Source organism: Streptomyces celluloflavus, from assembly GCA_000720995.1.
GTDB classification, from domain to species: domain Bacteria; phylum Actinomycetota; class Actinomycetes; order Streptomycetales; family Streptomycetaceae; genus Streptomyces; species Streptomyces celluloflavus.
Genome location: JOEL01000028.1, coordinates 1 through 57,671, shown reverse-complemented (window position 1 = coordinate 57,671; position 57,671 = coordinate 1). Strand labels below are relative to the sequence as shown.

The window sequence follows — 57,671 nt, the reverse complement described above, 5'->3', positions numbered from 1 at the left end:
GGATACGCGACGGTCGCCCGGTCCCCGACGCGCACTGAGGCACGGCCCGCGAGCGCACGCCCGTCGCTGTGCGTGCCCACCGCCACGCGTGCTCGTCGCCGTGGACGCTCTCCGCGGGTATGCGCTGCTCTTCGCGGGCGCCCGCTCAGGGCGAGCGCTCCTCGGCTTTCGGGCCGGCTCCCGTCCGTCGTCTGCCTGCACGCCTGCCGGGGTTCGGCGCGGACCGACGGAGCCGGATGACGGCGACACGAGAAAGGACGACGTGAGGAACGGTGGCCGATCTGAGCGACCGACCTGAGGGAGAGCGAGGCGACGTGGGGGCACCGCGGCATGGGATGCGCGGAGGAGGGGGCATGGCTGTGGCCGCCACCGCACGCGGCATGTACAGGGCAGGCGTCTTAGGGTGGCGGTATGGCCCGGCCCCGACGCATAGTCCTCATCCGCCACGGAGAGTCGGTGGGGAACGTCGACGACACCGTCTACGAACGGGAGCCCGACCACGCCCTCAGCCTCACGGAGACCGGGTTCCGGCAGGCCGAGGAAGCGGGCCCCCCGCTGCGGGCGATCTTCGGGGACGAACAGGTCTCCGCCTACGTCTCGCCCTACCGCCGCACCCACCAGACCTTCCGGGCGCTCGCTCTGGACCGGGAGCGGGTCAGGGTCAGGGAGGAGCCGCGGCTGCGCGAGCAGGACTGGGGGAACTGGCAGGACCGGGACGACGTACGGCTCCAGAAGGCATATCGCGACGCCTACGGTCACTTCTTCTACCGGTTCGCGCAGGGCGAGTCCGGCGCGGACGTCTACGACCGGGTCGGGGCGTTCCTGGAGAGCCTGTGGCGCAGCTTCGAGGACCCCGGCCACCCGCCGAACGTCCTGATCGTCACGCACGGCCTCACCATGCGCCTGTTCTGCATGAGGTGGTTCCACTGGACGGTCGCCGACTTCGAATCGCTGTCCAACCCGGGCAACGCGGAGCGGCGCACCCTGCTCCTCGGTGTGGACGGCCGCTACTCCCTTGACCGGCCGTTCGAGCGCTGGTGCGTACCCGAGCCTTACGGCGTCACCGGTTAGAGTGCACACCGATGACCGCCGACCACCGTGACGCAGACCGCTGTGAGCGGGCTCTGGCGAGCCTGCGCGGACTTTCCGTGGGCGACGCCCTCGGCTCCCGGTTCTTCGTCCCCGCCCACGTCCCCGCCCTCAAGCGCCGCGAGCTGCCGCCCGCCCCCTGGCAGTGGACCGACGACACCGAGATGGCCTGCTCCGTCCTCGCCGTGCTCACCACCCACGGCCGGATCGACCAGGACTCCCTGGCCCGCTCCTTCGCCGAACACCACGACGTCGACCGCGGCTACGGCCCGGCCGTGAACCGCATGCTCCGGCTGATCCGCGAGGGCGGCGACTGGCACGAGCTGGCGTCCGGCCTCTTCAACGGCCGGGGCTCCTGGGGCAACGGCGCCGCCATGCGCATCGCCCCCCTGGGTGCCTGGTACGCCGACGACCCGGAGCAGGCCACACACCAGGCGGAGATCTCCGCGTACGTCACCCACCAGCACCGCGAGGCCGTCGTCGGCGCGATGGCCGTCGCCGCCGCAGCCGCCCTGGTGGCGAGCCCGGGGCGGGACGCCGGCCCCGAGGAGCTCCTCGACGGCGTACTGGAGCTGATCCCGCGCAGCGCCGTACAGGCCGGTCTGCGCCGCGCCCGGGACATGCTCGACTACGCCGACTCCGGCACCGTCGCCGCCGTCCTCGGCTGCGGACGGCGGACCAGCGCCCACGACACCGTTCCCTTCACCCTCTGGGCCGCGGCCCGCCATCTCGGCGACTACGAGCAGGCGTTCTGGACCACTGCCCAGGTGGGCGGGGATGTGGACACCACCTGCGCCATCGTCGGCGGCATCGTCGCCGCGGGCAGCGGCGGCACCCCGCCCCGGTCCTGGCTGGACGGCGCGGAGCCCCTCCCGCCCTGGACCCCCACGCCCACCGGCTGACGAGCCCTGCCGCCGTCCCACTACGGCAGGGTCGGCCGTTCTGTCAGCCACGACCTGACCCTGCCGCGCTGCGCCACGCCCTCTGATCCCGGGCTGTGCGTTCCCCGGTCGTACGCCGTTCCTCTGCTTCCTGTGCGTCTCCGCTCCCTACGCGTCCGCCGTCCAATGGGCAGCGTCCGATGGCGACTTCGCACCACGTACCGCCTTGCGCGAGGCCCGGGGCGTTGCCCGCCGCCACGGAGTCACCGCCGCCCGTGGACCACTCCGCATCGACCGTTCCCCGTCCGAAGCCCCCGCCGCACGGCACCGATGTCACTCTCGGCGGTGTCGCGACGTCGCGACACGGGGACATGGCGGGACGGCAGGAGAGCGGACCGACGTGCTGCCAGCCTTCGTCGCCCACTCGATCGCGGTGCGCGACCTTCGGCCCTCACCCGCGACCTTCTGCGGCGCAACGGATCTCCCTCGCGTGCGTTTCTTGCCCGCTGCCCGCTGCCCGCTGCCCGCTGCCCGCCGCCCGGCGACGTCGTCGTGCTCTCCGGCGGGGCTCTCGGCGCGAGCGGCCGTCTCCCGCGAGGCAGCGCCGGAGGTGACCGGGGCGGGCGCCTGACCTTCCGGCGACGGGGGACCGGCAGGTGTCCGGCCCCGGCGTCGCAGGCCGGCGCGCGACGGCGACAGCGTGAGCACCACTCCGGCCGGACCCCGCGCCGATCCGAGCCCCCCACAGCGACCGCGCCGTACGGCCTGCCGTACTCTCGCCGGGCCCCGTGCCCGTCCCGTCAGGAATCAGTGGGGATCCGGTGCGGACGCCTGCGCCGAATAGGCGTAACCTGGCTGGCGCCATGCCGTACGAGCCTCCCACCCACACCGTCGAGCGATCGTTGCGCGCCACGACGGGCGCCAAGATCGTCGCAGGTGTCGACGAGGTCGGACGCGGAGCCTGGGCCGGTCCGGTCAGCGTCTGCGCAGCCGTCACCGGCCTGCGTCGGCCGCCTGCCGGACTCACCGATTCCAAGCTGCTGAGCCCCAAACGCCGCACCGAACTCGCCGGTGTGCTCGACGAGTGGGTCACGGCCTACGGCCTCGGTCATTCCTCGCCGCAGGAGATCGACGCCCTCGGCATGACCGCGGCACTCCGGCTCGCGGCCGTACGTGCCTTGGAGGCGCTGCCGGTCCGTCCGGACGCGGTCATCCTGGATGGTAAGCACGACTACCTGGGCGCGCCGTGGCGGGTCCGTACGGTCATCAAGGGCGACCAGTCCTGCATCGCGGTCGCCGCCGCGTCCGTGATCGCCAAAGTGCGGCGCGACGCGATGATGGCCGAACTGGGCCTGGAATACGCCGACTTCGACTTCGCGGGCAACGCCGGCTACCCCTCCCCGACCCACCGCATCGCCCTGGAGGAGCACGGTCCCACGCCGCACCACCGAGTGTCGTGGTCCTACATGGACGCGCTGCCCCGGTGGCGGCACCTGAAGAAGGTGCGCGTCACTCCCGAAGCAGCCGCTCTGGAGGCCGGAGGCCAACTCGGCTTCGCCTTCTGAGCGGTGCGGGCATCAATTCGGTACCCGATGACGTGTTCCGCACTTACGTTTGATAGACATCCCTTTATGCCTCTCATCCCCGAGGAGCCTCAGATTCACGAGAGTGTCCCGGGTCCTCGCGCCACTCCGGCCGCTGGCCGCACCGCGCCGAGCCCCCGTCCTGTTCCTGGTCCCGGTCCCCGCCCCGCGCCTCCGCGCGGTGCTCCCGCGGCCAGTGCCCGTCCGGGCAAGCCCGGACCCGCTGCCCCGCCGCGTGTACCTGTCGCCGCTCCGCCGGCGCAGCGCACCGGCTCCGAGCAGCCTGCCGCCGGTACCCCCGGCACCGCCGCCGGAGCGCAGCTCCAGCTGATCCCGGCACCCGCCGGTGGCGCCGTCGACGCCGCCGACGAAGCCGTCGATCTGCTGCTGGACACCGGACGCGCGCCGGGCGAGATCCTGGTGCTGACCACCGGCGACGCCCATCCGTGGGCAGCGCACGAGCTGTCCTTCGGTGAGACGTCCTACTGGGCCCAACACGACGCCGCGGACGATGTGTTCTACGCGGATGCCACCGCGGGGCGCGCCGCCGGGCGGCCCGTCGTGGTCGTCGCCGTCAACGGTGGCACGGACGAGGCCACCGCGCAGGCACTGCCCGCGGCGATGGCCCGTGCCGGAGCGCTGCTGATCGTCTGCGGCGACCCGCAGACGATCAACGCCGTGCTGGGCGCGCACGCCTAGCGGTACCGCAGGGAGCAGCCCGCCGGCCACACCGGCCGGTCGGGTTCGCTCGCGCGTCGGCGCCAACCGCGTGCCCACGGCCTCGGCCGTGCGTGGCGGCAGCCGCGTGCCCCTCAGCGGGCCGCCGAGTACCGCCGGGCCGCGGCCGCGAGCCGGGGCGCCACCCGGTTGCCGTCCCACGGTGGCTCGGACGGCTGCCCCGCATCCCGCGGAACCTGCCGCGCCGCACCACCGGCCCGAACGGGGAAGCCGCACACCGACGTTCCGCCCGCCCCCGAGGGCCCGGTCGTCCCCGGGACACCATGTCGCCCCGGAGGGGGACACCACGCCGCGGCGGGGGACGGGACCTCAGGCCCAGACCCAGACCCGGGTATGTCGGCCGGAACCCTCGTTCGCTCTGCCGCTGTTCCGTATGGCGCGTCGCCCGATGTTCCCGTGGGCGATGCCTCCGTAAGCGGCTCGGCCGTGCGCGGCGCGTCCGTACGGGACGGCAGCCGGGGCCGACGCCCGCCCCGGCCCTCGCCGAGCACCTGCCAGCGGTCGGCGGTCAGCATGATGTACGCCCCGCACCGCAGCCCGTGCAGGGTGCAGGCGTCACGCAGCCCCCACAGCCACGCCCCGTCCGTCTCCGTCCAACGGGTCTCGCCCGCACGGCAGTAGAGCAGTACGGCCGTCCGGACCGGGACGCGCCGCCGCAGGTCGTGCGGGATGATCCGGCGCAGCTGAGACAGCAGTGCGTTGCGGAACTCCCAGCCGTCGGGCGCGGTCGCGGGCCCGGTGAACGACGCGCTGGCGGTCACCCGCTCCCGAGGATCCAGCACCGCCACGACGGCGGTCGACAACCCGGGACGGTGGCGATCGTGCAGGCCGACGACGACCCCACGGGGATTGCGCAGTAGCGGGATACCTGCCGAGGCCCACTCGGCGGGCTCCAGCATCCGGCCCAGCCGGGCGGCGGAACCCCCGCCCGCGAGCCGCGACATGTTCGCGGGCGAGGCGAAACCGAGGGCCACGGTCCTCCCTTCGTCTACGCGTCCACGCGCCGGGCGGCGGCCGGGCGCGCGAGAGCGCACCACGACAGGCCCTGCCCGACCGCGGAGGGGCTGGTACGGGGAAGCGGCTCCAATTCTTGCGGTCGCACACGTATGCGGCAACGAGCAATTCGCGCCCACGACCCGAAATCGCCCCATGCGCCGTCGACTCCGGCCCGCCACCCCGGCCATCCCACTCTCCCCCTCCGCCCCGGCCGGTCCTAGCCCTGCACGGCGAGGACCAGGGGAAACACCCCGTCCGCACCCGCTCTGCGCAGCAGCCTGGCGGCCACGGCCAGCGTCCAGCCGGTGTCGGCGTAGTCGTCCACCAGGAGCACCGGACCGCCGGCCGACGCCAGGGCCTGGGCCAGCTCGGGCGGCACGCTCAGGGCGCCGTGCAGGGCCCGCAGCCGCTGAGCGCTGTTGCTGCGCGGGATGCGGCCGCCGTCTCCGTCGTCCGTGGCGGTCACCGCCCCCAGGAACGGCATCCTGCCGACCGAGGAGATCCGCTCGGCGAGCGAGCGAATCAGCTGTGGGCGGGTGCGCGAGGAGAGGCAGACGACGCCCACCGGGCGGGCCGGCGCGTCCGCCGCCCCGGAGGCCCAGCCCCCGGGCCCCTTCGCCCAGTCGGCGAGGACCGTGACCACCGCGGCCGACACGTCATCGGGGACCGGACCGTCCGCGGCCCCCGGCGCGAGCATCGGCCGCAGCCGGTTGCCCCAGCCGATGTCGGACAGCCGGCCCAGAGCACGGCCGGTCGCGGCCAGCTCACCGGCCGGAATACGTCCCTTGAGGTCGACGCCGATGGCCGGCAGCCCCGTCGGCCACATCCGTCGCGGCTCCACCTCGACCCCCGGGCGCCCCAGCTCGCCGCGGGCCGCGTCCAGCGACGCGGCGGACACCTCGGTGGTGAACCGCGCCCCGGCACAGGTGTCGCAGCGGCCGCACGCCACCGCCGCGTCATCGTCCAACTGGCGCCGCAGGAACTCCATCCGGCAGCCCGTCGTCGTGGCGTAGTCCCGCATCGCCTGCTGTTCCGTCTCGCGCTGGCGGGCCACCCACGCATAGCGCTCGGCGTCGTACGACCACGGCCGGCCGGTGGCCGTCCAGCCGCCCTTGACGCGGTGCACCGCGCCGTCGACATCGAGCACCTTGAGCATGGTCTCCAGGCGCGAACGGCGCAGTTCGACCTGCGGTTCCAGGGCGGGCAGCGACACCGGACGGCCGGCGGCCGCCAGGACGTCCAGCGTCCGGCGCACCTGCTCCTCAGGGGGGAACGCCAGCGACGCGAAGTACTTCCAGATCGCCTCGTCCTCCCGGCCGGGCAGCAGCAGCACCTCGGCATGCTGCACCCCACGGCCCGCGCGCCCCACCTGCTGGTAGTACGCGATGGGGGAGGACGGCGAGCCCAGATGCACCACGAAACCCAGGTCGGGCTTGTCGAATCCCATGCCCAGCGCGGAGGTCGCCACCAGCGCCTTGACACGGTTGGCCAGCAGATCGTCCTCCGCCTGCTGACGGTCGGCGTTTTCCGTCTTGCCGGTGTACGAGGACACGGTGTGCCCCCGGTGCCGCAGGAACGCGGTGACCTCCTCCGCGGCGGCGACGGTGAGGGTGTAGATGATGCCCGAGCCCGGCAGTTCGGACAGATGATCCGCCAGCCAGGCGAGCCGGTGCGCTGCGTCCGGCAGCGGCAGCACCCCCAGGCTCAGGCTCTCCCGGTCCAGCGGGCCGCGCAGCACCAGCGCCTCGGCCGCGCCCTCGCCCGTCCCCAGCTGCTCGGCGACATCGGCCGTCACCCGGGCGTTGGCGGTGGCCGTCGTGGCGAGCACCGGCACACCGGGCGGGAGGTCGGCGAGCATCGTGCGCAGCCGCCGGTAGTCCGGCCGGAAATCATGGCCCCAGTCCGAAATGCAGTGCGCCTCGTCGACCACCAGCAGGCCGGTGGCCGCTGCGAGCTTGGGCAGCACCTGATCGCGGAAATCGGGGTTGTTCAGTCGCTCCGGCGACACCAGGAGGACATCCACCTCACCGGCCGCCACTTCGGCCTGGACGGTGTCCCACTCCTCGGTGTTGGCGGAGTTGATCGTGCGCGCGCGGATCCCGGCCCGCGCGGCCGCCTCGACCTGGTTGCGCATCAGCGCGAGCAGCGGCGAGACGATCACGGTCGGCCCGCTGCCGCGCTCGCGCAGCAGCGCCGTCGCGACGAAATAGACCGCGGACTTGCCCCAGCCCGTGCGCTGCACGACCAGGGCGCGGCGGTGGTCGGCGACCAGCGCCTCGATCGCCCGCCACTGATCCTCGCGCAGCCGGGCCGTGCCGCCGGGATCCCCGACGAGTCGGGTCAGGACGGCATCGGCCGAGGCACGCAGGTCTTCGTTGCTCATGCCCCCATGCAACCCGATGCCACTGACAACGCGCGAACTCCCGCCCGAACCTGTGGACAACCGGCGTCACCCGGGAGTTGTCCACAGGGGTCGCGGTGGAGCGGCCGGCCGCGGGATCTTCGAGCCATGAATCCGCAGAGCGAACCGCCCGAGCACTCGTCCAAGCCCTCCTCGACCTCAGCCGAGACCACCGCCGAGACCACCGCCAAGACCGCCGCAGAGACCACCGCGGGCCCGGCCGGGCCGCCTGAGCCGTCCGCCGCTGTCCACCCGTCTGCTGCCCGCCCGTCCGCCGCCGACTCGTCGAAGCCTCCGAACCCGCCAGACCTCAACAGTTCCTCCGACCCCGCCCGCACCGACGGGAGCCGGACCACCGACCCCCAGGTCACCCTGCGCGGCCCGGCCGAACTCGCCGACGCGCTGCCCTACCTCATGGGCTTCTACCCGGACGACAGCATCGTCCTGGTGGCCCTGCACGGCGAACGCGGGCGCTTCGGCGGCCGGGTCAGGCTCGGGATTCCGACGGACACGACGCAGTGGCCCGACGTCTCCGACCAACTGGCCGACTGCCTGGTCACGGCCTGCCAGGACCGTGGCACCCGGCCCGCGGGCATCCTCGTCTTCCTCTGCCAGGAACCCGCACAGGGTGAGAGCGGAAAGGACGTGAAGGACCGCCTCCGGCCCCTCGCCCAGCGGCTGCGCACCGCCTGCGGCGCACTGGACGTCCCCGTACTCGAAGCCCTCTGCCTCTCCAATGGCCGTTACTGGTCCTACTGCTGCCCGGACTTCCGCTGCTGCCCCGTCGAGGGCACCCCCCTGGTCATGCCCGGCACGTCCGTGATGGCCGCGGCCGCCGCGTACGCGGGAATGCAGGTACGCGGCTCCCTCAAGGAGATGGAGGCACGGCTGACTCCCCGCACCGGGCCGCGCGCCGCCGAGCAGGAAAAGGCCCTCGACACCGCGGCCGCCGCGCTCGTCCCGCGGATGCTCCGGCGGGACGGCGCGGACGTCGTCCGCCGCAACACCCTCGACCTGGCCGGCGCCATGATCCACCGGTTCCGGCAGGACACACCCGCCGGCAGCAACCGGGCCAGGGACGCCTGCGACGACGCACTGATCACCGACGCCGAGGCCGCCGAACTCATCCTCGGGCTCCAGGACCGCACCACCCGGGACCGGGCGGCGCAGTGGATGGAAGGGCCCGTCGCCGCACCGGCCCTCCGGCTCTGGCGAGCCCTCGCCCGCCGCTGCCCCGGCGGCTTCGCCGAGCACGCGGTGGCACCGCTCACCCTCACCGGATGGGTCTCCTGGGCCACCGAGGACGGCCCCTCGGCCCGGGTCGCCCTCGGCCGCGCCCTGAGCATCGACCCCGACTATCTCTTCGCCCAGCTGCTGCACCGCGCCATCAACGACGGCCTCGATCCGGAGCCGCTGCGCCGCTGCCTGCGCGACGAGCGCGCCGAACACGACGACGAGCCGGACGGTCCCGGCACCGCGCCCGCGACACCTGCGGATGAGGCACCGCGGATCGCTGGACGGCAGGGCCGGCCACGCACTGCCGACCGCCCCCGCCGACCGCGCGGCGGTAGGGGCCCCGGCTCCTGTACGACCGAAGACCGGAGCAGGCGCCGGGCCGGCCGGGACACCGACCGGAGCAGGGGGTGACCGCACCGTCGGGCGGGGCCGGCGTGACCTGGGCGCCGGTTGCGCCGTTCAGGTGAGTGGCGCAGGCCGTACGGAGCCCCGACCTCACCAGGGAGCACAGAGCGTGCCAGGCATCGTCCCCACCACTCAGCCGGCCTCCCGACCGCCCGGTGAACGGCGCCCCGCGCCGCCCCGGGCGCCGCAGCCGCAGCCCGTCCACGCCGCGCTGATCTGCGTGGCCCTGCCGGCCCTCGCGGTCTCACCCGCCTCCGGGCAACTCACCGGGCAGGGACTGGACGGCTACTACCGCGATGGCAGGCGGATCCTCTCCCGCTGCGAACTGCGCGCGGCGGGCGGTGAACCAGTCGTCGTCCAGGGACGGCTGGTCGCCGCGGACCGCGCCCGGTTCGTCGGGACGGTCCGCAGAGCGGGGGAGCGAGGACCGGACCCGGAGATCAGGATGGAGCGACTGCGGTCCGCCGACGGCAGCGAACGGATCACCTTCAGCAGCAGCTCCGTACGGCCGGTCCGGCTCCCCGTGGAGATCCGGCTCGGCACCGACCTCGCGGAGCTGGGCGCCGTCGCCGTCGGCCTGCCGGGTCCGGAACTGCGGGCCGTGGTCCACGGCTGCGGACTGCGCTGGCCGGGGCCCGGAGCGCAGGCGGTGGTGTCCGCGTCCCCGGTGCCCGCCGAGGCCCTGGCCTCGGCGGGCCTGCTGCGCTGGGAACTGGACCTGCCGCCCGGCGGCCGGCGCACCATCGAACTGCGCGCCGGACTCGAACTCACCGCCGACGGTTCCCCGGCCGGCCACCGGCGGCCGGGGAGCGGAAGCCGCCCGGGGGAGCCGCGGATCCCCGCCCCTCGGCCGGCCCTCCCCAGGCCCCGCGCCGACCGGCCACCGCGCCCCTGGCCGGCCGCACGACTGGACTGCGACGACCACCGGGCCGACGCCCTCCTGGCGAGCAGCCTCGACGACCTGTACGGCCTGCTGATGCGCGACGCCGGCACACCCACGGACGTGTACGTCGCGGGCGGGTTCCCTTGGCGCTGCGGCCTGGCACCGGCCGAGGCACTGTGGACCGCCAGGATGCTGCTGCCACTGGGCACCCGACTCGCCGCCGGCACGCTGCGCGCACTCGCCCGTACGCAACAAGCCGCACCAGGGGCGGATTTCGGCCGAATTCCCGGCGCCCTCCGGGACGCCGGGCCGCACGCACCACCCAGCTGCACGGGCGTCGAGGCCACCCTGCTCTTCCCCACCGTCCTCGCCGAGGCACACCGCTGGGGCCTGCCGGAGCAGGAGACCGAACGACTGCTGCCCGCCGCGCAGCGCTGTCTGCGATGGCTGCGCGACACGACCGAGCAGCCCGGCGCCGGCCACCACGGCGGATACGTCCCCGACCCCGCGCCCGGCGGACCGTACCGCTGCGAGACACAGGCCCACGCCCACCGCGCCGCACTCCTGGGCGCCGACCTCCTCGACGCCTTCGGGGCCCCCGGCGCGGCGGCGCTGCGCGAGTGGGCCGCGGATCTGCGTGCCCGGTTCCGGACGGACTTCTGGCTGGAGGACGGCGCCGGAGGCCGCCCCGCCGCCCTGCGCACCCGCGACGGCCGACCGCTGCCGCATCTCGGCTCCACCGCCGCCCATCTCCTCGACACCGGCCTGCTCGGGGGCGGCGACCTCGCACCGGGCCTGCTGGACGCGGCGCGGACCGGCCGACTGGCCCGGCTGCTGGGCGGCCCCGCCCTGGACTCCGGCTGGGGCCTGCGCGGGCTGGGCGCCAAGGAGAGCGGATACAACCCGTTCGGCCACCGCAGCGGCGCGGTCCGCGTCCACGAGACGGCGGTCGCCGTGGCCGGCCTGGCCGCGGCCGGCCACGAGAAGGAGGCCGGCGCCCTGGCCCGGGGCGTCCTCGACGCGGCGGAGACGTTCGGCCACCGCCTCCCGGAGATGTACGCGGGGGAGCAGCGCACCACCGGCAGTGCCCCGGTCCCGCACCCGGCGGCCTGCCGGCCCGCGGCACCGGCGGCGGCCGGCGCGGTGCAGATACTGCTCGCTTTCACCGGGCTGCGCCCGGACGTTCCCGGCGGGACGGTTGCCGTGCGCCCACCGGGCAGCGCCCCGCTCGGCGCGATGCAGTTCACCGGACTGAGCGTCGCCGAGCAGCCGTTCGCGGTACGGATCACCAGGCTCGGCATGGGGATGGTGGAGGCGGCGGCGGACGGTCTGCAACTGAGCTCCTGAGGCGCTCCGCCGCCTGTTTATCGTCAGGCGGACGACTATGATCGCGCCATGCCTCCCTACGACCCGTCGGCCTTCCCGCCCTTCGCCGTCACCGTCGACCTGGTCGTGCTCACCGTGCGCCGCCACGCCCTGTGCGCGCTGGCAGTGCGCCGCGGCGAGCCGCCGTTCCAGGGCCGCTGGGCGCTGCCCGGCGGATTCGTCCGGGCCGACGAGGACCTGGAGGAGGCGGCCGCCCGCGAACTCGCGGAGGAGACCGGCCTGCACGCCCACCTCCCGGCGGGCCCGCCGCCGGCCTACGGCGCGCACCTCGAACAACTGGCCACCTACGGCGACCCCGGGCGCGACCCCCGGATGCGGGTCGTCAGTGTCGCGCACCTCGTGCTCGCCCCCGATCTGCCCGCCCCCCGGGCCGGCGGTGACGCCCACAGCGCGCGCTGGGCCCCGGTGGAGACACTCCTTGACCAGGAGGCCGCGCACGGCCGCGACGGTGACCTCGCGGCCCCGCTCGCCTTCGACCACGCGCGGATCCTCGCGGACGGCGTGGAGCGCGCCCGCTCGAAGATCGAATACTCCTCGCTCGCCACTGCCTTCTGCCCCCAGGAATTCACCGTCGGCGAGCTGCGGAGGGTGTACGAGGCGGTCTGGGGCGTCGCCCTCGACCCCCGCAACTTCCACCGCAAAGTGACCGGCACCCCCGGCTTCCTGGTGCCGACCGGCGGTACGACGACCCGTCAGGGCGGCCGCCCCGCCCAGCTCTTCAGGGCCGGCGGAGCGACACTGCTCAACCCGCCGATGCTGCGCCCGGAGATCTGAGGAACTGCCACACACCGGGACGATGCCGGAACCGGCGTGCCTCCGCGGGGACACGGTGACTGCCTAAAATCGTTAATTACGAGTAAATGGGGCATATCGCGTTACCTTGGCCGGGTGAGCCCTCTCGTTCCCCCCCGCTGCTTCCGGGCGGACGCACACCCGCCGAGGGACGCGATGATCCAGGCCATCGGACTGACCAGCGAACCCCGCGGTGAACTGCCGCCCGCCGTCGACGACCTCACCTTCGAAGTGCGGCCGGGCCGGATCACCGTCCTGCTCGGCCCGGCCGCCGCGGGCAAGACCACTGCCCTGCGGCTGATGCTGCAACTCGAGTACGGCCGCGGCGTCGCCCTCTTCCGCGGCCGCCCGATGCACCGTGTCCCCCACCCCGCCCGTGAGCTCGGCGTCGTCCTCGGCGACGTCCCCGCACACCCCGCCCGCACGGCCCGCGGGCATCTGCGCATACTCGGCGCCGCGGCCGGCGTCCCGGCGGACCGCGCCGACGACATGCTCGACCTCGTCGGCCTCAGCGGCCTGGCCGACCAACGGCTGGGCGGATTCTCCCGCGGTATGGACCGCAGGCTCGGCCTGGCCGCGGCGCTGCTCGGCGACCCGCACACCCTCGTCCTCGACGAACCCGCCGAAGGGGTCTCACCGCGCGAGGCGGCCTGGCTGCACGGCCTGCTGCGCGGCTACGCCGCGCAGGGCGGCGCCGTCCTCACCACCTCCCGCAACGTCAAGGAAGCGGCACGCATCGCGGACCGTGTCGTCACCCTTGAGGATGGCCGCCTCATCGCCGACCAGGAAGCCGCCGACTTCCGGCGTACCCGCCTGCGCCCCCGGGTCGCCGTCCGCTCCCCGCACGCCGACCGCCTCGCGGCGCTGCTCATCGACGAGTCGCAGTGCGCCGACCGCACCTCGGACCCCGCCGTCGGCCGGGCCGTCGAAGTCGTCCGGGAGAGCGGCACCCGCATCTCCGTGTACGGGAGCAACTGCGCCGCAGTGGGAGAAGCCGCGTTCCGGCACGGCATCCCCGTGCACCGGCTCGACGACGAGGCCGGCGACAGCGGCCCGGTCGTCCCGCTCCACCGTGCCGACGGCCGTACTGCGGGCCCCGCCGACGACACGGTGTCCGACACCCTCGCCCTCCCGGCCGTCGAAGCCACCACACCCGCTCCCCGTCCGGTGCGGCCCGCTCCGGCCCCCTTCGCGGGCGCCTCGCCATCCCACGGCTGCCCGCGCCCGGCCCGGCCCGGCCGCTGCGCTACGAACTGCGCCGCGCCGCCGGCGACCGTGCCGGACTGTTCGTCGCGGCGGCATCCGTCCTCGTCTCCGTGGTCCTGGCGCTGTTGCTGGCCCGTCGCGGAGGCGCCCCGATGTCCCGCGTACTCACCGGCTGGCCCCGTCAACTGCCCTTCCCTCCGGCCGCGCTCGGCGCCGGACTCATCGGAGCGCTCGCCTTCGGTCAGGAGTTCCGCCATCCGGCGCTGGCCCCCGAACGCGGCTCCGTCCCCCGCAGGCTCGGGCTGCTCCTCGCCAAACTCCTCGTCAGTGGCGCCGCCGCGCTGGCACTCGGCGGGTGCGTACTGGCCGCCGAGGAAGCGACGGCCCGCACCGTGTTCGGGCCGGGCGCCGTCACCGGTATCGCCGAACGGCCGGTTCTCACCGCTGGTTGGCTGGGACTGCTGGTCGGCTGTGCCTGGGCGGGTGTGCTGGCCGCCGGCGTATTCCGGTCCACCGCAATGGGGTTGGCGGCGGTGCTCGCCGTGCCGGTCCTCGTCGTCCCGCTCGTGCGGCACGTGGTGGCCGAGCCGGCGGCCCGTTCACTGGCGGGGCTGCCCGCGCGACTGAGGTCGTCGGCTCTGGTTCAGTGGCCGTCCGGAATCGACCAGGGAGTACTGGTCGTGATGCGACTGGCGCCCCAACCTGTCGGCAGCGCACTGACGTTGTCACTCGTCGCCCTGGTCTGCGCATACACCCTCACGATGCGACGCAGCCGGATGCGGTGACCTCGCCCGGTGCCCGATTTGCGAACGTGATGGTGCGCTCGCTGTCCACAACTCGCCGCAAAAAGCCCATTTCTTTCTGATAAAGCGTCAATTGCGAGATGACGGGCGATCACCCTTTCGTGTGCTTTTCACCAAAGACCTCAAGGCCGTTCAGGGTGTCGCCGACAAAGGATGCGTGAGTACCCTTGCGCACACCATGATGACCGCGGCTCGCCCCGCCGACACCGGCCTCGCAGGTCCGGGCGAGCTCGACCGCTACCCCTATGGCAACGCCGCCAGCACAGGCAGCGCCGGCAACGGAGCCGGCGCCACCGGCGCGGACCGTGCCGAGCGCGTCCCGCCGGTGTGGGACGGCACCGAAGCAGACATGGGCCGGGCCGGCCGCCGCGCGGCCGGTAGCCGCGGCCGCGGCCTGCACGGCCAACTCGTCCAGCAACTCGGCCAGATGATCGTCTCCGGCGATCTCGGCGCCGACCGCCCGCTCGTCCCCGAGGAGATCGGCCAGCGATTCGAGGTCTCCCGCACCGTCGTCCGCGAGTCGCTGCGTGTCCTGGAGGCCAAGGGCCTGGTCAGCGCCCGCCCGAACGTCGGCACCCGGGTGCGCCCGGTCAGTGACTGGAACCTCCTCGACCCCGACATCATCGAGTGGCGGGCTTACGGACCCCAGCGCGACGACCAGCGCCGGGAGCTGTGCGAGCTGCGCTGGACGATCGAACCGCTCGCCGCCCGGCTCGCCGCCGGCCACGGCCGCGAGGAGGTCCAGCAGCGGCTCGCCGACATGGTGGAGATCATGGGGCACTCCGCCGCCCAGGGCGACACCCTGACCTTCGCCCGCGCCGACGCCGAGTTCCACTCCCTGCTGCTGCAACTCGCCGGCAACCGCATGCTGGAGCACCTCTCGGGCATCGTCTCCGCGGCCCTGCACGTCTCCGGCGGCCCGGCCGGCGGCTGCGAGCGCCCGATCGAGACGTCCGTGGGCCAGCACATGCGGATCGTCGACGCCATCGGCGCCGGCGACGCCACGGCGGCCGAATCGGCGATGCGCCAGCTCCTCGCCGCGCACGGCGAGGCCGGCGGCCAGGGCCCCGGGACGCCCGTGGACCACGTCGTCCCCGCGCCCCGCGAGCACTGAAGGTCCGCATCCGAGCGCGTACGGACCGTAGGCGCCGCGGGGCCGGGTGCCCCGCACACCCCTGCGGACGGGGTGCTCCGTACACGTCGAGGACGTACAAGACCGCCGGATCCGGGGCGTCGCCCGGATCCGGCGATGGTCTTGGGAGGATTGCATGTCATATGACAGGGAATGGGTCGTAATGGGGTGTGACTCGGGCCACGCAGATTGGGCGTAACGCTCTTCGGGGAAGCGCGATGACTTAAGAGGTGATAGCCGAGGAGGGAATACGGACGGCGTTCGTGACGCTGTTCAACTCCCCGGTTGCGCCCGCGCCGTCGGTCCATCCCCACCGGCGGTCGTCGGTTCCGGTCCGCAGTGACCGGGGCCGGAAGCCGTTTCCATCGTTCCGAGAGGTTGTTCGTGTCGGCCAGCACATCCCGTACGCTCCCGCCGGAGATCGCCGAGTCCGAGTCTGTGATGGCGCTCATCGAGCGGGGAAAGGCTGATGGGCAGATCGCCGGCGATGACGTGCGTCGGGCCTTCGAGGCTGACCAGATTCCGCCAACCCAGTGGAAGAACGTTCTGCGCAGCCTCAACCAGATCCTCGACGAGGAGGGTGTGACGCTGATGGTCAGTGCCGCAGAGGCGCCCAAGCGCACCCGCAAGAGCGTCGCAGCGAAGAGCCCGGCAAAGCGCACCGCCACGAAGACCGTCGCGGCGAAGACCGCCACGGTGAAGAAGACCACCACCGCGGCCTCTGCCTCCATGGCGGACGCATCGGCCGGTGAGTCCGAGGCCGCGCCTGCCAAGAAGGCGGCGGCGAAGAAGACCGCAGCCAAGAAGACGGTGGCGAAGAAGGCCACGGCCAAGAAGGCCACCGCCAAGAAGACCGGGTCCAAGAAGGACGTCGACGAGCTGCTCGACGACGACGCGACCGACGAGACCCAGGCCCCCGGCAAGGGTGAGGCGGCAGAGGCCGCAGAGGGCGCCGAGAGCGCCGGCTTCGTCCTGTCGGACGACGACGAGGACGACGCCCCCGCGCAGCAGGTCGCCGCGGCCGGCGCCACCGCCGACCCGGTCAAGGACTACCTCAAGCAGATCGGCAAGGTCCCGCTCCTCAACGCGGAGCAGGAGGTCGAGCTCGCCAAGCGCATCGAAGCGGGCCTGTTCGCCGAGGACAAGCTGGCGAACTCCGACAAGCTCGCGCCGAAGCTCAAGCGTGAGCTGGAGATCATCGCCGAGGACGGCCGCCGGGCCAAGAACCACCTCCTGGAGGCCAACCTCCGGCTGGTCGTCTCCCTGGCCAAGCGCTACACCGGCCGCGGCATGCTCTTCCTGGACCTGATCCAGGAGGGCAACCTCGGTCTGATCCGCGCGGTCGAGAAGTTCGACTACACTAAGGGCTACAAGTTCTCGACCTATGCGACGTGGTGGATCCGCCAGGCCATCACCCGCGCCATGGCCGACCAGGCCCGTACGATCCGTATCCCCGTCCACATGGTCGAGGTGATCAACAAGCTCGCGCGCGTCCAGCGCCAGATGCTCCAGGATCTGGGCCGTGAGCCCACCCCGGAGGAGCTGGCCAAGGAACTCGACATGACCCCCGAGAAGGTCATCGAGGTCCAGAAGTACGGCCGCGAGCCGATCTCGCTGCACACTCCGCTGGGCGAGGACGGCGACAGCGAGTTCGGTGACCTCATCGAGGACTCCGAGGCGGTCGTCCCGGCCGACGCGGTCAGCTTCACCCTCCTCCAGGAGCAGCTGCACTCGGTGCTGGACACCCTCTCCGAGCGCGAGGCCGGCGTGGTGTCCATGCGCTTCGGCCTCACCGACGGTCAGCCCAAGACGCTGGACGAGATCGGCAAGGTCTACGGCGTCACGCGTGAGCGGATCCGTCAGATCGAGTCCAAGACCATGTCGAAGCTGCGTCACCCGTCGCGCTCGCAGGTACTGCGCGACTACCTCGACTAGCCGAACCGGTACGGACAGCGCCGCGGGCCCGGCCCCTCCCTGCACGGAGGGGCCGGGCCCGCTGCCGTCCGGGTGCGAGGCGCGGCCGGTTGACTCACCCTGGGTAGGCGATCACTGTCCAGGAGTCAGGAGTTCCGATGCGTCCGTCCGTCCGCGCCGTCCTGGGAGCCCTCGCGCTGGTCCTCGCCATACCGATACCGGCCGCCGCGGACGAATCGGTGGTGGGCGGCAGAGCCGTACGGCTGTCACAGAGCCCCTGGGCGGTGGCCCTCGCCTCCCGCCAGCGCTTCGGAGGCGAACGCTCCGGACAGTTCTGCGGGGGCGTGCTGGTGGGCCGCTCCACGGTGGTCACGGCCGCGCACTGCCTGACCAAAGAGGTGCTCGGCGTGCCCTGGCAGCAGGTGAACGACCTACGGATCATCGTCGGACGCGACAACCTCGCAAGCAGCGGCGGCCAGGAGCTCAAGGCCACGAAAGTATGGGTGAACCCCCGCTACAGCAGCTGGACGAACGAGGGCGATATGGCCGTCCTCACACTGGAGAGACCGGTCACCGACCGTCCGATCCCGATAGCCGAGCGCGATGACGACGCCTATCTGCCGGGCACGGTCGCCACGGTCTACGGCTGGGGGGACACCACCGGCGAGGGAAGCTACGCATCGCGGCTGCGTTCGGCCCGGGTGAAGGTGCTGGCGGATCCGGTCTGTGGGCGGGCCTACCCGGGGAAGAGCCCGGACCGCACCTACCGGGCCACGTCGATGCTGTGCGCGGGGGTGCCCAGAGGCGGGCAGGACGCCTGCCAGGGCGACAGCGGCGGACCGCTGGTGGCGCATGGGCGGCTGGTGGGGCTGGTGTCATGGGGGACGGGTTGCGGCAAGGCGGGCAGTCCCGGGGTCTATACACGCGCGTCGGCGCTGCTCCCGGCGGTGGCCGACCACGGCGCGGACTGAGGAGCGCGGGGCGGTGCAGTGTGCCGGAGCGCACGAGTGCGGGCGGCCTCCCCGATGGTGCCGGGGAAACCGCCCGTCGCACGGCCTGGGCCGCTACTCGCTCGTCGTGGATGCGATGTGTCAGCGATCCTCTTCGGTCGCCGACGCCGGAGAGGCGGTCAGCCGCTCCGTCTCGTCCTGTATTTCCGCGGCGATCTTCTTGAGTTCTGGCTCGAACTTGCGACCGTGGTGGGCGCAGAAGAGCAATTCTCCGCCGGACATCAGGACGACGCGCAGGTATGCCTGGGCGCCGCAGCGGTCGCAGCGGTCAGCGGCCGTCAACGGGCTCGCGGGTGTCAGAACAGTAGTCACGTCGCCTCTTCTCTAGCTCGACGAGCTGTCGTACCAGGGTCAACATCCAACCAGGCCGAAAACGTTCCCGCTTGCGCCTTTTCCTCGAAAATTTTCTCCGAGCGGGCCGGGTGCTGCCGGGTGGCGGCGAATGAGCCGTATTGCGTGGTGGTCTGATTCACGTTGGTTGCTGGGGTGTGTCCTCCCGGCCGGCTTGCCGGTTGTTGATGAGGACGTGCCCGGAGCCTAAATGGTTCATGCCTCGAAGGGAACGTGATGTGCACGTCACTCGGGCGTCACCCCATCGAGGGATCGAACGTACGAGCGAAATTCTACTACCATGAGCATGCGTACGGGTGGCGTCACATCGGCTCTACTGGGCCTCGGTACCCTCTCACCGGCGACACCGCCACAACCGAGTCCGCGGAATGCGGACTGCCAGAAATTCAGCGAGGAGCGAACCGCGTGACCGCCGAGATGTCCGTGCCGTCCACCGCAGTGCTGACCGGGGCAGACCGGGACGGTTCCAACTACACCGCGCGGCACCTGCTCGTCCTGGAGGGTCTGGAAGCAGTCCGCAAGCGTCCTGGCATGTACATCGGCTCGACGGACAGCCGCGGCCTGATGCACTGCCTCTGGGAGATCATCGACAACTCCGTCGACGAGGCGCTGGGCGGCTACTGCGACCATATCGAGGTGATCCTCCACGACGACTCCTCGGTGGAGGTCCGCGACAACGGCCGCGGCATCCCCGTCGACGTCGAGCCCAAGACCGGGCTCAGCGGCGTCGAGGTCGTGATGACCAAGCTGCACGCCGGCGGAAAGTTCGGCGGCGGCTCGTACGCCGCCTCCGGCGGTCTGCACGGCGTCGGCGCCTCGGTCGTCAACGCGCTCTCCGCGCGGCTCGACGTCGAGGTGGACCGCAACAGCAGAACGCACTCGATCAGCTTCCGCCGCGGCGTCCCCGGCATCTTCACCGAATCCGGCCCGGACGCCCCGTTCGACCCGGGCAACGGCCTGCTGAAGGGCAAGCGGGTCACCAAGGCGAGGACCGGCACCAGGGTGCGCTACTGGGCGGACCGGCAGATCTTCCTCAAGGACGCCAAGCTCTCCCTCGAGACCCTCTACGCCCGAGCCCGCCAGACGGCTTTCCTGGTGCCGGGACTGACCCTCGTCGTCCGCGACGAGCGCGGCATCGACGGCGCCGGTAAGTCCGAAGAGACCTTCCGCTATGACGGCGGCATCAGCGAGTTCTGCGAGTACCTCGCGCAGGACAGGGCCGTCTGCGACGTCCTGCGGCTGACCGGACAGGGCACCTTCAAGGAGACCGTGCCGGTCCTGGACGACCGCGGCCACATGACACCGACCGAGGTCACCCGCGAACTGGGCGTCGACATCGCGCTGCGCTGGGGGACCGGCTACGACTCGACCGTCCGGTCGTTCGTCAACATCATCGCGACGCCCAAGGGCGGCACCCACGTCTCCGGGTTCGAGCGGTCGGTCGCCAAGACCGTCAACGAGGCGCTGCGGGCGAGCAAGCTGCTGCGCGTCGCCGAGGACGACGTCGTCAAGGACGACGCCATGGAAGGTCTCACCGCCGTCGTGACCGTACGGCTGGCGGAGCCGCAGTTCGAAGGCCAGACCAAGGAGGTGCTCGGCACCTCCGCCGCCTCCCGGATCGTCGCCCAGGTGGTGAGCAAGGAACTCAAGGCGTTCCTGACCTCCACGAAACGGGACGCCAAGCAGCAGGCCCGGTCCGTCCTGGAGAAGGTGGTGGCCGCGGCCCGTACGCGCATCGCCGCCCGTCAGCACAAGGAGGCCCAGCGGCGGAAGACGGCGCTGGAGTCCTCCTCACTGCCGGCCAAGCTCGCCGACTGCCGCAGCGACGACGTCGACCGCAGCGAACTGTTCATCGTCGAGGGCGACTCGGCTCTGGGCACCGCGAAACTGGCGCGCAATTCGGAGTTCCAGGCGCTGCTGCCGATCCGCGGCAAGATCCTCAACGTCCAGAAGTCATCGGTTTCGGACATGCTCAAGAACGCCGAATGCGGATCCATCATCCAGGTCATAGGAGCCGGGTCCGGCCGCACCTTCGACATCGACACCGCCCGCTACGGCAAGGTCATCTTCCTGGCCGACGCGGATGTCGACGGCGCGCACATCCGCTGTCTGCTGCTGACCCTCTTCCAGCGCTACATGCGTCCGATGGTCGAACAGGGCCGGGTCTTCTCCGCCGTTCCGCCGCTGCACCGCGTCGAACTGATCAACCCCAAAAAGGGCCAGGAGAAGTACCTCTACACCTACTCGGACAACGAGCTGCGCCAGACCCTGCTGGAACTCCAGCGCAAGAACGTCCGTTACAAAGACAGCATCCAGCGCTACAAGGGCCTGGGCGAAATGGATGCCGACCAGCTCGCCGAGACCACCATGGACCCGCGCCACCGCACGCTGCGCCGCATCAACATCAGCGATCTCGAGGCGGCGGAGAAGGCGTTCGACCTCCTGATGGGCAACGAGGTCGCGCCCCGCAAGGAGTTCATCACCAACTCCGCATCCACTCTGGACCGTTCGCGCATCGACACCTGAGCCAGCCGCAGGTCTCACGGGAACCGGCCGCAGGTCCCTACGGGCGTCTGTCCACCCACGGGTGGAGAGGCGCCCGTAGCGATGTCCACCTCCGCCCCACCCTGGCTCCGATCCGGCCGGCGGCGCTGCTCCGTAGCGTCGTGGATGACATCGAAGAGACCAGTCCCCGGAGGCTCAGGACATGAGCGGCCTGATGAACATCCTCGTGATCGTCGCGGTTGTCGCGATCATCTTCGCCCGGCAGTTCAAGGAGCGGCGCATCACCACGGACAACAAGAGGTGGTGGCTACTGCCCGTCGTACTCGCTGTCGTGGCGCTCCGGGAACCCGGGCTCCTGGACCCCTCGCACCACACGGCGGCCGCCGTGCTGCTCGCCGCGCAACTCGTGATCGGACTGGCCGGCGGTGCCGCCTGGGCCTGGACCACACGCATGTGGACGGATGGCGAGGGCGCCGTCTGGACGAAGGGCGGCTGGGCGACCGCCGGCGTCTGGATCGTCAGCATGGCACTGCGTATCGGCCTCTTCGCGGTCGGTGCACCCCTCGGCATCCACCAGGGCGGCCCGGCCACGATGCTCTCCATCGCCGCCATGCTGCTGACCCGTACCGGCGTCACCGCCTGGAGGGCCCAGTCCCTGCGTCCGGCGTACCGTGTCCCTGTCGCGGGCTGAGCACCGTCACCGCCCGCAGGAAGGACCGCTTGTGCCGCTGAACGCCTGGACGAGCTGGCCCTTGCGGGAAGCTCTCTCCCGCGAGGACCGCAACGGGGTCCGGCGGTGGATCGGCCGGGGCCTGCGCATCCTCGTACTGGCGGGTCTGCTGTGGAGCACCTTCGCGGACCGGGTCTTCCGCGGCTGGGGCCTGGTCGCGGGGATCGCCGGGCTCGCGCTGAGCGTGCTCGCCTTCGTCGGCTTCTTCCGGATGACCCTCCGATGCCGCCTGTGGCCGTCCGTCGCACTGCTCCTGGTACTGGAGGCCATCGCGTTTGCCTGTCACGCGTACGGAGCACGGCTGCCCGCGATCGTCCTGTGGTGTGTCTGCGCGATCACTGCGATGGAACGACTGCCGCTGAGCGCCGCCCTGCCGTGCGCCGTGGCCTCCCTGGGCGTGTACGCCGCGCTGAACACCGACAACTGGCTGGTGACCACCGCGACCACCGTGGGACTGGCACTGGCGGGCTACGTACTGCGGCTGGACTCGGAAGCGCGCGGCAACGCCCATCGGCTGCTGGCACAGGAACGGGCCGCGCGTAAGGCCGAGGCTGAAACCGCGGCGCTCGCCGAACGGGGGCGGATCGCCCGTGAGATCCACGACGTCCTCGCACACAGCCTGAGCGCTCAGCTCGTGCACCTGGAGGCGGCCCGACTGCTGATCCAGCACAGCACCGACCTGGAGACCGACCGTGCGAAACTCCTGGAACGGGTGGTGGCGTGCCGGAGCATGGCCAGGGAAGGGCTGGACGGCACCCGGGAGGCGCTTTCGGCGCTCCGGGGTGAGATTGCCCCGGTCGAGGACTTCCTCCGCGAACTGACCGCCGCTGAGGGCGCGCGGCTGGATGTGGCCGGGGAGCACCGTGCGCTCGCGCCGGAGGCCGCCCTCGCGGTCCGCCGCGTGGCCCAGGAAGCCCTGACGAACGTGCGCAAGCACGCGCCGGGCGCCCGGGTGAGCGTGCGGCTGGAGTACACCGAGGGGTATGTGGGGCTTGTGGTACGTGACTCGGGCGGGCGTGGGAAGCCGGGTGCACTCGCCCGAAGCGGTTCCGGGTACGGTCTGCTGGGCATGCGGGAGCGGGCGGAACTCCTCGGCGGAACGTTGGAGTCCGGCCCCGATGAGGAGGGTTTCGTGGTGCGATTGCGGGTGCCGGCATGACGGCGCGCACGGTGGCACGCGTCGTGGTCGCCGACGACCAGACAGTGGTGCGTGAGGGAATCGTGATGCTTCTGGGGTTGCTGCCAGGCATCGAGGTCGTCGGATCGGCCGCGGACGGCGAGGAGGCGGTCCGTATCGTCGCCGAATTGACTCCCGACGTCGTCCTGATGGACCTGCGGATGCCGCGCTGCGACGGCGTCGAGGCGACCCGCCGCATCCGCGCGGAGCACCCGGGAACCCAGGTCGTGGTGCTCACGACCTACGCCGACGACGAATCGCTTTTCCCCGCGCTCCGGGCCGGCGCCCGCGGCTACCTCACCAAGGACGCGGACGGCGACGAAATCGTCCGCGCCATCGACGATGTGCTGTCGGGAGACGCCGGACTGTCACCGAAAATCCAGCGCAGGCTGCTGGAGCGCCTCGCGGAGCCCGCACGGACCCTGCCCGAGCCGTCGGACGAGCCCCCGGACGGACTGACCGCCCGCGAGGTGGAGGTGCTGCGACTCGTCGCCGAGGGGCAGTCGAATCCGGAGATCGCACGCACCTTGCACGTCTCCACCGCGACGGTGAAGACCCACATCAACAATCTCTTCGCCAAAGCGGGGCTGCGGGACCGGGCCCAGGCGATCCATTACGCGTACCGCCACGGCCTCGCAGAGCCGCCGGGACGGCCCCTCAACTGAGGGAGTGGAGGATACGGAAGGATTCGGACGATTCCACATATGGATTCGGAGGGATCCGAATGCAATGGTCGTCCGAGATCTTCCTCTCTTCCGTTCATTTTTGACGCGCCGGGTCAACGGGACTGTGCAACAGGGAGCGTTCTGTGAATGGGCGGGACGGGTGAGACAGGGCTGTGTGGCGGGTGAGCCGTGAACCGTGCAGTGCGGCGAAGTGCCGCCTCCCAGAACGGTGATCGGTGTTCGGCGACCACCGGACTTTGGCGTCGGTCCTGTTCAAGGCTTTCGTCGCCATAGCGCTCGGATTCACCGGTGGGAACAGTGGGTGGTAGGGACGGTTCCCATTCGTAACGTTGCTTGGGGCGGCCGGTCTCGCCGTAGCTGAGGGTGAGGCGGAACGGGCCGGCACGTTCGAGGAGGTTGAGGTAGAGCTGAGTGGTCTGTCGGCTCAAGCTCGCCTGGAGGGTGACGTTCTGGGCGGACAACGGAGCGTCGGCAGACCGCAGTACGGAGCGGACGCGATTGGCGGTGGCAGGGGAACGCCTCTTGGGGGAGCTCGGCAGGGACGACCGTGGCAGCCCCCAACACCCCGAAGATCCAGTCGACTTCGGACTGCTCCGCCTGGCCGACACTTTCGAAGGTAGGCCGTGTGAGCCTCGGCGGCCGTGTGGGCGAGACACGTGATGCGGAACCCCGTGATCTCCGCGACATGCACCGCGTTGATCTGCGCGACCCTTACGTCGTCGTCCACGACCAGTACGTCGATCAACGGCTGGCTCCCGTGGCATCTCCGGATCGACGAGTGCCTTCGCTGTCATCGGGACTCCCAGGGTCATGGGGGCTCACGGTGGCGCTGGCGTCTGTGGGTGCTGCATGGCTGGCCGGTGCTTCGTGTGGCTCAGGAAAACCATCGGGTTCGGCGCTGAGCGGGGCGAGGAACAAGCCGGTCACGAGTGTGGTGACACGGGTGACGGTAGCCAGTTGCACCATCAGTGCCTGTGCGAAGGCCCGGCATGGCCAGCCAGACGGAGTCGGGATAGGAGCAGCTTGGGAAGCACCAGCCGGCCGTCGGCCGAGGACGGGCTGTAGCCGACTGACCGGATGGGGCTGGGCGTACGGGTACCGACTGGCCTATCCGTAGGGGCGCCGAAATGTGGTGTTTCATCAAGAAATGGTGTGGAATCCGAGGGCTCTACGGCGCTCGGCCGTGAAGCCAGTTCTTCCTTTTCGTCCGTATGTACGAGCAGTGGATGGGCGAGGGCCGGGGCGGAGTTTGTATTGCGCCGGTTCCGGAGGGCGATGGGGCACGCCTCCCGGCGGGGCCGTGGAGGTCAGCGGTCAGGGGAAGCCCTGCGGAGTTATCCACAGGCATTTCGGCCGCAGATTGTGTGCGCTTACTCTCGCAGAGTGAAGGCTGGCCGCTGCGCCGTGAACGCGCTGCGGTCTTCTGCCTGGTGCCGAGTCCGTGGCGGGCTCGGCGCCGAAGCGGTGTCAGGGATTGGGCGCAGGCCGAAGTGTGGCTGAGCGCGGAGCGTGGTGCGCAAGGAACGGCAGGAGGGGGCGGTCATGAGCTCGATGGAGGTCCGAGCGGACAGAGGATGGGGCGTGGCAGCGCGGCGCGGCGGGAGCCCGATTTCGGCGCGGCAGGCACTGGGGACTGCGCTTGGCCTGGGGCTTGTTGTGACGCTGGGGCTGACGATGGGTGTGGTGCTGGTGCGGTGCCGGCGAATGTGCGAGGCGCAGCAAGGTCAGGCGTGCCGGAAAGGATGCCGGGGAAAAACAGGCGGGCGGCGCCGGTCGTCGGCTTCAGACGAGCGCATGGACGGGCGGGGAGGGCCACGTCGGCAGGATGGCGCCCGTGACGGCAGTGATGGAGGTGACCGCCATACGCGCCGGTGGACCGAGCGGCGCACCACAGCTGGCGGGCGCCGGAGCACCGTCGGCCCGCTGCTCCACCGTGACCCGCCAAGTGCGGCCGTCGGAATGCGCGACCGAAACAGTCCAGCCAAGACAGCTTCCCGCGAGCGTCCGGCTACCAGGCGCCGGGCCGTCGGCCCGCACCGGTTCGGGCCGCACCGCGTCGGTCCGTATGACATCGAGTGCGTCCGCCCGCTCCTCCCGGATCAGCTCGCGGACCGCGAGGTCGGCGGCCTGGGCGGGGCGGTCCCAGGTGGAGCGGCCGCGGCAGTGGTCCAGGGTGATCCGGCCGTCGTGGGCGGCCTCGACGGCGTCCTTGACCAGGTGCGCGGTGGCCCGTCCGTAGGCGTAGCCGTAGGGCAGGACGAAGAGTGTGGGGGAGAAGCGGTGTCCGCCGATGTGGGTGACCTCCCACGCCTCGGCTCCGTCGGCGGCGAGTTCGGCGGCCAGCGGGCGGCCGAGAAGGGCGCAGCACCGGTCTCGCTTGCCGTTGGTGCAGATGAGGACCAGCGGCTCGCCGTCGTACGGATCCCAGATCCCGCCGTGCTCACCGGCGCCCAGTGCTGCGAAGTCGAGGCGGAGGAGCGCGTTCGGGTCGGTGACGGTCGTCGTACGGACCCAGGTGCGGCCGGGGGCGGTATGGGCGAGGAAGATGCGGCGGTGGGGGAGAGCGTGGCAGTCGGGGTGTCGGCCGGGGCGGCGGATGAGCGCGACGCGTACGCCTGTGCCATCCGCGGCCGCCTCCAGGGCGCGTCCGGTGCGTGGATCGAGATGGCTGTCGGTCAGCGCCTGGGCGCCCCACGGGCCGGTCTGCTCGACAAGCAGCCAGGTCCGGGCGGTGGCCGCGGTGCCGGCCACGGGCTCGGCCAATTCGCGGGAGGTAGTAGCGCAGGTGCTCACAAAGGTGAGCCTAACCTGCCGCGACGGAAGCGGAATCCGGGCAGGCGGTCAAAGACTGACCGCAGGCGCCGACAACGGCCGTGAGCTCCGCGCGGTCGCCTCGGACGGTTCGAATTCCATGGTGGTGCGGGGATGATGGACCTGCCCTGCGGCGTCTTTTGAGGCAGGCCAGTGTCCTCATCGACTACGGGACCCACCCGCCCGCGTTTCTTCGGCATGGATCGCAGCGATCACCACGCAGCGCCTGGCTCGGGTGAACGGACTATTGCCACCTTGGTGTGGGCCTCCGACTCCCTTGAGCGCGGCAATTCTCCGTGGGTGGTGTGAGCCGTTGAGGAGATCGGCCAAGAGGCGGGCGATGGTGACGGCGTCACCTACAGGCAGACCGTGACCGTGGAGCGGCGGCTTCAGGAGGGCAGCGGGCACGGCGGGCGGGGGCCGGTGTACTGCCCGCTGGGGCGCATCCTCAGGGGGCGCTCGGCATACTCCTCCAGTGCGTGCGCGATCCAGCCGGCCGTACGGGCGATGGCGAAGATCGTTTCACCTGCTTCGGCAGGCATCCCCGCTGACACCGTGAGTACGGCGAGCGCGAGGTCGATGTTGGCGTGCAGTTCGGTGTGGCGGGCCGTGGTGGTGATCACCTCGCGCCCCGCCCGCAATGCAGACCGCGCTTGCGGCACGTCCTCCAACAGCCTGAAGAGGGCGCGAGCCCGGGGATCCTCACCGGGGTAGAGGCGGTGCCCCAGGCCCGGTACCCGACGCCCGGCCCGTAGGTGATCGGCGACGACCGCGGCCGCGCTGCCCCGCTCCAGCACCTCCAGCAGCATCCGGTGCGCGAGCCCGCTCGCCGCGCCGTGCACGGCGCCGTCCAGTGCCCCGAACCCGGCGGAGACGATTGCGTACGGATGGGCGCGCGCCGAGGCGGCGACCCGGACGGCCAGTGTCGATGCGGCGAGGTCGTGGTCGATGAGCAGCACCAGCGCCGCGTCCAGGACGCGTAGCGACGCCACGTCGGCCGGTGCTGAGGTCAGCCGTGACCACAGCCGCGGGGCGAGCGACTGTGCGTCGCACTGGCCGGGGGCCTGCAGTGGCAGGGCGTCGACCAGGGTCGGGATGAGGCTGCGGGCAGTGTCGAGCACGGCGGTCTCGGACAGATCGAAGCGCAGCGGGTCGGCGGCCGCCGCGGCGATCAGAGCGACCCGCAGCCGGTCCATCGGCCCGCTGTGTGCAGGCAGTGCCTGTACTGCGCGGCGAGCCGCGGCCAGGGCGTCCGGCGGTGCGGTGAAACGGATGCCGTGGTGCAGCTCACCGGTCCACAGCCACTCGGTGACTTCCTCGTAGCCGTACCGAGCGGCGAGTTCGGAGGTGTCGACGCCGCGGAAGTAGCAGTGGTCGCGGTCGATGAGGGTGATGCTCGTACGGACCGCCAACTCGCCTCCGGAGGCCGCGGGCTCGCGGCGTCCGCCACGCCGTGCGAGTGCGTCGACCTCCTTCACGTCGAAGGTGCTGCCGCGGCCGCCCGGCTCGCGGCGGCTGGTCAGCTGGCCGCGGCTGACGTACGCGTACACCGTCTCGGGCTTCACGCCCAGCCGATCGGCCGCCTCCCGGGTGCTCAGCCGCTGCCCGGCCGTGTCGTGGGACGCGCCGCGATCCGTGTCTTGATCCGCCATGGGGCCACCGTATCCACCTACATTGATATTGATTCAATCAACATTGACACTCATTGCGTCAAGCATAGACAGTCGGATCAATATCTGGGGACGGAGAGCAAGGAGATCCGCTATGCCGATCGCTGAGGCGAACGCACCGATGGACGCGCCCCGCGGGCTCGCGGGCGTCATCGTCACCGAGACCGAACTGGGCGATGTCCGGGGTCTTGAGGGCTTCTACCACTACCGCCAGTACTCCGCCGTCGAGCTGGCCACGGCCCGCACCTTCGAGGACGTCTGGTACCTGATGTTCCACGGTGAGCTGCCGGACGCGGCGCAGTTGGCGGCCTTCACGGCCGACACCGCCGCACTGCGCTCTCTGCCCGCCGCCGTACGCGACGTACTGCCCGCCATCGCCCGCGCGAGCGCACTCTCCGGCCCGCTCGCCGGGCTGCGCACCGCGCTCTCACTGCTCGGCGCGACGGCCGGCTTCCGGCCGCTGTACGACATCGGCCCCGACCGCCGCCGCGCGGACGCGCTCACCGCCTGCGCCGCCGTACCGACGCTGCTGACCGCCCTCCACCGGCTCGGCCAGGGGCAGCAGCCGATCGAACCGCGCACGGATCTGTCCTACGCCGCCAACTACCTGTACATGCTCACCGGCCGTGAGCCGGAGCCGCACCGGGTCCGGGCGATCGAGACGTATCTGATCTCCACCATCGACCACGGTTTCAACGCCTCGACCTTCACCGCCCGCGTCATCACCTCCACCGGCGCCGACCTCGCGGCCTGCCTCGTCGGCGCCGTCGGCGCGCTCTCCGGGCCACTGCACGGTGGTGCGCCCAGCCGTGCCCTGGACACCCTCGATGCCATCGGTACGCCGGAGCGCATCGACCCCTGGATCCGCGAGCGGGTACTGCGGGGCGAGCGGATCATGGGCTTCGGGCACCCCGTCTACCGCACCGAGGACCCGCGCTCCCGGATGCTGCGCGGTATCGCCGAGGAGTTCGGCGGTTCGCTGGTGGAATTCGCCGTCCAGGTGGAGGCGCGGGTCGAGGCGCTGCTGGCCGAGCTCAAACCCGGCCGCGAGCTGCACACCAATGTGGAGTTCTACGCGGGCGTCGTCATGGAGCTGTGCGGCCTGCCGCGCGAGATGTTCACCCCCACCTTCTGCGCGGCCCGCGTCGTCGGCTGGAGCGCCAACATCCTGGAGCAGGCCGAGGACTCGAAGATCATCCGCCCGGCGGCCCGGTATGTCGGCCCGCCCGCACCGCAGCCGCTGCCCGCCACCGCGCACTGACGGACCGCACGTACGCCGGCCCCCGGCCCCCGGGACCGGTCCCGGGCCACGAGCGCCCGACGGCGTGCGGAGGGGTGGCGTGAACGGCAGGCGCCGGACGGGGCGGTCCGTGACCGGCGGGCGGGACACAGAGCGGCCGGGCCCGGCCCGCGTCGGCGGTGGTCCGTTACGATCGGCAACCCGTCCGCGGCCGGTCCGCGCGGCCCGCCACCCGCACCATGGAGGCGCTCCCTTGGCCCCGCAACAGATCCCCGTTGTCGTCCTCGCGGGTTTCCTCGGATCGGGCAAGACCACCCTCCTCAACCACCTGCTAGGCACCGGCGACGGCACCCGTATCGGTGCGATCGTCAACGATTTCGGCAGCATCGAGATCGACGCGATGACCGTCGCCGGACAGGTGGACTCGATGGTCTCGCTCGGCAACGGCTGCCTGTGCTGTGCCGTCGACACCAGCGAGCTCGACACTTACCTGGAGCGGCTCTCCCGCCCCGCCGCCCGCATCGACGTGATCGTCATCGAGGCCAGCGGCCTGGCCGAGCCCCAGGAGCTCATCCGGATGATCCTCGCCAGCGAGAACGACCGCATCGTCTACGGGGGGCTGACCGAGGTCATCGACGCCGCCGAGTTCGCCGCCACCCGCGCCCGGCACCCCGAACTGGACCGGCACGTGGCCATCGCCGATCTCGTCGTGCTCAACAAGGCCGACCGCATCCCGGACGCGGCGCGCCAGGAGCTCATGGACACCCTCGCGGACCTCGCTCCCGGCAGGCCGGTGCTCTGCACGGCCTACGGGCGGATCGACCCGGAGCTGTTCTTCGACCGCGGACCGGGTGAGGACCGCGACGCGGCCGTCCGCCAGCTGTCCTTCGAGGACTTGCTGCGCGAGACCGCCGCGGACCGTACGGGTGCCCCCGGCCGCCACGCCCACAGCACCCAGGACACCCGGACCGGCAACCGTGCCGACGACGACACCGGCGACCGCACCACAGGCCGCGCCGACGACAGCGACTGCGGCAGCCACGACGGGCATGAGGGGCACGACCACGGCCCCGGCGAGTCCTGCACCCACCTCCACGCCGCCTACCGGAGCGTCGAGTTCACCTCCCATGAGCCGATGAACCCGCGCCGGCTGATGGAATTCCTCGACAGCCGTCCCACCGGCCTCTACCGCATCAAGGGCTTCGTCCACTTCGACGTCCCCGGCAGCCGTCAGAAGTTCACCCTGCACGCGGTCGGCGACTTCCTGCGTTTCTACGTCTCACCTTGGGAACGCGGTGCGGAACGCCTCACCCAACTCGTCCTGATCGGCAGCGGCATCGACGCGCAGGCACTGCACAAGGAACTGACGAACTGCCGCGACACCCCGCCACGGGAGGCTTCCGAGCACAGCATGTGGGGCGTCCTGCGCTACGTCGCCGACCGCACGGAGTGAGAGAAGAAAGAGTAGAAAAGGGAAGAAACGGATCCGGCCCGAGAGATCCCCTCCCGGGCCGGAACGCGATCCCCTGCTCCTCGCCTACACCGGTCCCGCCAGCGTGGTCACCGGCTTGAGCAGTGGCATCCCCGAACCGTCCCGCCGAGGGTCGGCCTCCGGCAGCTCGACGGGAGCGCCCTTGGCGTCCGCCGCCCGCGCCGGCGCGGCGCCGGCCCAGGCCAGCGTCAGGCAGTCCTCGCCCTTCAGGAACCGCTGGCAGCGCACCCCGCCGGTCGCCCGGCCCTTGCGCGGATACTGGTCGAACGGTGTGAGCTTGGCCGTCGCCGCCGAGTCGTCCAGCGTGCCGTGCGAGCCGGCGACCGTGAACACCACCGCGTCGGCCGCCGGATCGACCGCGGCGAAGGCGATCACCTTCGCGCCGTCGCCCAGCTTGATGCCCGCCATACCGCCCGCCGGCCGGCCCTGCGGCCGCACCTGCGACGCCTGGTAGCGCAGCAGCTGCGCCTCGTCGGTGATGAAGACGAGGTCCTCCTCGCCCGTGCGCAGCTCGGCCGCGCCGACGATCCGGTCACCCTCCTTGAGGGTGATGACCTCCAACTCGTCCTTGTTGGACGGATAGTCGGGCACCACCCGCTTGACGACACCCTGTTCCGTACCGAGCGCCAGGCCCGGCGACGACTCGTCCAGCGTCATCAGACACACCAGCAGCTCGCCGTCCTGCAGCGACAGGAACTCCGACAGCGGCGCGCCCCCGGAGAGGCTGGGCGCCGCGGCGGTGTCCGGGAGCTGCGGCAGATCGATCACCGAGATCCGCAGCAGCCGCCCCGCGGACGTCACCGCGCCCACCTCGCCACGGGTCGTCGCCGGCACCGCGGAGACGATCACGTCGTGCTTGACGCGCTTGGCGTCGGCGTCGAACGGCACCTCGCCGGTGGCCGTACGCGCCAGCAGCCCCGTCGAGGACAGCAGCACCCGGCACGGATCGTCGGAGACCTCCAGCGGCACCGACGCGACCGGGGCGCCCGCCGACTCCAGCAGCACCGTCCGCCGCTCCGTGCCGTACTTCTTCGCCACCGCGGCCAGTTCGCCGGAGACCAGTTTGCGCAGCTCGGTGTCCGAATCCAGGATCCGGGTCAGCTCCTCGATCTCGGCCCGCAGCCGGTCGCGCTCCGACTCCAGCTCGATGCGGTCGAACTTGGTCAGTCGGCGCAGCGGGGTGTCGAGGATGTACTGCGTCTGGATGTCGCTCAGCGAGAAGCGCTCGATCAGCCGCTCCTTGGCCTGCGCGCTGTTTTCGCTGGAGCGGATGAGCCGGATGACCTCGTCGATGTCGACGAGCGCGGTCAGCAGCCCCTCCACCAGGTGGAGGCGGTCGCGCCGCTTGCTGCGCCGGAACTCGCTGCGCCGGCGCACCACCTCGAAGCGGTGGTCGACATAGACCTCCAGCAGTTCCTTGAGGCCCAGTGTCAGCGGCTGGCCGTCCACCAGCGCGACGTTGTTGATGCCGAAGGACTCCTCCATCGGCGTGAGCTTGTAGAGCTGCTCCAGGACGGCCTCGGGGTGGAAGCCGTTCTTGACCTCGATCACCAGCCGCAGGCCGTGTTCGCGGTCGGTGAGGTCCTTGACGTCGGCGATGCCCTGGAGCCGCTTCGCGCCGACCAGGTCCTTGATCTTGGAGATGACCTTCTCGGGGCCGACGGAGAAGGGGAGTTCGGTGACGACCAGGCCCTTGCGGCGGGCCGTGACGTTCTCGACCGTGACCGTCGCACGGATCTTGAACGTGCCGCGGCCCTTCTCGTACGCGTCCCGCACGCCGCCCAGGCCCACGATCCGGCCGCCCGTCGGCAGATCCGGACCCGGTACGAAACGCATCAGGGTGTCGAGATCGGCGTTCGGGTGCTTGATCAGATGGCGGGCCGCGGCGATGACCTCGCCCAGGTTGTGCGGCGGCATGTTCGTCGCCATACCGACCGCGATACCGGACGCGCCGTTGACGAGGAGGTTGGGATACGCGGCGGGGAGGGCGACCGGCTCCTGCTCCTGGCCGTCGTAGTTCGGTGTGAAGTCGACGGTGTCCTCGTCGATGGACTCCGTCATCAGGGACGTCGCGGACGCCATCCGGCATTCGGTGTACCGCATCGCGGCGGGCGGGTCGTCATTGCCCAGCGAGCCGAAGTTGCCGTGGCCGTCCACCAGCGGCAGCCGCATCGAGAACGGCTGCGCCATGCGCACCAGGGCGTCGTAGATCGACGCGTCGCCGTGCGGGTGGAGCTTGCCCATCACCTCGCCGACGACCCGGGCGCACTTGACGTACCCGCGCTCGGGCCGCAGGCCCATCTCGTTCATCTGGTAGAGGATGCGGCGGTGCACGGGCTTGAGGCCGTCGCGGGCGTCCGGCAGGGCGCGGGAGTAGATGACCGAATACGCGTACTCGAGGAAGGAACCCTGCATCTCGTCGACGACGTCGATGTCGAGGATCCTCTCCTCGAAGTCGTCCGGCGGCGGGGTCTTCGTGCTGCGGCGGGCCATCGCGGCTGCGGCTCCTTCTGCTGCGTCTACTGCCGATGTCGGGTCAACGGTGCTGGACCGTCCGGCCGGGGGACCGGCCGGGGATCAGCCGGCGGTCTGCCCGAGTCTGATCCGGACCATTGTGGACCGCCCCACTGACAACGCTGACCGCGACTCCCCCTTCGGTCACCGCGCACGGTCCGCAACCCCTCGTACGGGGCCGCTCGTACGGGAACTTCGCCAGATGCCGACGCGCTTGCATACAGTGACAGAACTTTCTCGCAAGCGGATCGAAGGGACGTACATGCCCATGGGTCACACGGCCACAGAACAAGCCGGCTCCGGCGGCCTGACAGCAACCGAGCACCGGCTGGCCAACGGCCTGCGCGTGGTGCTCTCCGAGGACCCCCTGACCCCGGTCGCCGCGGTCTGCCTCTGGTACGACGTCGGCTCCCGCCACGAGGTCAAGGGCCGTACGGGCCTGGCTCACCTCTTCGAGCACCTCATGTTCCAGGGCTCCGCCCAGGTGAAGGGCAACGGCCACTTCGAGCTCGTCCAGGGCGCCGGCGGTTCGCTGAACGGCACCACGAGCTTCGAGCGCACCAACTACTTCGAGACCATGCCCGCCCACGAGCTGGAGCTCGCGCTCTGGCTGGAGGCGGACCGGATGGGCTCGCTGCTGACCGCGCTCGACGACGAGTCCATGGAGAACCAGCGCGACGTCGTCAAGAACGAGCGCCGCCAGCGCTACGACAACGTCCCCTACGGCACGGCCTTCGAGCGGCTGACGGCCATGGCCTACCCGGAGGGCCACCCGTACCACCACACTCCCATCGGGTCGATGGCCGACCTGGACGCGGCCTCCCTGGAGGACGCGCGGGCGTTCTTCCGTACGTACTACGCGCCCAACAACGCCGTCCTGTCGATCGTCGGCGACATCGACCCCGGGCAGACGCTCGCCTGGGTGGAGAAGTACTTCGGCTCGATCCCCTCGCACGACGGCAAGCGGCCGCCGCGCGACGGCACGCTGCCCGAGATCATCGGCGGCGAGCTGCGCGAGGTCGTCCAGGAGGAGGTCCCCTCCCGCGCCCTGATGGCGGCCTACCGCCTGCCGCACGACGGCACCCGCGAGGCGGACGCCGCGGACCTCGCGCTGACCGTCCTGGGCGGCGGCGAGTCCTCCCGCCTCTACAACCGGCTGGTGCGCCGCGACCGCAGCGCCGTCGCGGCCGGCTTCGGCCTGCTGCGGCTGGCCGGCGCGCCGTCCCTCGGCTGGCTGGACGTCAAGACGTCCGGCGGCGTGGAGGTCCCGGCCATCGAGAGCGCCATCGACGAGGAACTGGCCCGCTTCGCCGCCGAGGGACCCACCCCGGAGGAGATGGAGCGCGCGCAGGCCCAGTTGGAGCGCGAGTGGCTGGACCGGCTCGCGACGGTCAGCGGCCGGGCCGACGAACTCTGCCGGTTCGCCGTCCTGTTCGGGGACCCGCAGCTCGCCCTGACGGCCGTGCAGCGGGTCCTGGAGATCACCCCGCAGGAGGTGCAGGCGGTCGCCCAGGCCCGGCTGCGCCCCGACAACCGCGCGGTGCTCGTGTACGAGCCCACCGAGCCCGCCGAGACCGCCGACGAGGCTGCCGACGACGCCGCCGACAACGACGAAGAGGAGGCGGCCCGGTGAGCGACGCCGTTACCAGCGCAGATTCCACCGAGAGCACCATGGACTTCCACCCGCAGCCGCAGAGCGGCGCACCCAAGCCGTGGGCCTTCCCGGCCCCCGAGCGCGGCCGGCTGGCCAATGGCCTCACCGTGCTGCGCAGCCACCGCCCCGGCCAGCAGGTCGTCGCCGTCGAGATGAACCTCGTCGCGCCCCTGGCGGCCGAGCCCGAGGGGCTGGACGGCGTCGCCACGATCATGGCGCGCGGCCTGTCCGAGGGCACCGACAAGCACGACGCGGAGGAGTTCGCCGCCGAGCTGGAGCGCTGCGGCGCCACCCTGGACGCGCACGCCGACCACCCCGGCCTGCGGGTCTCCCTGGAGGTGCCGGCTTCCCGGCTGAACCGCGCGCTCGGCCTGCTCGCCGACGCGCTGCGCGCCCCCGCCTTCCCGGACGGCGAGATCGAGCGGCTGGTCCGCAACCGCCTCGACGAGATCCCGCACGAGCTCGCCAACCCCGCCCGGCGCGCCGCGATGGCGCTGTCGAAGGAGCTCTTCCCGGCCACGTCCCGGATGTCCCGGCCCCGCCAGGGCACCGAGGAGACCGTCGGGCGGATCGACGCGGCGGCCGTCCGGGCCTTCTACGACGCCCATGTGCGGCCCGCCACGGCCACCGCCGTCATCGTCGGCGACTTCACCGGTATCGACCTGGACGCGGCGCTCGCCGGCACCCTCGGCGTCTGGACCGGCACCGCCGGCGAACCGGTGTCCGCCACGCCGATCACCGCCGACGACACCGGCCGCGTGCTGATCGTGGACCGCCCCGGCGCCGTCCAGACGCAGCTGCTCATCGGCCGTATCGGCGCCGACCGGCACGACCGCGTCTGGCCCGCGCAGGTCCTCGGCACGTACTGCCTGGGCGGCACCCTCACCTCCCGGCTGGACCGCGTGCTGCGCGAGGAGAAGGGCTACACCTACGGGGTGCGCGCCTTCGGCCAGGTGCTGCGCTCCGACGCGGACAACACCGGTGCCGCGATGCTCGCCATCAGCGGCTCGGTGGACACCGCCTCCACCGGTCCGGCGCTGGACGACCTGTGGCGGGTGCTGCGCACCCTGGCGGCCGAGGGGCTCACGGACGCCGAGCGCGATGTCGCCGTGCAGAACCTCGTCGGCGTCGCACCGCTGAAGTACGAGACCGCGGCGGCCGTCGCGGGCACCCTCGCCGACCAGGTGGAGCAGCACCTCCCGGACGACTTCCAGGCGCAGTTGTACGCCCGGCTCGTGGAGACCGGCACGGTCGAGGCGACCGCCGCGGCCGTCAACGCCTTCCCCGTGGACCGGCTGGTGACGATTCTGGTCGGTGACGCGGCGGAGATCGTCGAACCGGTCAAGGCGCTGGGTATCGGCGAGGTGACGGTCGTCACCGGCTGACCGGCCGGGCCACCGCCGCGCAGGCGAAGGCCGTATCGCACAAGGGGATCCCGTGGCGTTCGTCGCCGCGGGATCCCCTTTATGTCCAGATTATTGTGGCTGGTTGTACGGCGCGGGTGTGGCGTACCGCACAAACCGCCGGTTCTGTTTGCCGATTGAAAGTTGCCCCCTCTAGCGTCGGTCCCGCTGTCCGCCAGATGTACGCCGCAACCGCAGCACCGGACAGCGATCGCCGAGTCCCCGTACGGCGCGAGCCAGGGGAGCCGGGGACCCATATGTCCCTGGGGTGAATCGGGCCCCTCTCCGGAGGAGTCCGTAGGAGACCTTCCTGCTCCGAACCCGTCAGCTAACCCGGTAGGCGAGAAGGAAGGAAAGGACGAGCCAGCAGATGGCGTTCACCCGTGCCACCGGGAAGCACCGCCGTGCGAGCCGCAGCGCCCGTACGACCCGCAACCTCGCCGGTATAGCCACCCTCGCGGCGGGCGGCGTCGTCGCCTCCGTGGCCTCGCCCGCGATGGCCGCCACGGACGGGGCACGTGCCCACGACGGTGCCCTGCGGCAGGCCGTCGTGATGGGTGACGAAATCGCCGACCACGTCGAGGCGCAGGCCGACGCCCAGGAGGCGGTCGCCGAGGCCGCCGCCGCGCAGGCGAAGGCCGAGGCCGAGGCGGCGAAGCTGGCCGCACAGGCCAAGCAGCGGGCCGAAGAGGCCAAGAAGAAGGCCGAGGCGAAGGCCAAGGAGGAGCGCGAGGCCAAGGAGCGCGCCGCCCGCGAGGAGGAGCGCAAGCTCCTCAACACCTTCGTCGCCCCCGTGGACGGCTCCTACGTCTCCACCGCGTACAAGGCGTCCAGCGGTCTGTGGTCCTCCGGCAGTCACACCGGTATCGACTTCCACGCCGGCACCGGCACGCCCGTCCACGCCGTCGGCGCGGGCACCATCGTCGAGGCCGGCTCGGGCGGCGCGTACGGCAACAACATCGTGATCAAGATGGCCGACGGTACGTACACCCAGTACGGCCACCTGTCGTCCTTCGCGGTCTCGGTCGGCCAGACCGTCACCAAGGGCCAGCAGATCGGCCTCTCCGGCGCCACCGGCAACGTCACCGGGGCGCACCTCCACTTCGAGGCCCGCACGTCGCCCAATTACGGCTCGGACATCGACCCGATCGCCTACCTCCGCGCGCACGGCGTCAACGTCTGACCCGTCCTCGTCCCAGCCCCGAGCCCCGGCCCCGACGGCCGGGGCTCGCGGCGTATCCGGCCCCCGGCGGCCCGCCCGGTCCGCACCCGTGGCCAAAAAATATCCATGAATTACCGGGCCCTGCCGGAAAGCCGTCCCGGTCGAATAGAGTCACGGAAAAGCCGCTCGGCGGAATTTCCAGGTGATGACGGCGGAGGCACGGACGATGCGAGGCCAGATTTCCGCGCATGCGGTGTGCACGGCGATTCGCGAGGACATCGTCTCCGGTGCGCTGGCGCCGGGGAGCCGGCTGGTCGAGGAATTCCTGGCGGCCCGTTACGGCGTCTCCCGGGTTCCGGTGCGGGAAGCGCTGCGCACCCTCCAGTCCGAGGGTTTCGTCACCACCCGCCGCCACGCGGGTTCCTGCGTCGCCGAACCGACCGACCAGGAGGCCGCCGACCTCCTGGACGTGCAGGCCCTGCTGGAGCCGCTGGGCGCGGCCCGCGCGGCCGCCCGCCGTGGTCCGGCCCACCTCAAGGTGCTGCGCGGCCTGGTACGGCTGGGTCGTGAGCGGGCCCGGCACGGTCACGCCGCGGAGCTGCGCCAACTGGACGGCTGGTTCCACGAGACGCTCGGCCGGGCGGCCGACAGCCCCGGTCTGGCGGCGCTGCTGACCCAGTTGCGGCGGAAGATCGAGTGGATGTACGCGGTGGAACTCCCGCTGCGGGCCGCCGAGTCGTGGGACGAACACGGCGCGGTGCTGGACGCGGTGGCCCGGGGCGACGCCGAACGCGCTCGCGCCCTGATGGCCGCTCATATCGAACGCGGCCGCCCCGTACACCGGCTGCGGCGCCCCGCCGCGGCGCCGGTGAGGGAAGTGAAACAGCCCGTCAACACGGCGCGTGCCCGCCCTTAACAATCACCCCGTAGACAGTGGGGGAAGGGTGCGGGAGCGGCGGCGAGGGCACCAGGTACGCGGCGTGCTCGTATGCGGCGATGCGGTGGTACAGCTGTTCATGGCGATACGGGAATGGGCTACCGGCTGTTCGGCGCTCCGTATATTCGGGGCCGCCGATTTCCGGATGTGTCCGGTGCCGGCCGAATTCCCGTACCGGGGATTCTCGCCCGTGCGGCTGGTCCGTGCTCGCGCGGACAATTCATGTCCGTACGGAAAATGGAGAGCGGAAAGCGGAGAATCCGTGCCCGTGACGGAGCGGGCGCGCCCGCAGAAGAAACGGATGAAAGCCCGCCCGGAATCCGGTGCGGGGCCGCCCGGTGGCCCGTCGGGCGGACAGCGCGCAACGGCCCCGTCGCGGCGGCCGTGTACCGGTCGCCGCGACGGGGCCGCGGATGCGGAGGTCCCGACGGACTCAGACGGTCTCGGGGAGCTCGTCGAGGCCCTCGGAGACGAGCTTCGCCAGGCGGTCGAGCGCGGCGTCGGCGCCCTCGGCGTCGGAGGCCAGCACGATCTCCTCGCCGCCCTGCGCGCCGAGGCCCAGGACCGCGAGCATGGAGGCCGCGTTGACCGGGTTGCCGTCGGCCTTGGCGATCGTCATCGGGACGCCGGCCGCCGTGGCCGCACGGACGAAGATCGAGGCGGGGCGGGCGTGCAGGCCCTCGGCCCACCCGACATTGACGCGGCGCTCAGCCATGGTGTTGCCCTTCAAGTCGTGACTGTTGTCTAGACCAGTCTCTCACGCTGTTCGGAGTGCTCGGGAGGCCCTTCGGCCCGACCTTCCCGCCATTCGTCCCGGACGGGTCCCCGCGGGTCCGGCCCGCCCGTCCGCACACCGCCCGCGGACCGCTCCGCCCCCGAGCGTACATACCGGGCCGGTTGTCGGTGCCCGGTCGTACCCTGGCCGCATGCAGACGCCGCCGGACCCCGCGTACCCGACCCACTGGGAAGCCGACGTGGTGCTGCGCGACGGCGGCACCGCACGCATCCGCCCCATCGCCCCCGACGACGCCCAGCGGCTGGTCTCCTTCTACGAACAGGTCTCGGACGAGTCGAAGTACTACCGCTTCTTCGCGCCCTACCCCCGGCTGTCCGACCGCGATGTGCACCGCTTCACCCACCACGACTACGTCGACCGCGTCGGTCTGGCCGCCACCGTGGGCGGTGAGTTCATCGCCACCGTCCGCTACGACCGCATCAACGACCAGGGCCTGCCCGCCAGGGACCCCGGCGACGACCAGGCCGAGGTCGCCTTCCTCGTCCAGGACGCCCACCAGGGCCGCGGTGTCGCCTCCGCCCTCCTGGAGCACATCGCCGCCGTCGCCCGCGAGCGGGGCATCCGCCGGTTCGCCGCCGAGGTGCTCCCCGCGAACACCAAGATGATCAAGGTGTTCACGGACGCCGGCTACACCCAGCAGCGCACCTTCGAAGACGGCGTCGTCCGCCTGGAATTCGACCTCGAACCCACCGAGCAGTCCCTCGCCGTGATGCGCGCCCGGGAACAGCGCGCCGAGGCCCGCTCCGTCCAGCGGCTGCTCGCCCCCGGCTCGGTCGCCGTCATCGGCACGGGCCGCGCCCCCGGCGGCGTCGGCCGCGCCGCCCTGCGCAACCTCCTCGACTCCGGCTTCACCGGCCGCATCCACGCCGTCAACCATGCCTTCCCCCCGGAGCTGGACCGGCTGGATCCCGAGGGGGTGCCGGCCGTCCGCGCGCTGCGCGAGATCCCCGGCCCGGTCGACCTCGCCGTCATCGCCGTCCCCGCCGACCGGGTCCCCGACGTGGTCCGCGACTGCGGCGAACACGGTGTCCAGGGCGTCCTGATCCTGTCCTCCGGTTACGCCGAGTCCGGCCCGGAAGGCCGCGAACGGCAGCGCGCGGTGCTCCGCCAGGCCCGCTCCTACGGCATGCGGCTCATCGGGCCCAACGCCTTCGGCCTGATCAACACCGCCCCCGCCGTCCGGCTGAACGCCTCGTTCGCCCCACGGATGCCCGGTGCCGGCCGGATCGGCCTGTTCACCCAGTCCGGCGCGATCGGCATCGCCCTGCTCAGCGGGCTGCACGCACGCGGCCCCGGCGACGGCGGTATCGCCGGCATCTCCACCTTCGTCTCCGCCGGCAACCGCGCCGACGTCTCCGGCAACGACCTCCTCCAGTACTGGTACGACGACCCGCAGACGGATGTCGCGATCCTCTATCTGGAGTCCATCGGCAACCCGCGCAAGTTCACCCGGCTCGCCCGCCGCACCGCCGCCGTCAAACCGGTCGTGGTCGCCAAGGGCGCCCGGCACAGCGGCGCCGCACCCCCCGGTCACACCGTCCCCACCGTCCGCATCGCGGACAGCACCGTCGCCGCCCTGATGCGCCAGGCCGGCGTGATCCGGGTCGACACCGTCACCGAACTCATCGACGCCGGGCTGCTGCTGGCCTCCCAGCCGCTGCCGGCCGGCCCGCGGATCGCCATCCTCGGCAACGCCGAATCGCTCGCCCTGCTCGCCTACGACGCCTGCCTGACCGAGGGGCTGCGCCCGCTGCGCCCCCGGGTGCTGGCCTCGTCGGCGACACCGGCCGACTTCCGCACGGCGCTCGCCGAGGCGCTGGCGCGCGACGACTGCGACGCCGCCGTGGTCACGGCCGTGCCCTGGGTGGGGGAGGGGAGCGCGGTCTCCGCGAGCGAACGGGAGGGCGCCGCGCTCGCCGCCGCGCTGCGCGCCGGGGCCGCCGGCGACCCGGCGAAGCCGGTGGCCGTCGTCCACCTCGCGATGGACTCCCTGGCCGAGGCGCTCGCGGCACCGGCGGGGCCGCCCCCGGAACCATCACCGGACCGCGCGGCACCCACGGCACACGGACCCCACACCGCGTACGAAGCACACACGACGCACGAGACCCGCACAGCGCACCAGCCGCGTACGGCGGACGAGGCGCACACGGCTCACGAGGCGGCAGCGCCCCCGCACTCCCGGCCCGCGACCCCCGCCCCGACCACGCCCCGCGCCCCGGCCCCCGCGCAGGCCACGGAAGCCCCCACCACCCCTGCCCACATCCCCGCCTACCCCGCCGCCGAGCGGGCCGTGCGCTCGCTCGCCGAGGCGGTGCACTACGCGGCCTGGCGCCGGGCGGCCGCCGAACCGGGCCGGGTACCCGAGTACGACGACATCCAGGAGGCGGCGGCCGGCGCCGACATCGCGCGGCTGCTCGACCGGCTCACCCCCGGCGCGGACACCGGCCGGTCCGTCCCGCTGCCGCCGGACGACGCCGCATCCCTCCTCGCCCGCTACGGCATCCCCACCCTCCCCACCCTCCCCGCCCCCGACCCGGATACCGCGGTCCGCGCCGCCGCCCGCCTCGGCTACCCCGTCGCCCTCAAGACCACCGCCCCCCACCTGCGCCACCGCGCCGACCTCGGCGGCGTCCGCCTCGACGTGGCGAACGAGACCGAACTCCGGCGCACCTACGCCGAACTGACCGACTCCCTCGGCTCGCCCGAAGAGCTACGCCCGGTCGTCCAGGCGATGGCGCCGCGCGGCGTCGACACCGTCATCCGCGCCGCCATCGACCCGGCCGTCGGCGCCGTCCTCTCCTTCGGCCTGGCCGGCGCCCCCTCCCAGCTGCTCGGCGATATCGCCCACCGCCTCATCCCCGCCACCGACCGCGATGTCGCCGACCAGATCCGGTCGATCCGCGCCGCCCCGCTCCTCTTCGGCTGGCGCGGTTCGCAGCCCGTGGACACCGGCGCCCTCGCGGAGGTGCTGCTGCGCGTCTCCCGGCTCGTCGACGACCACCCCGAGGTGGTCGGCATCGACCTCGAACCGGCCGTCGTCGCCCCGCACGGCGTCTCCGTCCTGGGGGCCGCCGTCCGCCTGGCGCGGGCCCCCGCCACCACCGACCTGGGCCCCCGTCGGCTACCTGTCTACTGAGGCTCGCCCGGCGCGGTACGCCCCGTAAGATGGATGTCATGGCTAAGACCGGTACGACGACCCAGGGGCTGCGCGCGGCGATCGAGCGCAGCGGCTATTACCCGGCCCTCGTGGCCGAGGCGGTGCAGGCCGCGGTCGGCGGCGAGCCGGTCGTGTCGTACCTGGTGCATCAGGAGACGACCTTCGACGCCAACGAGGTCCGCCGCCATGTCACCGTCCTCGTCCTGACCGGCACCCGCTTCATCGTCAGCCACACCGACGAGCAGGCCGCCGACGCCACCTCCCCGTCGCCGTACGCCACGACCTCCACCGAGTCCGTCAAGCTCGGCCGGATCTCCTCCGTGGTGCTCAGCCGGGTGGTCGCCAACCCCGAGTCGTACACCCCCGGGCAGCTGCCCCGCGAGGTCGTCCTCACCATCGGCTGGGGCGCCGTCGCCCGCCTCGACCTGGAGCCCGCCAGCTGCGGCGACCCCAACTGCGAGGCGGACCACGGTTACACGGGCTCCTCCACCGCGGACGACCTCTCGCTGCGGGTCAGCGAGGCGGGCGACGGACCGGACTCGGTCCGCGAGACGCTGACCTTCGCCCAGGCACTCTCCGAGGCCACCGCGGCCACCACCAGCGCCCGCTGATGGCGCACACCGCCGCCCCCGCCTGGCCGGAACCCGAACCGCTCGACCCGCTCACCGCACCGGTGCCGCGCTACCGCAGCGGCTCACTCGCCGACCTGCTGCCCGCCATCGTCGCGGGCCAGGGGCTCACGGACCTGAGCGCACCGATGGAGCTGGCCCCCGCCGACCGCGCCTGCGTCTTCCTGATCGACGGACTCGGCTGGGAACTGCTGCGTGCCCACCCCGACGAGGCACCGTTCCTCACCTCCCTCCTGGGCACCTCGTGCAACGGCAGCGGCCGCCCGCTCACCGCGGGCTTCCCCGCCACCACCGCCACCTCGCTCGCCTCGGTCGGCACCGGCCTGCCGCCGGGCGCCCACGGCCTGCCCGGATACACCTGCGAGAACCCGGACACCGGCGCACTGATGAACCAGCTGCGCTGGCAGCCGTGGACCGATCCGCATGCCTGGCAGCCCTATCCGACGGTCTTCCAGCTGGCGGACGCCGCCGGCATCCACACCTGCCAGGTCTCCGCGCCGCACTTCCAGCAGACCCCGCTCACCAAGATCGCGCTCAGCGGCGGTACCTTCCACGGCCGGCTCTCCGGCGAGGACCGGATGGACCTCGCCGCCGAGCAGCTCGCCGCCGGCGACCGCGCGCTGGTCTACACGTACTACGCCGAGGTCGACGGCAACGGGCACCGCTACGGCGTCGATTCCGATGCCTGGCGCGGCCAGCTCATGTACGTCGACCGCCTCGCGCAGCGGCTGGCCGAGCAGCTCCCGCCGCGCTCCGCCCTCTACATCACCGCCGACCACGGCATGATCGACATCCCCTTCGGCCCCGACTCCCGGATCGACTTCGACGAGGACTGGGAACTGCGCGCCGGCGTGCGCCTGTTGGGCGGCGAGGGCCGGGCCCGGCATGTCTACGCCCACCAGGGGGCCGCCGCCGATGTGCTCGCCGTCTGGCGCGAGGTGGTCGGTGACCAGATGTGGGTGGCGAGCCGCGAAGAGGCCATCGCCGCCGGATGGTTCGGCCCGCACGTCGACGACCGGGTCCGCGGCCGCATCGGTGATGTGGTGGCGGCCGCGCACGCCGACATGGTGATCATCGCGACCGAACGCGAGCCCCGCGAATCGGAGATGGTCGGCATGCACGGTTCGATGACCCCGGTGGAGCAGCTGGTGCCCCTCCTGGAAGTCCGTACCTGACCCGCCCCGCGCGCCGTCCCCACCCCCTCCGTACGAGCCCGAAAGGCCCGCGACACCCCATGCCCGAGCTGGTGTTCTTCTCCGGAACGATGGACTGCGGGAAGTCGACCCTCGCGCTGCAGATCGAGCACAACCGGTCGGCCCGCGGTCTGCAAGGCATGATCTGCAGCCGCGACGACCGGGCCGGCCGCGGCAAGCTCTCCTCCCGCCTCGGTCTGGTCACCGAGGCCGTCGAGGCGGCCGACGACATGGACTTCTACACCCATGTCGTCGGCCGGCTCACCGCCGGCGGCCGGGTCGACTACGTCATCGCCGACGAGGCGCAGTTCCTCGCCCCCGAACAGGTCGACCAGCTCGCCCGCATCGTCGACGACCTCGGCCTGGACGTCTTTGCGTTCGGTATCACCACCGACTTCCGCAGCAAGCTCTTCCCCGGCTCCCAGCGCTTGGTCGAACTCGCCGACCGGATAGAGGTCCTCCAGGTCGAAGCGCTGTGCTGGTGCGGCGCCAAGGCCACGCACAACGCCCGCACCGTCGACGGCCGGATGGTCGTCGAGGGCGCCCAGGTCGTCGTCGGCGATGTCGTCGGTGACGTGGACGGCGGGCCCGCGGAGGTCGGTTACGAGGTGCTGTGCCGCCGCCATCACCGCCGCCGGCAGACCTCCGCCACCGCCCACGCGGCCGCGCTCTCCCCGGATGTCCTGCCCGTCGACACCCCGCGGTAGCGCGGCCGGGGGACCGGCGGACCGCCGCCGCCCGAGCCGTCGGCGGTCAGCTCTGCTGGATGATCCGGAAGGCGGCGCCCTCGCTGTCGGCGACCGTCGCCAGCCGCCCGTGCGCGGAGTCCCGCGGCGGCCGCAGGACATGCCCGCCCAGTTCGGCGACCCGGCGCGCCGCGGCGTCGGTGTCCGAGACGGCGAAGTACGTCAGCCAGTGCGGCCCCCGGTCGCGCGGCAGGGCGTTGCCCACGCCGTGGATGCCCGCCACCGGCCGCCCCTTGAGGTACAGCGTCAGATAGTCGAAGTCGGCCGAGACCACCGCCTCCGACTCGTAGCCGAAGACATGCTCGTAGAACGCCCCGACGGTGCTCGTCTCCCGGGTGACCAGCTCGTTCCACACCGGGGTGCCCGGCACCCCGGTGACCGCGGTGCCGGTCATCGACCTGCCCTGCCAGATGCCGAAGATCGCGCCCTGCGGATCGGAGCCGATCGCCATCCGCCCCGCGTCGTCGGCGTCCAGCGGGCCGACGCCCACCGTCCCGCCGCAGGAACGGATCTGCTCGGCGGTCGTGTCCGCGTCGTCGCTGGCCAGATAGGTGGTCCAGGCGACCGGCAGCCGGCGGTCGGGCGGCAGCCCGCCGAGCCCGGCCACCTCCCGGCCGTCGAGGTACGCGCGGGCGTACGGACCGAAGTGCTGTGGCCCCGGGCGGTACTCCCAGCCGAAGAGCGCGCCGTAGAACTCCTGGGTCGCGGTCAGGCCGTGCGCCAGGAGGCTCACCCAGCAGGGCGCGCCGGGCATCCGCCGGGTCGCTGCCTCGGTCGTCATTGTCACTCTCTCCTCGGACCATCGAAGTGGTGGCGGTGTGGGGGTGGGTGCCGGTTCCGAGCAGATGCTCGCACCCTCTGACCTGCTGTGTGCCCCGGCCGCGCCGTCGGCGTCACGTTCCCGGGAGAGAATGTCCATTTTGGCGTTTCGCGTCCGTTTCGGCGGCGTTGCCTGGGGACGCAACTCCGCCATACGGAGGGTGGGTACACACCTTCTGTACGTAGCCATCGCTACGCAAGGATGAGTCCCATGAATGTCATCATCACCGCTACCGAACTCGCGAGCGAGTTGGCGGGGCCCGCCGCACCGGTACTTCTGGACGTCCGCTGGCAGCTCGGCGGCCCGCCCGGCCGCCAGGAGTACGAGGCCGGGCATCTGCCCGGCGCCGTCTATACGGACCTCGACGGCGAACTGGCCGGAGCCGCCGGCCCGGCCGGCCGGCACCCGCTCCCGGATCTCACCGTCTTCGGGGCGGCCATGCGGGCGGCCGGCGTCCGCGCGGACCGCCCCGTGGTCGTCCACGACGGCGGCCAGGGCTGGGCCGCCGCCCGCGCCTGGTGGCTGCTGCGCTGGACGGGCCACCCCGATGTCCGGGTCCTGGACGGCGGCCTGGCCGCCTGGCGGGCGGCCGGCGGCACCCTGACGGACGCGCCGCCCGCCCCGGAGCCCGGCGACTTCACCCCCGTCCCAGGGAACCTGCCGCTGCTGACCGCGGACGACGCCGCCGCACTGGCCCGCCGCGGTGTCCTCCTGGACGCGCGGGCCGCCGAGCGCTACCGCGGCGAGGTGGAGCCCATCGACCGCGTCGGCGGCCACATCCCGGGCGCCGTGTCCGCGCCGACCGGCGAGAACGTCACCGAGGACGGCACCACCTTCCGTACCGCCGCCGAGCTGGCCCGGCGGTTCACCTCGCTGGGCGCCACGGCCGACGTGGAGGTCGGCGTCTACTGCGGCTCCGGTGTCTCCGCCGCCCACGAGGTGCTCGCGCTCGCGGTCGCGGGCGTCCCCGCCGCGCTGTACGTCGGCTCCTGGAGCGAATGGTCGGCCGACCCGTCCCGCCCGGTCGCCACCGGCCCCGAGCCGGGCTGACCCGTAGGACCCGTGCAACGCGCTGAGCCCGCCCCCTGTCACCAGGGGGCGGGCTCAGTGACGTCATGACGGCGGTCATCCGGCGCGGACGGCCGGTGCGCCGGCTACTCCGGCTTCTTGCGGCGGGTGCCGAAGACGATCTCGTCCCAGCTCGGTACGGCGGCCCGGCGTCCGGGCCGTACGCCGTCCGCCTCGGCCTGCCGGTCGGTCGTCCCGGTCAGCCGGTCGCGGTGGCCGGCCACCGCCCGGGGCATCAGGACGTCGGCGTACGCGGAACCCGCGCCGGCGCTCGCCGCCGGGGCGGGCGGCTCCTCGACCTCGTCCTCCATCGCCTCGTCGCCGTGCGGCGTCTTCGCGCTCTCCGGCACGATCATGTCGCCGCGGAAACTCGGCACCGCCTCCAGCAGACTGGTCAGCGAATCCCGCTCGCGCTCACTGATGGCCTCCTCGGGCTCGGCCTCGTCGCCCGAGCCCAGCGCCGAGCGCTCACCGCGGTCCGGCATCTGCCGGTCCAGGGCGCGGTCCAGCGGTCGGTCGCGCGGCAGCCGCGCGATCCGGGGCACGAACGGGAAACTCGGCTCGGGGGTGTCATCGGCCTCACCGATCAGCGCCCGCGCCTCGTCGTCCACGGCCTGGACGAGCCGCCGGGGCGGGTCGTACGTCCAGGTCGCCGAGCGCGGTTCGGCCGCGATGCGGTAGACCAGCAGGACTTCCCAGGTGCCGTCGTCCCGGCGCCAGGAGTCCCACTGGGCGCTCTCCTTGTCGGCGCCGCGCAGCAGCAGCCGCTCCGCGACCGCCTCGCCGAGCTGCGGACCGGTGTTCTCGCCGGGCCGCCGCACGGGGGTCTTGCGGGCCCGCTCGGCCATGAACGCGCGCTCCGCGAGCACCGGGCCCTCGAAACGGCGGACACGGTCGACGGGGATGCCGGCGAGCTGGGCCACCTCTTCCGCGGACGAACCTGCTCTTATCCGCGCCTGGATGTCCCGCGGGCGCAGATGGCTCTCGACCTCGATCTCGATCTGGCCGAGCCGCGCACGGTCGTTGCGGACGGCGGCGCGCAGCCGCTCATCGATCGGAAGCGTGTACTCGGTGCTGTCCGCAGCTTTGAGCACCAGCCGTGTGCCGTCGTTGGAGACGGCCACGACACGCAGTTCGGGCATGGGGACCTCCCGGGTGGTGCCTGCCGACGTCACGTGCGTCGCTGCTTCCGCTAGTCGAGTGTGGCCTGCCCGGGTGCAGCCTGCCACAACATTGCCGAGTTGCCCGGCGTGTCGGGGCTTGGCCCAGAAACGCCGTTATGACACGGTTACCAGTTCGCAACGCTCAGTGACCATGCCGCCTGTCCTGTCTCCGGTCACCCGTGCCGAGCGGCGGCGCCCCAGGGAGAGTGCCGCCTTCAGGGCCCTTCCCCGCGGGTCCGGGCAGCCGGACGGGAACCGGGGCCAGGGCTCGCCACAGTACTCCATTCGGGCCACTGAGGTGGACCGCCGCGCCGCCGAACTTCCGGGGCTCGGTGACGGCGAGTCGCCTTGTCGATCTCTCTACCGGGGTTACAGGTGGTGAGGTTCACACATTGCCCAGATTCGGAACTATTGACTCCGCCGAATGGTCCCTTCTCAGTGCAAGATGGATCGAAGGGTCGATCAGAGGCTGGAGATGGACGAAAAAACCGAAACCGACACCGAGAAGAAGGAGAAACGGATCGACCTGAGCGTCGCTCAGGTCGCGGGCAGTGCTCTCGCGGCGGCCGTCGCCGCCTATCTTGCGGGCCAGCTCGGCGTGTACGGAACCATCATCGGCGCGGGCGTGGTCAGTGTCGTGGCCACCACCGGCGGCTCGGTATTCCAGCATCTGTTCCGGCGGACCGGTGAGCAGCTCAAGGAAGCGACGGTCACCACCCGGCCGAAACCGCGCCGCTCCTCCGTCATCCGCAACCGCTCCGCCGCGGCGCCTGCGCCGCACACCGAACCCACGGGCGTGCAGCCCGCCGTCGGCACTCCGCACGCCACGGACGGCACCACCGCCCGGACCACCGGCCCCGACACGGACCGTACGCAGCTGATGCCGCAGGCCGGCCACGCGCACCCGCGCGACCCGGCCGGTGCGCACCCCGGTCCGGGGGCCGACGACGCGACGCGGCTGCTGCGCCCCGCCGACCCCGACGCGACCCGCGCGCTGCCGGTGGACGCCGCCGGCCAGGGGCGGCCCACCGACAAGACGCAGCTGGTGCCGCGCCTCGACGACCGGACCATGGCGTTGGGGCAGCCGGCGCCCCGTGCGGCCGCGGCCACCGCGCCGCACGGGATGGAAGAGGTCAGCACCGCGACGTACGGCACCCGGATGCGTGGCTGGAAACGGCCGGCGCTCGGTGCGCTCGCGGTCTTCGTTCTCGCCATGGGGGTGGTCACCGGCATCGAGATGATCTCCGGCGAGACGCCGAGCGGCGCACCGGGCACGACGCTGAGCAACATCACCAACACCGGTGGCAACGGCCGGCACCAGCCCAGCGCGCCCCGGTCGCCCGACCCCGGCCACTCGACGGACCCCGGCACCGGTGGCCACGGCACCGGCGGTGCGTCGTCCGACCCCGGGACCACCGGCTCCACCGGCACGGGCAAGGACAGCGGAAAGCAGTCCCCGGCCCCCACCCCGAGCGACGGCGGTAAGACCTCGCCGGGCCCCGACACGTCCCCGTCCCCCGCCCCGTCCCCGAGCCACTCCAGCGGCACCGGCGGCGAGAGCGGCACCGGCGGTGGGAACGGCGGCGGCACCGGATCCACCGGTGGCCAGGGCCAGGACGAGCAGAAGAACACCGGCGGGCAGCAGCAGGCCCCGGACCCGAACGCCCCGTAAGAAGGCGCGGCCGTCGCGCGTCAGTCGCCCAGGACCCGCCGCAGATAGCCGTTGGCGAACCGGCGCTCCGGGTCCAGCCGGTCGCGCACCGCGGTGAAATCGGCGAAGCGCGGGTAGGCGGCGGCGAGGTAACCGGCGTCGCGGGTGTGCAGCTTTCCCCAGTGCGGGCGGCCGCCGTGCGCCGTCATGATCCGCTCGGTGGCCGCGAAATACGCCTCGTGCGGCGTTCCGCGGTACATGTGCACGGCGATATAGGCGGTGTCCCGCCCCGATGCGGTGGACAGCGGGATGTCGTCGGCCGGCGCGGTGCGCACCTCCACCGGGAAGCTGACCCGCAGCCCCGAGCGCTCCACCATCGCCTTCAGCTCCCGCAGCGCCTCGACGGCGGCCGCGCGCTCCACCGCGTACTCCATCTCCACGAACCGCACCCGGCGCGGCGAGGTGAAGACCTTGTGCGGGATGTCGGTGTACGTACGGGCCGACAGCGCGCGGCTGGAGATCTTGGCGATGCCCGGTATCGCCGCGGGCACGGCCCGGCCGACGGCGCAGACGGCCCCGAAGACGCCGTTGGACAGCAGCTCGTCCTCTACCCAGCCGCTGACCCGGCCGGGCGGCGCCGCCGGGCCCTGGCTGCGGTTGTTGCGCTTGGTGTTGCAATTGCCGGTGTGCGGAAACCAGTAGAACTCGAAGTGCTCGTTCCCGGCGACCAGCTCGTCGAACCGGTCCGTCACTTCGTCGAAGGCCATCGGCTCCTCGCGGGCGGTCAGCAGGAACTCCGGCTCGACGGCGAAGGTCAGCTCGGTGAGTACGCCGAGCGCGCCCAGGCCCAGCCGGGCCGCCGCGAAGACGTCCGGGTGCCGGTCCGCGGCGCAGGTGAGCACCGAGCCGTCGGCGGTGACCAGTTCGAGGCCGGTGATCTGGGCGGCGATCGAGGCGGAGTCGCGGCCGGTGCCGTGGGTACCGGTGCTGATGGCGCCGGAGACGGTCTGCTCCATGATGTCGCCCATGTTGGTCAGCGACAGCCCGTGCGCGGCCAGCGTCTCGTTGAGCAGCTTGAGGGGCGTCCCGGCAGCCACGGTCACCGTCCCGGCCGCGCGGTCCACCTTCCGGACGCCGGTCAGCCGCTCGGGGCGGATCAGCAGGCCGTCGGTGACCGCCGCGGGGGTGAAGGAGTGGCCGGTGCCGACGGCCTTGACGGTCAGGCCGTCCGCGGCGGCCGCGCGGACGGCGGCGGCCAGTTCCTCGGTGGTGGCGGGGGCGACGGTCCGGGCGGGGCGGGCGGTGACATTGCCCGCCCAGTTGCGCCACGGTCCCGCCGGGCGGGGGCCGGCCCGTTTGGACCGTCCGTTCGAGCCGCCGACGGCGCTGACTGCCATGGTGACGTCCCTCCGCTCCGCGCGGGCCGGCCGGGTCCGGCCGCCGTTGGTGTGAGCGCATGATGCCAGTCACCGACGCGGTATCCAGGAGGGGTGACGCGAATCACACGGGCGGGGAATCGGCCGGAATCGCCCGGCTCCCGGACATCTCGTACCGCCGGTAACGCACGGAGCCCGCGGGTGCCCCGCCTACGCGGCCGACCCCTCGTCCTGCTTCTCGGCCGGCGCGTCCCGCCCGCCGTGCCCGTGGTGCCCGGCGACCGGCGGCGCGCCCGGTGCCAGGGGCCGCGGCCGGAGCCTGCGGTAGCCGGCGAACGCCACCACCGCGGCGAGCGCGCCCGCCACCCCCGGCACCAGATAGCCGCGGCCCGCCCCGAAGGCGTCCACGACCCAGCCGGCCGCCGACGAACCGAGCGCGACGCCCACCGCGAGCCCGGTGCTCGTCCAGGTCATGCCCTCGGTCAGCTGCGTGCGCGGCACATGCTCCTCGACCAGCGCCATGGTGGTCACCATCGTCGGAGCTATCGACAGCCCCGCGATGAACAGCGCCACCGCCAGCACCGGCAGCGACCCCGCCAACTGGAGCGGCACCATGCTCACGGCCATCGCGCAGACCCCCACCACCCAGCGGCGGGACGCGTGCCCCTTCAGATGCAGCAGCCCGAAGACGGCACCGGCCACGCACGAGCCGAGCGCGTAGACCGCCAGCACCAGACTGGCGGCTGCCTTGTGGCCCTCCTCCTCGGCGAACGCGACGGTCACCACATCGACCGCACCGAAGATCGCGCCGGTCGCGACGAACGTCACGACCAGCACCTGCAGCCCCCGCGAGCGCAGCGCCGACCCCTTGGCGTGCTGCTCCCGCGACTGCGGCACCGGCTCCGTCGCGCGCTGCGCGGTCAGCCAGAAGACGCCGACGGCCAGGAAGCCGGCGGCCAGCAGCGGCCCCGCCTCCGGGAACCACGCCGTCGACAGCCCGATGGAGAGGATCGGACCGAAGATGAAACACGTCTCGTCGACGATCGACTCCCACGCGTACGCGGTGTGCAGCTCGCGCGGGGAGCCCCGGTGGATGTCCGCCCAGCGCGCCCGGATCATCGAGCCGACGCTCGGCACACAGCCCACGCAGGCCGCGAAGACGAAGAGCGTCCAGTCCGCCCAGCGCTGCTGCGCGCTCAGCAGCAGCCCGGCGACCGCGGCGAGCGAGACGAGGGTGGCCGGGCGCAGCACCCGGCGCTGCCCGTGCCGGTCCACCAGCCGGGAGATCTGCGGGCCCAGCGCGGCGGCGGACAGCGCGATCGTCGCGGACAGCGCCCCGGCCAGGCCGTAGCGGCCGGTCAGCTGGGAGACCATCGTGACGATGCCGATGCCCATCATCGACAGCGGCATCCTGCCCAGCAGCCCGGCGGCGGAGAAGGATTTGGTGCCGGGATGGCCGAAGAGGGCGCGGTAGGGACTGGGCAACGGGGATGCTCCGCCGGGTGAGGACCGAAGAACCGGTTCGGTAAGGAATGACTGAGGCGGGTACAGATTACGGGTGCCGGGGCCCGGCCCGCCTCCGGGTTTTCCGGCGACCGCCCCGGTAGCCCGCACGGGGCCCGCGCCCGCGGCTACGGGGCCGTGCCGGGACCGGCCCCGGCACGGGAGCCGCCGGGCAGGGGTCCGCCCGCCGCCTCCGCGGGAAGGGTGGCAGGATCGACGGCATGCCCGAACAGTGCGATTGCGCCTCTCGCTCCGGTGGGGGCGACCCCCGTCCTTACGACGCCCTGCTGCTGCTCTCCTTCGGCGGCCCCGAAGGCCCCGACGACGTCGTCCCGTTCCTGGAGAACGTCACCCGCGGCCGCGGCATCCCCCGCGAGCGCCTCAAGGAAGTGGGGCGGCACTACTTCCTGTTCGACGGCGTCAGCCCCATCAACGCCCAGAACCGGGCGCTGCTGGACGCGCTGCGCAAGGACTTCGCCGAACACGGCCTCGACCTGCCGGTCTACTGGGGCAACCGCAACTGGGCGCCGTATCTGACCGACACCCTGCGCACGATGGTCACCGACGGCCACCGCCGCATCGCCGTCCTGGCCACCAGCGCGTACGCCTCGTACTCGGGCTGCAGGCAGTACCGCGAGAACCTCGCCGGTGCGCTCGGCACCCTCCAGGCCGAGGGACTGCCCGTACCGCGGGTCGACAAGCTCCGGCACTACTTCAACCACCCCGGCTTCGTCCGCCCGATGATCGACGGGGTGCTGGCCTCGCTCGCCGCCCTGCCCCCCGAGACCCGGGCCGGCGCCCATATCGCCTTCACCACGCACTCGATCCCCACCGCGGCCGCCGACACCTCCGGCACCCCCGCGGACCACACCCGCGACGGCGCGGGCGGTGCGTACGTCGCCCAGCACCTGGACGTGGCCCGGGTGATCGCGGACGCGGTACGCGCCGAGACCGGTGTGGACCACCCCTGGCGGCTCGTGTACCAGTCCCGCAGCGGCGCCCCGCACATCCCCTGGCTGGAACCGGACATCTGCGACCACCTGGAGGAGCGGCACGCCGCGGGCGTCCCCGCCGTCGTCATGGCCCCCATCGGATTCGTCTCCGACCACATGGAGGTCCGCTACGACCTCGACACGGAGGCCACGGCCAAGGCCGCCGAACTGGGGCTGCCGGTCGCCCGGTCGGCCACCGTCGGCGCCGATCCGCGGTTCGCCGCGGCCGTCCGCGACCTCGTCCTGGAGCGCGCGGAGGCGGAACGCGGCGGCGCCCCGCGGCGCTGCGCGCTGGGCGCCCTCGGCGCCGGCCACGACCTCTGCCCGGTCGGCTGCTGCCCCGCGCGCAGTCCGCGCCCGGCCGCCGCCGGCGCGGACTGGACGGGCCCGGCCGCCGCCCCGGCGTAGCCGCCCCCGCGCCGCACCCCCGGAACGTCCCACGACCACCCGCCCGAGCAAGGAGCCCCGTGTCCGACCCGCTGTACGACGAACTCCTCGAACTGGCCCTGGAAGCGGCCCGCCGCGCCGGGACGCTGCTGCGCGAGGGCCGGCCCGCCGACCTCGGTGTCGCCGCGACCAAGACCAGCCCCATCGATGTCGTCACCGAGATGGACATCGCCTCCGAGAAGCTGATCACCGGCTTCCTCGCGGAGCACCGCCCCGACGACGGCTTCCTGGGGGAGGAGGGCGCCAGTGTGGCGGGCACCAGCGGGGTGCGCTGGGTGATCGACCCCGTCGACGGCACCGTCAACTACCTTTACGGGCTGCCCTCCTGGGCCGTGTCCATCGCGGCCGAGAAGGACGGCGAGACGGTCGCCGGGGTGGTCGCCGCCCCGATGCGCGGCGAGACCTACCGGGCCGTCCTCGGCGGCGGCGCGTACCGCGACGGCGAGCGCCTGCACCACCGGCCCGCGCCGCCGCTCTCCCAGGCGCTGGTCGCCACCGGCTTCGGCTATCTCGCCGAGCGCCGGGCCGGGCAGGCCGAGGTGGTGCGCACCCTGCTGCCGCGGGTGCGGGACATCCGGCGCGGCGGCTCGGCCGCGATCGACCTGTGCGATGTGGCCTGCGGCCGCCTCGACGCCTACTACGAGCGCGGCCTGAACCCGTGGGACCTGGCGGCCGGCGAGCTGATCGCCCGCGAGGCCGGCGCGCTCACCGGGGGACGCCCCGGCGAGGCGGCCTCCGGCGAGCTGACCCTCGCCGCGTCCCCGGCCCTCTTCGAGCAGCTCCAGCCGCTCCTGGACGAGCTGGGCGCCTGGCACGACTAGCGCCGCCCGCCGGCGGGCAGCACAGCGCCCCGGCACCGTCCATCGGGTGCCGGGGCGCTGTCGTCGTACCTGGCCGGGGGATCAGGCGGTGCTGCCGGCGCCGATGTGCACGCCGTGCTCGGTGGCCAGCCGCCGCAGATCCTCGAGCTCCGCCTGCTCGACCTCCGCGAGGAAGTCGTCGCCCGACGCGCGGGCCTGGTCCAGATCGGCTTCGGTGTTCTGTATGCGCTGCAAAATGCCTGTGGTGAACGCGTCCATGGTGCGCCCCCTCGTCGTGGGTCGGTGGCACGGGGGTGTGCCGAAGGGTGGATCGATCACGGCGTGGTCCCTGCCATGGATCGGATCGTGGCAATACTCCGTACAGGGCGTGATCGCGGGTGTGCAGTCGTCCTCCCCGCGGAAAACCTCAGGGAAACCTCAACCCGCCCGGGAATCCCGCCGGCCGGGCCCCGCACCCCCGCCCGGACCCCTCGCCACCCCCTCTTACCGCCGGTTTATGGCTCTTCGGGGCAGGATGGAGGGGCTTTGAGACATTGTTGTGCCCTGCCCTGAGGGCCCTGAGGAAGGACTAGCGACGTGCGTGTTCTCGTCGTCGAGGACGAGCAGCTGCTCGCCGATGCGGTGGCCACCGGACTGCGCCGGGAGGCCATGGCCGTCGACGTGGTCTACGACGGCGCTGCCGCCCTGGAGCGGATCGAGGTCAACGACTACGACGTGGTCGTCCTGGACCGCGACCTGCCGCTCGTGCACGGCGACGACGTCTGCCGCAAACTCATCGAGCTGGGACTGCCGACCCGCGTCCTGATGCTCACCGCCTCCGGCGACGTCAGCGACCGGGTGGAGGGTCTGGAGATCGGCGCGGACGACTATCTTCCCAAGCCGTTCGCCTTCACCGAGCTGACGGCCCGGGTACGCGCCCTGGGACGCCGTACGACCGTCGCCCTGCCGCCCGTCCTGGAGCGGGCCGGCATCAAGCTCGACCCCAACCGCCGCGAGGTCTTCCGCGACGGCAAGGAGGTCCAGCTCGCGCCGAAGGAGTTCGCGGTGCTGGAGGTCCTGATGCGCAGCGAGGGCACGGTCGTCTCGGCCGAGCAGCTCCTGGAGAAGGCATGGGACGAGAACACCGACCCGTTCACCAACGTCGTCCGGGTCACGGTCATGACGCTGCGCCGCAAACTCGGCGAACCCGCGGTGATCGTCACGGTCCCGGGCTCGGGTTACCGGATCTGACCGGCGATGCCCTCGTTGCCCTCGTTCTCCAAGGCGGCGCCCACCCCGCCTCCCGGTACCCCGCCCAAGCCCACCTGGGATCCCAAACCGGTCAGCCCCCGGCCCTTCCCCTGGCTGCGCCCCACCATCCGGATACGGCTGACGCTGCTGTACGGCGGCATGTTCCTGATGGCCGGCATCGTGCTGCTGACGATCATCTACATGCTGGCCGCGGCCGCGCTGCACGACGGCAGCACGCTGCCGCTGAAGATCCTGGGCGGCAAGTTCCAGGCCACCAGTGACATCTGTTCGCTGCCCACCGAGACCTCCGGGCAGATCCTCCAGGAAGCGGTCGACCGCTGCCTCCAGCATCAGCGTGCGGTCGCCCTCAACACCCTCCTCAACCGCTCCCTGCTGGCCCTGCTCGGCCTGACCATCGTGGCTTTCGCCTTCGGTTATGCGATGGCGGGGCGGGTGCTGTCGCCGTTGGGGCGGATCACGCGGACCGCGCAGCGGGTGGCCGGTTCCGATCTGCACCGCCGGATCGAGCTGGGCGGTCCGGACGACGAGCTCAAGGAGCTGGCCGACACCTTCGACGAGATGCTGGACCGGCTGGACCGGGCGTTCGAGTCGCAGCGGCGCTTCGTGGCCAACGCCTCGCACGAGCTCCGGACGCCGCTGGCGATCAACCGCACGCTGCTGGAGGTCCAGCTCGCCGACCCGGAGGCGTCGCCGGAGCTGACGCAGCTGGGGAAGACGCTGCTGGCGACCAACGAGCGCAGTGAGCAGTTGGTGGAGGGGCTGCTGCTGCTGGCCCGCAGTGAGAACAAGGTTGTGGACAAGAAGCCGGTGGATCTGGCCGAGGTCGCCTCGCAGGCCGTCGACCAGGCCCGTACGGAGGCGCAGACCAAGGGCGTGGAGCTGCGTGGGGTGCGCCAGCAGGTCTTCGTGCAGGGCAATGGTGTGCTGCTGGAGCGGATCGCGCTCAATCTGGTCCAGAACGCGGTGCGCTACAACGTTCCCGAGGAGGGCTGGGTCGAGGTCACCACCGAGCCGCAGCCCGGCTGTGCGGTGCTGGTGGTCGCCAATACCGGCCCGGTGGTCCCCGCCTATGAGGTGGAGAACCTCTTCGAGCCCTTCCGGCGGCTGCGCACCGAGCGCACCGGCAGTGACAAGGGCGTCGGGCTGGGGCTGTCCATCGTGCGTTCCGTGGTGCGGGCGCACGACGGCAGCATCATGGCGGAGCCGCGCGAGGGCGGCGGACTCGTGATGCGGGTCATCCTGCCCCTCTGACGGGCCTGTACGGCCGCTGG

The 57,671-nt window shown here is 72.3% G+C and carries 42 protein-coding genes, 2 pseudogenes and 1 riboswitch (1 of these 45 running past the window's edge); of the genes and pseudogenes, 32 read left to right on the top strand and 12 right to left on the bottom strand.

Annotated elements, in window-relative coordinates:
* The 5 genes from IH09_RS23450 to IH09_RS23430 all read left to right on the top strand — a co-directional run.
* A protein-coding gene (locus IH09_RS23450) for an ABC-F family ATP-binding cassette domain-containing protein (RefSeq protein WP_052859436.1) crosses the window boundary here: on the top strand, nucleotides 1-38 show its final stretch. The gene continues 1,582 nt to the left of window position 1, outside the view; the window shows 38 of its 1,620 coding nt (coding positions 1,583-1,620); its start codon lies beyond the left edge, outside the window; its stop codon occupies nucleotides 36-38.
* A gap of 373 nt (nucleotides 39-411) precedes the next feature.
* Entirely contained in the window at nucleotides 412-1,071 is a 660-nt protein-coding gene (locus IH09_RS23445; RefSeq protein ID WP_052859435.1) for a histidine phosphatase family protein, read from the top strand.
* Nucleotides 1,072-1,082: 11 nt separating this feature from the next.
* Nucleotides 1,083-1,991: an ADP-ribosylglycohydrolase family protein gene (locus tag IH09_RS23440; RefSeq protein WP_052859434.1), complete on the top strand. Its 909-nt coding sequence runs from the start codon at nucleotides 1,083-1,085 to the stop codon at nucleotides 1,989-1,991.
* 842 nt (nucleotides 1,992-2,833) lie between these two features.
* A complete protein-coding gene (locus IH09_RS23435) occupies nucleotides 2,834-3,535 on the top strand; it encodes a ribonuclease HII (protein ID WP_052859433.1) in 702 nt (233 codons plus the stop codon).
* A gap of 66 nt (nucleotides 3,536-3,601) precedes the next feature.
* Nucleotides 3,602-4,252: a hypothetical protein gene (locus tag IH09_RS23430; protein ID WP_052859432.1), complete on the top strand. Its 651-nt coding sequence runs from the start codon at nucleotides 3,602-3,604 to the stop codon at nucleotides 4,250-4,252.
* A 416-nt stretch (nucleotides 4,253-4,668) separates the two neighbouring features.
* On the opposite strand, the pseudogene IH09_RS37775 reads toward IH09_RS23430, so the two are convergent.
* Both IH09_RS37775 and IH09_RS23420 read right to left on the bottom strand, forming a co-directional pair.
* Nucleotides 4,669-5,265, bottom strand: a pseudogene (locus tag IH09_RS37775) (hypothetical protein); the annotation flags it as partial.
* A gap of 239 nt (nucleotides 5,266-5,504) precedes the next feature.
* A complete protein-coding gene (locus tag IH09_RS23420) occupies nucleotides 5,505-7,670 on the bottom strand; it encodes a RecQ family ATP-dependent DNA helicase (RefSeq protein WP_052859431.1) in 2,166 nt (721 codons plus the stop codon).
* Nucleotides 7,671-7,796: 126 nt separating this feature from the next.
* Here IH09_RS23420 and IH09_RS23415 point away from each other — a divergent pair, with 126 nt between their 5' ends.
* From IH09_RS23415 to IH09_RS23385, 7 genes and pseudogenes are all read left to right on the top strand, one after another.
* Nucleotides 7,797-9,335 carry a DUF4192 domain-containing protein gene (locus tag IH09_RS23415; protein WP_110952530.1) on the top strand — a complete coding sequence of 513 codons (1,539 nt, stop codon included), beginning with the start codon at nucleotides 7,797-7,799 and terminating at the stop codon, nucleotides 9,333-9,335.
* Nucleotides 9,336-9,549: 214 nt separating this feature from the next.
* Nucleotides 9,550-11,559: a glycogen debranching N-terminal domain-containing protein gene (locus IH09_RS23410; RefSeq protein ID WP_052859455.1), complete on the top strand. Its 2,010-nt coding sequence runs from the start codon at nucleotides 9,550-9,552 to the stop codon at nucleotides 11,557-11,559.
* Between the two features lie 48 nt (nucleotides 11,560-11,607).
* Nucleotides 11,608-12,372: an NUDIX hydrolase gene (locus IH09_RS23405; RefSeq protein ID WP_052859430.1), complete on the top strand. Its 765-nt coding sequence runs from the start codon at nucleotides 11,608-11,610 to the stop codon at nucleotides 12,370-12,372.
* Nucleotides 12,373-12,546: 174 nt separating this feature from the next.
* Nucleotides 12,547-14,381: pseudogene (locus IH09_RS40700) on the top strand (ABC transporter ATP-binding protein).
* A 175-nt stretch (nucleotides 14,382-14,556) separates the two neighbouring features.
* Nucleotides 14,557-15,513 carry a FadR/GntR family transcriptional regulator gene (locus tag IH09_RS23395; protein WP_242640954.1) on the top strand — a complete coding sequence of 319 codons (957 nt, stop codon included), beginning with the start codon at nucleotides 14,557-14,559 and terminating at the stop codon, nucleotides 15,511-15,513.
* A 402-nt stretch (nucleotides 15,514-15,915) separates the two neighbouring features.
* Complete coding sequence (locus IH09_RS23390; RefSeq protein WP_110952529.1) at nucleotides 15,916-17,466, top strand: RNA polymerase sigma factor; 1,551 nt, start codon at nucleotides 15,916-15,918, stop codon at nucleotides 17,464-17,466.
* 137 nt (nucleotides 17,467-17,603) lie between these two features.
* Nucleotides 17,604-18,416 carry a S1 family peptidase gene (locus IH09_RS23385; RefSeq protein ID WP_052859427.1) on the top strand — a complete coding sequence of 271 codons (813 nt, stop codon included), beginning with the start codon at nucleotides 17,604-17,606 and terminating at the stop codon, nucleotides 18,414-18,416.
* A gap of 120 nt (nucleotides 18,417-18,536) precedes the next feature.
* Here the strand turns inward: IH09_RS23385 and IH09_RS23380 are convergent, their stop codons facing one another.
* Nucleotides 18,537-18,767: a DUF7455 domain-containing protein gene (locus IH09_RS23380; protein WP_052859426.1), complete on the bottom strand. Its 231-nt coding sequence runs from the start codon at nucleotides 18,765-18,767 to the stop codon at nucleotides 18,537-18,539.
* Nucleotides 18,768-19,211: 444 nt separating this feature from the next.
* Here IH09_RS23380 and IH09_RS23375 point away from each other — a divergent pair, with 444 nt between their 5' ends.
* The 4 genes from IH09_RS23375 (at nucleotide 19,212) to IH09_RS23360 (ending at nucleotide 23,883) form a co-directional block, all read left to right on the top strand.
* The gene (locus tag IH09_RS23375) at nucleotides 19,212-21,332 is read left to right on the top strand and encodes a DNA gyrase/topoisomerase IV subunit B (protein WP_052859425.1); all 2,121 of its coding nucleotides are present in this window, start codon (nucleotides 19,212-19,214) and stop codon (nucleotides 21,330-21,332) included.
* Between the two features lie 181 nt (nucleotides 21,333-21,513).
* Nucleotides 21,514-22,002, top strand: a complete 489-nt coding sequence (locus IH09_RS23370; protein WP_052859424.1) for a DUF1453 family protein — start codon at nucleotides 21,514-21,516, stop codon at nucleotides 22,000-22,002.
* 31 nt (nucleotides 22,003-22,033) lie between these two features.
* A complete protein-coding gene (locus IH09_RS23365; protein WP_052859423.1) occupies nucleotides 22,034-23,200 on the top strand; it encodes a histidine kinase in 1,167 nt (388 codons plus the stop codon).
* The gene (locus IH09_RS23360; RefSeq protein ID WP_052859422.1) at nucleotides 23,197-23,883 is read left to right on the top strand and encodes a response regulator transcription factor; all 687 of its coding nucleotides are present in this window, start codon (nucleotides 23,197-23,199) and stop codon (nucleotides 23,881-23,883) included. Before IH09_RS23365 ends, IH09_RS23360 begins: the two co-directional genes overlap by 4 nt.
* 1,803 nt (nucleotides 23,884-25,686) lie before the next feature.
* Here IH09_RS23360 and IH09_RS23355 read toward each other — a convergent pair.
* Nucleotides 25,687-26,697, bottom strand: coding sequence for a sucrase ferredoxin (locus tag IH09_RS23355; RefSeq protein WP_052859421.1), 1,011 nt, complete (start codon nucleotides 26,695-26,697; stop codon nucleotides 25,687-25,689).
* A gap of 407 nt (nucleotides 26,698-27,104) precedes the next feature.
* Complete coding sequence (locus IH09_RS23350; protein WP_052859420.1) at nucleotides 27,105-28,367, bottom strand: citrate synthase; 1,263 nt, start codon at nucleotides 28,365-28,367, stop codon at nucleotides 27,105-27,107.
* A gap of 112 nt (nucleotides 28,368-28,479) precedes the next feature.
* Here IH09_RS23350 and IH09_RS23345 point away from each other — a divergent pair, with 112 nt between their 5' ends.
* A complete protein-coding gene (locus IH09_RS23345) occupies nucleotides 28,480-29,646 on the top strand; it encodes a citrate synthase/methylcitrate synthase (RefSeq protein WP_052859419.1) in 1,167 nt (388 codons plus the stop codon).
* 232 nt (nucleotides 29,647-29,878) lie between these two features.
* On the top strand, nucleotides 29,879-31,078 hold the full coding sequence (locus tag IH09_RS23340) for a CobW family GTP-binding protein (RefSeq protein ID WP_052859418.1): 1,200 nt from the start codon (nucleotides 29,879-29,881) through the stop codon (nucleotides 31,076-31,078).
* Nucleotides 31,079-31,162: 84 nt separating this feature from the next.
* Here IH09_RS23340 and IH09_RS23335 read toward each other — a convergent pair whose 3' ends face one another.
* Nucleotides 31,163-33,610 carry a DNA gyrase/topoisomerase IV subunit A gene (locus IH09_RS23335; protein ID WP_052859417.1) on the bottom strand — a complete coding sequence of 816 codons (2,448 nt, stop codon included), beginning with the start codon at nucleotides 33,608-33,610 and terminating at the stop codon, nucleotides 31,163-31,165.
* A gap of 289 nt (nucleotides 33,611-33,899) precedes the next feature.
* On the opposite strand from IH09_RS23335, the gene IH09_RS23330 reads away from it, so the two are divergent.
* From IH09_RS23330 to IH09_RS23315, 4 genes are all read left to right on the top strand, one after another.
* Nucleotides 33,900-35,264: a M16 family metallopeptidase gene (locus tag IH09_RS23330; RefSeq protein WP_052859416.1), complete on the top strand. Its 1,365-nt coding sequence runs from the start codon at nucleotides 33,900-33,902 to the stop codon at nucleotides 35,262-35,264.
* Between the two features lie 38 nt (nucleotides 35,265-35,302).
* Nucleotides 35,303-36,670 (top strand): M16 family metallopeptidase, encoded by a 1,368-nt coding sequence (locus tag IH09_RS23325; RefSeq protein WP_052859454.1) that lies wholly within the window; start codon nucleotides 35,303-35,305, stop codon nucleotides 36,668-36,670.
* A 220-nt stretch (nucleotides 36,671-36,890) separates the two neighbouring features.
* A riboswitch (cyclic di-AMP (ydaO/yuaA leader) is annotated at nucleotides 36,891-37,046 on the top strand.
* Nucleotides 37,047-37,058: 12 nt separating this feature from the next.
* Nucleotides 37,059-37,871: a M23 family metallopeptidase gene (locus tag IH09_RS23320; protein ID WP_052859415.1), complete on the top strand. Its 813-nt coding sequence runs from the start codon at nucleotides 37,059-37,061 to the stop codon at nucleotides 37,869-37,871.
* Between the two features lie 205 nt (nucleotides 37,872-38,076).
* Complete coding sequence (locus IH09_RS23315; protein ID WP_052859453.1) at nucleotides 38,077-38,766, top strand: GntR family transcriptional regulator; 690 nt, start codon at nucleotides 38,077-38,079, stop codon at nucleotides 38,764-38,766.
* A 454-nt stretch (nucleotides 38,767-39,220) separates the two neighbouring features.
* On the opposite strand, the gene IH09_RS23310 is transcribed toward IH09_RS23315, so the two are convergent.
* Nucleotides 39,221-39,502, bottom strand: a complete 282-nt coding sequence (locus tag IH09_RS23310) for an HPr family phosphocarrier protein (protein WP_052859452.1) — start codon at nucleotides 39,500-39,502, stop codon at nucleotides 39,221-39,223.
* Between the two features lie 211 nt (nucleotides 39,503-39,713).
* On the opposite strand from IH09_RS23310, the gene IH09_RS23305 reads away from it, so the two are divergent.
* Genes IH09_RS23305 through IH09_RS23290 form a run of 4 tightly spaced genes read left to right on the top strand, consistent with a single transcriptional unit; the run spans nucleotide 39,714 to nucleotide 45,269 of the window.
* Complete coding sequence (locus IH09_RS23305) at nucleotides 39,714-42,719, top strand: bifunctional acetate--CoA ligase family protein/GNAT family N-acetyltransferase (RefSeq protein WP_052859414.1); 3,006 nt, start codon at nucleotides 39,714-39,716, stop codon at nucleotides 42,717-42,719.
* Between the two features lie 38 nt (nucleotides 42,720-42,757).
* Nucleotides 42,758-43,351: a DUF5998 family protein gene (locus IH09_RS23300; protein ID WP_052859451.1), complete on the top strand. Its 594-nt coding sequence runs from the start codon at nucleotides 42,758-42,760 to the stop codon at nucleotides 43,349-43,351.
* Nucleotides 43,351-44,544 carry an alkaline phosphatase family protein gene (locus IH09_RS23295; RefSeq protein WP_052859413.1) on the top strand — a complete coding sequence of 398 codons (1,194 nt, stop codon included), beginning with the start codon at nucleotides 43,351-43,353 and terminating at the stop codon, nucleotides 44,542-44,544. The genes IH09_RS23300 and IH09_RS23295 overlap by 1 nt, the downstream gene beginning before the upstream one ends.
* Before the next feature lie 59 nt (nucleotides 44,545-44,603).
* Nucleotides 44,604-45,269, top strand: a complete 666-nt coding sequence (locus tag IH09_RS23290; RefSeq protein ID WP_052859412.1) for a thymidine kinase — start codon at nucleotides 44,604-44,606, stop codon at nucleotides 45,267-45,269.
* Nucleotides 45,270-45,315: 46 nt separating this feature from the next.
* On the opposite strand, the gene IH09_RS23285 is transcribed toward IH09_RS23290, so the two are convergent.
* Entirely contained in the window at nucleotides 45,316-46,089 is a 774-nt protein-coding gene (locus tag IH09_RS23285; protein ID WP_052859411.1) for a VOC family protein, read from the bottom strand.
* Nucleotides 46,090-46,338: 249 nt separating this feature from the next.
* Between IH09_RS23285 and IH09_RS23280 the strand changes: the two genes are divergently transcribed.
* The gene (locus IH09_RS23280; protein WP_052859410.1) at nucleotides 46,339-47,178 is read left to right on the top strand and encodes a sulfurtransferase; all 840 of its coding nucleotides are present in this window, start codon (nucleotides 46,339-46,341) and stop codon (nucleotides 47,176-47,178) included.
* Nucleotides 47,179-47,282: 104 nt separating this feature from the next.
* Here IH09_RS23280 and sepH read toward each other — a convergent pair whose 3' ends face one another.
* Nucleotides 47,283-48,338 (bottom strand): septation protein SepH, encoded by a 1,056-nt coding sequence (gene sepH, locus IH09_RS23275; RefSeq protein ID WP_052859409.1) that lies wholly within the window; start codon nucleotides 48,336-48,338, stop codon nucleotides 47,283-47,285.
* 496 nt (nucleotides 48,339-48,834) lie between these two features.
* Between sepH and IH09_RS23270 the strand changes: the two genes are divergently transcribed.
* Nucleotides 48,835-50,031 carry a hypothetical protein gene (locus IH09_RS23270; RefSeq protein ID WP_052859408.1) on the top strand — a complete coding sequence of 399 codons (1,197 nt, stop codon included), beginning with the start codon at nucleotides 48,835-48,837 and terminating at the stop codon, nucleotides 50,029-50,031.
* A 20-nt stretch (nucleotides 50,032-50,051) separates the two neighbouring features.
* Here the strand turns inward: IH09_RS23270 and IH09_RS23265 are convergent, their stop codons facing one another.
* Nucleotides 50,052-51,407 carry a D-arabinono-1,4-lactone oxidase gene (locus IH09_RS23265; RefSeq protein WP_052859407.1) on the bottom strand — a complete coding sequence of 452 codons (1,356 nt, stop codon included), beginning with the start codon at nucleotides 51,405-51,407 and terminating at the stop codon, nucleotides 50,052-50,054.
* A gap of 189 nt (nucleotides 51,408-51,596) precedes the next feature.
* Nucleotides 51,597-52,871 (bottom strand): MFS transporter, encoded by a 1,275-nt coding sequence (locus tag IH09_RS23260; RefSeq protein ID WP_052859406.1) that lies wholly within the window; start codon nucleotides 52,869-52,871, stop codon nucleotides 51,597-51,599.
* Between the two features lie 239 nt (nucleotides 52,872-53,110).
* On the opposite strand from IH09_RS23260, the gene IH09_RS23255 reads away from it, so the two are divergent.
* Nucleotides 53,111-54,289, top strand: a complete 1,179-nt coding sequence (locus IH09_RS23255) for a ferrochelatase (protein ID WP_052859405.1) — start codon at nucleotides 53,111-53,113, stop codon at nucleotides 54,287-54,289.
* Between the two features lie 59 nt (nucleotides 54,290-54,348).
* Complete coding sequence (locus tag IH09_RS23250) at nucleotides 54,349-55,149, top strand: inositol monophosphatase family protein (RefSeq protein ID WP_052859404.1); 801 nt, start codon at nucleotides 54,349-54,351, stop codon at nucleotides 55,147-55,149.
* 81 nt (nucleotides 55,150-55,230) lie between these two features.
* Here IH09_RS23250 and IH09_RS39255 read toward each other — a convergent pair whose 3' ends face one another.
* The gene (locus IH09_RS39255; RefSeq protein WP_165485014.1) at nucleotides 55,231-55,407 is read right to left on the bottom strand and encodes a hypothetical protein; all 177 of its coding nucleotides are present in this window, start codon (nucleotides 55,405-55,407) and stop codon (nucleotides 55,231-55,233) included.
* 318 nt (nucleotides 55,408-55,725) lie between these two features.
* Between IH09_RS39255 and IH09_RS23245 the strand changes: the two genes are divergently transcribed.
* Complete coding sequence (locus IH09_RS23245) at nucleotides 55,726-56,379, top strand: response regulator transcription factor (RefSeq protein WP_052859403.1); 654 nt, start codon at nucleotides 55,726-55,728, stop codon at nucleotides 56,377-56,379.
* A 6-nt stretch (nucleotides 56,380-56,385) separates the two neighbouring features.
* Nucleotides 56,386-57,651: a sensor histidine kinase gene (locus IH09_RS23240; RefSeq protein WP_052859402.1), complete on the top strand. Its 1,266-nt coding sequence runs from the start codon at nucleotides 56,386-56,388 to the stop codon at nucleotides 57,649-57,651.
* Nucleotides 57,652-57,671: the final 20 nt, after the last annotated feature.

Bases quoted from the DNA above. Each gene is read 5' to 3' on its own strand.
- IH09_RS23345 (WP_052859419.1), top strand. From the start codon at position 28,480: ATGCCGATCGCTGAGGCGAACGCACCGATGGACGCGCCCCGCGGGCTC.
- IH09_RS23285 (WP_052859411.1), bottom strand. From the start codon at position 46,089: ATGACGACCGAGGCAGCGACCCGGCGGATGCCCGGCGCGCCCTGCTGG.
- IH09_RS23320 (WP_052859415.1), top strand. From the start codon at position 37,059: ATGGCGTTCACCCGTGCCACCGGGAAGCACCGCCGTGCGAGCCGCAGC.
- IH09_RS23445 (WP_052859435.1), top strand. From the start codon at position 412: ATGGCCCGGCCCCGACGCATAGTCCTCATCCGCCACGGAGAGTCGGTG.
- IH09_RS39255 (WP_165485014.1), bottom strand. From the start codon at position 55,407: ATGGACGCGTTCACCACAGGCATTTTGCAGCGCATACAGAACACCGAA.
- IH09_RS23405 (WP_052859430.1), top strand. From the start codon at position 11,608: ATGCCTCCCTACGACCCGTCGGCCTTCCCGCCCTTCGCCGTCACCGTC.
- IH09_RS23290 (WP_052859412.1), top strand. From the start codon at position 44,604: ATGCCCGAGCTGGTGTTCTTCTCCGGAACGATGGACTGCGGGAAGTCG.
- IH09_RS23335 (WP_052859417.1), bottom strand. From the start codon at position 33,610: ATGGCCCGCCGCAGCACGAAGACCCCGCCGCCGGACGACTTCGAGGAG.
- IH09_RS23370 (WP_052859424.1), top strand. From the start codon at position 21,514: ATGAGCGGCCTGATGAACATCCTCGTGATCGTCGCGGTTGTCGCGATC.
- IH09_RS23350 (WP_052859420.1), bottom strand. From the start codon at position 28,367: ATGGCGGATCAAGACACGGATCGCGGCGCGTCCCACGACACGGCCGGG.
- IH09_RS23325 (WP_052859454.1), top strand. From the start codon at position 35,303: ATGGACTTCCACCCGCAGCCGCAGAGCGGCGCACCCAAGCCGTGGGCC.
- IH09_RS23240 (WP_052859402.1), top strand. From the start codon at position 56,386: ATGCCCTCGTTGCCCTCGTTCTCCAAGGCGGCGCCCACCCCGCCTCCC.
- IH09_RS23270 (WP_052859408.1), top strand. From the start codon at position 48,835: ATGGACGAAAAAACCGAAACCGACACCGAGAAGAAGGAGAAACGGATC.
- IH09_RS23360 (WP_052859422.1), top strand. From the start codon at position 23,197: ATGACGGCGCGCACGGTGGCACGCGTCGTGGTCGCCGACGACCAGACA.
- IH09_RS23435 (WP_052859433.1), top strand. From the start codon at position 2,834: ATGCCGTACGAGCCTCCCACCCACACCGTCGAGCGATCGTTGCGCGCC.
- IH09_RS23420 (WP_052859431.1), bottom strand. From the start codon at position 7,670: ATGAGCAACGAAGACCTGCGTGCCTCGGCCGATGCCGTCCTGACCCGA.
- sepH (WP_052859409.1), bottom strand. From the start codon at position 48,338: ATGCCCGAACTGCGTGTCGTGGCCGTCTCCAACGACGGCACACGGCTG.
- IH09_RS23265 (WP_052859407.1), bottom strand. From the start codon at position 51,407: ATGGCAGTCAGCGCCGTCGGCGGCTCGAACGGACGGTCCAAACGGGCC.
- IH09_RS23310 (WP_052859452.1), bottom strand. From the start codon at position 39,502: ATGGCTGAGCGCCGCGTCAATGTCGGGTGGGCCGAGGGCCTGCACGCC.
- IH09_RS23330 (WP_052859416.1), top strand. From the start codon at position 33,900: ATGGGTCACACGGCCACAGAACAAGCCGGCTCCGGCGGCCTGACAGCA.
- IH09_RS23440 (WP_052859434.1), top strand. From the start codon at position 1,083: ATGACCGCCGACCACCGTGACGCAGACCGCTGTGAGCGGGCTCTGGCG.
- IH09_RS23280 (WP_052859410.1), top strand. From the start codon at position 46,339: ATGAATGTCATCATCACCGCTACCGAACTCGCGAGCGAGTTGGCGGGG.
- IH09_RS23430 (WP_052859432.1), top strand. From the start codon at position 3,602: ATGCCTCTCATCCCCGAGGAGCCTCAGATTCACGAGAGTGTCCCGGGT.
- IH09_RS23315 (WP_052859453.1), top strand. From the start codon at position 38,077: ATGCGAGGCCAGATTTCCGCGCATGCGGTGTGCACGGCGATTCGCGAG.
- IH09_RS23305 (WP_052859414.1), top strand. From the start codon at position 39,714: ATGCAGACGCCGCCGGACCCCGCGTACCCGACCCACTGGGAAGCCGAC.
- IH09_RS23300 (WP_052859451.1), top strand. From the start codon at position 42,758: ATGGCTAAGACCGGTACGACGACCCAGGGGCTGCGCGCGGCGATCGAG.
- IH09_RS23385 (WP_052859427.1), top strand. From the start codon at position 17,604: ATGCGTCCGTCCGTCCGCGCCGTCCTGGGAGCCCTCGCGCTGGTCCTC.
- IH09_RS23415 (WP_110952530.1), top strand. From the start codon at position 7,797: ATGAATCCGCAGAGCGAACCGCCCGAGCACTCGTCCAAGCCCTCCTCG.
- IH09_RS23255 (WP_052859405.1), top strand. From the start codon at position 53,111: ATGCCCGAACAGTGCGATTGCGCCTCTCGCTCCGGTGGGGGCGACCCC.
- IH09_RS23295 (WP_052859413.1), top strand. From the start codon at position 43,351: ATGGCGCACACCGCCGCCCCCGCCTGGCCGGAACCCGAACCGCTCGAC.